This is a genomic window from Delftia sp. S65 (assembly GCF_016516495.1).
GTDB classification, from domain to species: domain Bacteria; phylum Pseudomonadota; class Gammaproteobacteria; order Burkholderiales; family Burkholderiaceae_C; genus Comamonas; species Comamonas acidovorans.
This window is the reverse complement of sequence record NZ_JACVUR010000018.1, coordinates 57,672-101,423: the sequence shown is the minus strand read 5'-3', so window position 1 is coordinate 101,423 and position 43,752 is coordinate 57,672. Positions and strand designations below refer to the sequence as shown.

Annotated in this window: 44 protein-coding genes, 1 pseudogene and 1 riboswitch (1 of these 46 cut by a window edge); of the genes and pseudogenes, 29 read left to right on the top strand and 16 right to left on the bottom strand. The window is 67.5% G+C overall.

From position 1 onward, the window contains the following. A pseudogene (locus IAE24_RS16330) lies at window positions 1–457 on the top strand (Fe/S-dependent 2-methylisocitrate dehydratase AcnD); the annotation flags it as partial. Then, on the top strand, window positions 457–1,653 hold the full coding sequence (gene prpF, locus IAE24_RS16325) for a 2-methylaconitate cis-trans isomerase PrpF (protein WP_199137009.1): 1,197 nt from the start codon (window positions 457–459) through the stop codon (window positions 1,651–1,653). The pseudogene IAE24_RS16330 and the gene prpF, both read left to right, overlap by 1 nt. Before the next feature lie 34 nt (window positions 1,654–1,687). Here the strand turns inward: prpF and IAE24_RS16320 are convergent, their stop codons facing one another. Further along, a complete protein-coding gene (locus tag IAE24_RS16320) occupies window positions 1,688–2,620 on the bottom strand; it encodes a pyridoxal-phosphate dependent enzyme (RefSeq protein ID WP_199961667.1) in 933 nt (310 codons plus the stop codon). A gap of 67 nt (window positions 2,621–2,687) precedes the next feature. Between IAE24_RS16320 and IAE24_RS16315 the strand changes: the two genes are divergently transcribed. After that, a complete protein-coding gene (locus IAE24_RS16315) occupies window positions 2,688–3,620 on the top strand; it encodes a LysR family transcriptional regulator (RefSeq protein ID WP_199961666.1) in 933 nt (310 codons plus the stop codon). Between the two features lie 84 nt (window positions 3,621–3,704). Here the strand turns inward: IAE24_RS16315 and prpR are convergent, their stop codons facing one another. Then, on the bottom strand, window positions 3,705–5,756 hold the full coding sequence (prpR, locus tag IAE24_RS16310; protein ID WP_442778759.1) for a propionate catabolism operon regulatory protein PrpR: 2,052 nt from the start codon (window positions 5,754–5,756) through the stop codon (window positions 3,705–3,707). Window positions 5,757–5,932: 176 nt separating this feature from the next. Between prpR and IAE24_RS16305 the strand changes: the two genes are divergently transcribed. Genes IAE24_RS16305 through IAE24_RS16295 form a run of 3 tightly spaced genes read left to right on the top strand, consistent with a single transcriptional unit; the run spans window position 5,933 to window position 8,888 of the window. Further along, window positions 5,933–6,928, top strand: a complete 996-nt coding sequence (locus tag IAE24_RS16305) for a Bug family tripartite tricarboxylate transporter substrate binding protein (protein ID WP_199961664.1) — start codon at window positions 5,933–5,935, stop codon at window positions 6,926–6,928. A gap of 44 nt (window positions 6,929–6,972) precedes the next feature. Next, window positions 6,973–7,983, top strand: coding sequence for a Bug family tripartite tricarboxylate transporter substrate binding protein (locus tag IAE24_RS16300; protein WP_012205414.1), 1,011 nt, complete (start codon window positions 6,973–6,975; stop codon window positions 7,981–7,983). 44 nt (window positions 7,984–8,027) lie between these two features. Then, window positions 8,028–8,888 (top strand): isocitrate lyase/PEP mutase family protein, encoded by an 861-nt coding sequence (locus IAE24_RS16295; protein WP_199961663.1) that lies wholly within the window; start codon window positions 8,028–8,030, stop codon window positions 8,886–8,888. A gap of 52 nt (window positions 8,889–8,940) precedes the next feature. On the opposite strand, the gene IAE24_RS16290 is transcribed toward IAE24_RS16295, so the two are convergent. Continuing rightward, complete coding sequence (locus tag IAE24_RS16290) at window positions 8,941–9,537, bottom strand: TetR/AcrR family transcriptional regulator (protein ID WP_013802579.1); 597 nt, start codon at window positions 9,535–9,537, stop codon at window positions 8,941–8,943. 122 nt (window positions 9,538–9,659) lie between these two features. Between IAE24_RS16290 and IAE24_RS16285 the strand changes: the two genes are divergently transcribed. Then, a complete protein-coding gene (locus IAE24_RS16285; RefSeq protein ID WP_199961662.1) occupies window positions 9,660–10,880 on the top strand; it encodes an MFS transporter in 1,221 nt (406 codons plus the stop codon). A gap of 43 nt (window positions 10,881–10,923) precedes the next feature. Here the strand turns inward: IAE24_RS16285 and IAE24_RS16280 are convergent, their stop codons facing one another. Then, complete coding sequence (locus IAE24_RS16280) at window positions 10,924–11,805, bottom strand: LysR family transcriptional regulator (RefSeq protein WP_043821097.1); 882 nt, start codon at window positions 11,803–11,805, stop codon at window positions 10,924–10,926. Window positions 11,806–11,919: 114 nt separating this feature from the next. On the opposite strand from IAE24_RS16280, the gene IAE24_RS16275 reads away from it, so the two are divergent. After that, complete coding sequence (locus IAE24_RS16275) at window positions 11,920–13,464, top strand: MFS transporter (protein ID WP_233626319.1); 1,545 nt, start codon at window positions 11,920–11,922, stop codon at window positions 13,462–13,464. Between the two features lie 103 nt (window positions 13,465–13,567). Here the strand turns inward: IAE24_RS16275 and IAE24_RS16270 are convergent, their stop codons facing one another. The 3 genes from IAE24_RS16270 to IAE24_RS16260 all read right to left on the bottom strand — a co-directional run bounded on the left by IAE24_RS16270 (window position 13,568) and on the right by IAE24_RS16260 (window position 16,053). Beyond that, window positions 13,568–14,149: a Fe-Mn family superoxide dismutase gene (locus IAE24_RS16270; protein ID WP_012205408.1), complete on the bottom strand. Its 582-nt coding sequence runs from the start codon at window positions 14,147–14,149 to the stop codon at window positions 13,568–13,570. Between the two features lie 318 nt (window positions 14,150–14,467). Then, window positions 14,468–15,805, bottom strand: a complete 1,338-nt coding sequence (gene xseA, locus IAE24_RS16265) for an exodeoxyribonuclease VII large subunit (protein ID WP_199961661.1) — start codon at window positions 15,803–15,805, stop codon at window positions 14,468–14,470. After that, window positions 15,802–16,053, bottom strand: coding sequence for a hypothetical protein (locus tag IAE24_RS16260; RefSeq protein ID WP_139093503.1), 252 nt, complete (start codon window positions 16,051–16,053; stop codon window positions 15,802–15,804). The genes xseA and IAE24_RS16260 overlap by 4 nt, the downstream gene beginning before the upstream one ends. Before the next feature lie 147 nt (window positions 16,054–16,200). Between IAE24_RS16260 and IAE24_RS16255 the strand changes: the two genes are divergently transcribed. The 6 genes from IAE24_RS16255 to adk all read left to right on the top strand — a co-directional run bounded on the left by IAE24_RS16255 (window position 16,201) and on the right by adk (window position 20,353). Continuing rightward, window positions 16,201–16,833: a MotA/TolQ/ExbB proton channel family protein gene (locus tag IAE24_RS16255; RefSeq protein WP_012205406.1), complete on the top strand. Its 633-nt coding sequence runs from the start codon at window positions 16,201–16,203 to the stop codon at window positions 16,831–16,833. A 31-nt stretch (window positions 16,834–16,864) separates the two neighbouring features. Next, window positions 16,865–17,290, top strand: coding sequence for an ExbD/TolR family protein (locus tag IAE24_RS16250; protein WP_199961660.1), 426 nt, complete (start codon window positions 16,865–16,867; stop codon window positions 17,288–17,290). Window positions 17,291–17,303: 13 nt separating this feature from the next. Beyond that, window positions 17,304–18,320 (top strand): tetraacyldisaccharide 4'-kinase, encoded by a 1,017-nt coding sequence (gene lpxK / locus IAE24_RS16245; RefSeq protein WP_199961659.1) that lies wholly within the window; start codon window positions 17,304–17,306, stop codon window positions 18,318–18,320. 64 nt (window positions 18,321–18,384) lie between these two features. Then, on the top strand, window positions 18,385–18,567 hold the full coding sequence (locus IAE24_RS16240) for a Trm112 family protein (RefSeq protein ID WP_199961658.1): 183 nt from the start codon (window positions 18,385–18,387) through the stop codon (window positions 18,565–18,567). A gap of 67 nt (window positions 18,568–18,634) precedes the next feature. Then, a complete protein-coding gene (gene kdsB / locus IAE24_RS16235; RefSeq protein ID WP_199961657.1) occupies window positions 18,635–19,432 on the top strand; it encodes a 3-deoxy-manno-octulosonate cytidylyltransferase in 798 nt (265 codons plus the stop codon). A gap of 264 nt (window positions 19,433–19,696) precedes the next feature. Continuing rightward, window positions 19,697–20,353 carry an adenylate kinase gene (gene adk / locus IAE24_RS16230; RefSeq protein WP_012205401.1) on the top strand — a complete coding sequence of 219 codons (657 nt, stop codon included), beginning with the start codon at window positions 19,697–19,699 and terminating at the stop codon, window positions 20,351–20,353. 92 nt (window positions 20,354–20,445) lie between these two features. Here the strand turns inward: adk and IAE24_RS16225 are convergent, their stop codons facing one another. Next, window positions 20,446–21,435 (bottom strand): asparaginase, encoded by a 990-nt coding sequence (locus tag IAE24_RS16225; protein ID WP_199961656.1) that lies wholly within the window; start codon window positions 21,433–21,435, stop codon window positions 20,446–20,448. 98 nt (window positions 21,436–21,533) lie between these two features. Here IAE24_RS16225 and lexA point away from each other — a divergent pair, with 98 nt between their 5' ends. The 4 genes from lexA to IAE24_RS16205 all read left to right on the top strand — a co-directional run bounded on the left by lexA (window position 21,534) and on the right by IAE24_RS16205 (window position 24,500). Continuing rightward, entirely contained in the window at window positions 21,534–22,208 is a 675-nt protein-coding gene (gene lexA / locus IAE24_RS16220) for a transcriptional repressor LexA (protein WP_012205399.1), read from the top strand. 162 nt (window positions 22,209–22,370) lie between these two features. Next, entirely contained in the window at window positions 22,371–22,793 is a 423-nt protein-coding gene (locus IAE24_RS16215) for a hypothetical protein (RefSeq protein ID WP_043821086.1), read from the top strand. Window positions 22,794–23,047: 254 nt separating this feature from the next. Next, window positions 23,048–23,524, top strand: a complete 477-nt coding sequence (locus tag IAE24_RS16210) for a sigma-70 family RNA polymerase sigma factor (RefSeq protein ID WP_043781909.1) — start codon at window positions 23,048–23,050, stop codon at window positions 23,522–23,524. Window positions 23,525–23,528: 4 nt separating this feature from the next. Further along, window positions 23,529–24,500, top strand: coding sequence for a FecR domain-containing protein (locus IAE24_RS16205; protein ID WP_199961655.1), 972 nt, complete (start codon window positions 23,529–23,531; stop codon window positions 24,498–24,500). 47 nt (window positions 24,501–24,547) lie between these two features. On the opposite strand, the gene IAE24_RS16200 is transcribed toward IAE24_RS16205, so the two are convergent. Both IAE24_RS16200 and crcB read right to left on the bottom strand, forming a co-directional pair. Next, window positions 24,548–25,105, bottom strand: a complete 558-nt coding sequence (locus IAE24_RS16200) for an AAA family ATPase (RefSeq protein ID WP_199961669.1) — start codon at window positions 25,103–25,105, stop codon at window positions 24,548–24,550. A 178-nt stretch (window positions 25,106–25,283) separates the two neighbouring features. After that, the gene (gene crcB / locus IAE24_RS16195; protein ID WP_088164888.1) at window positions 25,284–25,670 is read right to left on the bottom strand and encodes a fluoride efflux transporter CrcB; all 387 of its coding nucleotides are present in this window, start codon (window positions 25,668–25,670) and stop codon (window positions 25,284–25,286) included. 81 nt (window positions 25,671–25,751) lie between these two features. Next, window positions 25,752–25,815, bottom strand: a riboswitch (Fluoride riboswitch). 113 nt (window positions 25,816–25,928) lie between these two features. Here crcB and IAE24_RS16190 point away from each other — a divergent pair. From IAE24_RS16190 to IAE24_RS16180, 3 genes are all read left to right on the top strand, one after another. Continuing rightward, entirely contained in the window at window positions 25,929–26,132 is a 204-nt protein-coding gene (locus IAE24_RS16190; RefSeq protein ID WP_071955643.1) for a hypothetical protein, read from the top strand. A gap of 107 nt (window positions 26,133–26,239) precedes the next feature. Continuing rightward, window positions 26,240–26,770, top strand: a complete 531-nt coding sequence (locus tag IAE24_RS16185) for a DUF4124 domain-containing protein (RefSeq protein ID WP_199961654.1) — start codon at window positions 26,240–26,242, stop codon at window positions 26,768–26,770. A gap of 634 nt (window positions 26,771–27,404) precedes the next feature. Continuing rightward, entirely contained in the window at window positions 27,405–28,421 is a 1,017-nt protein-coding gene (locus IAE24_RS16180; protein ID WP_013802619.1) for a D-2-hydroxyacid dehydrogenase family protein, read from the top strand. Between the two features lie 46 nt (window positions 28,422–28,467). Here the strand turns inward: IAE24_RS16180 and IAE24_RS16175 are convergent, their stop codons facing one another. From IAE24_RS16175 to IAE24_RS16165, 3 genes are read right to left on the bottom strand one after another with little or no spacing between them, the layout of a single operon-like run. Continuing rightward, complete coding sequence (locus tag IAE24_RS16175; RefSeq protein ID WP_199961653.1) at window positions 28,468–29,301, bottom strand: hypothetical protein; 834 nt, start codon at window positions 29,299–29,301, stop codon at window positions 28,468–28,470. A gap of 3 nt (window positions 29,302–29,304) precedes the next feature. Further along, complete coding sequence (locus IAE24_RS16170) at window positions 29,305–29,736, bottom strand: DNA polymerase III subunit chi (protein ID WP_012205376.1); 432 nt, start codon at window positions 29,734–29,736, stop codon at window positions 29,305–29,307. A gap of 45 nt (window positions 29,737–29,781) precedes the next feature. After that, window positions 29,782–31,359, bottom strand: a complete 1,578-nt coding sequence (locus IAE24_RS16165; protein WP_199961652.1) for a leucyl aminopeptidase — start codon at window positions 31,357–31,359, stop codon at window positions 29,782–29,784. A gap of 23 nt (window positions 31,360–31,382) precedes the next feature. On the opposite strand from IAE24_RS16165, the gene lptF reads away from it, so the two are divergent. The 8 genes from lptF (at window position 31,383) to fauA (ending at window position 41,464) form a co-directional block, all read left to right on the top strand. Then, window positions 31,383–32,510, top strand: a complete 1,128-nt coding sequence (lptF, locus tag IAE24_RS16160) for an LPS export ABC transporter permease LptF (protein ID WP_199961651.1) — start codon at window positions 31,383–31,385, stop codon at window positions 32,508–32,510. Next, a complete protein-coding gene (gene lptG / locus IAE24_RS16155) occupies window positions 32,510–33,619 on the top strand; it encodes an LPS export ABC transporter permease LptG (RefSeq protein WP_034393081.1) in 1,110 nt (369 codons plus the stop codon). Before lptF ends, lptG begins: the two co-directional genes overlap by 1 nt. Window positions 33,620–33,629: 10 nt before the next feature. Further along, window positions 33,630–34,043, top strand: a complete 414-nt coding sequence (locus IAE24_RS16150) for a sirohydrochlorin chelatase (RefSeq protein ID WP_199961650.1) — start codon at window positions 33,630–33,632, stop codon at window positions 34,041–34,043. 64 nt (window positions 34,044–34,107) lie between these two features. After that, window positions 34,108–35,049: a CysB family HTH-type transcriptional regulator gene (locus IAE24_RS16145; protein ID WP_034398475.1), complete on the top strand. Its 942-nt coding sequence runs from the start codon at window positions 34,108–34,110 to the stop codon at window positions 35,047–35,049. Window positions 35,050–35,107: 58 nt separating this feature from the next. Next, window positions 35,108–36,274 carry a pyridoxal phosphate-dependent aminotransferase gene (locus IAE24_RS16140; protein WP_199961649.1) on the top strand — a complete coding sequence of 389 codons (1,167 nt, stop codon included), beginning with the start codon at window positions 35,108–35,110 and terminating at the stop codon, window positions 36,272–36,274. Window positions 36,275–36,383: 109 nt separating this feature from the next. After that, window positions 36,384–38,078: a tannase/feruloyl esterase family alpha/beta hydrolase gene (locus IAE24_RS16135; RefSeq protein WP_199961648.1), complete on the top strand. Its 1,695-nt coding sequence runs from the start codon at window positions 36,384–36,386 to the stop codon at window positions 38,076–38,078. 126 nt (window positions 38,079–38,204) lie between these two features. Beyond that, complete coding sequence (locus IAE24_RS16130; protein WP_199961647.1) at window positions 38,205–39,167, top strand: helix-turn-helix transcriptional regulator; 963 nt, start codon at window positions 38,205–38,207, stop codon at window positions 39,165–39,167. Window positions 39,168–39,244: 77 nt separating this feature from the next. Beyond that, window positions 39,245–41,464 carry a TonB-dependent alcaligin siderophore receptor FauA gene (gene fauA / locus IAE24_RS16125; protein ID WP_233626318.1) on the top strand — a complete coding sequence of 740 codons (2,220 nt, stop codon included), beginning with the start codon at window positions 39,245–39,247 and terminating at the stop codon, window positions 41,462–41,464. Here fauA and IAE24_RS16120 read toward each other — a convergent pair. The 3 genes in view from IAE24_RS16120 to IAE24_RS16110 are tightly spaced (at most 35 nt apart) and all read right to left on the bottom strand, a layout consistent with a single transcriptional unit that may run on beyond the window. After that, window positions 41,461–42,732, bottom strand: a complete 1,272-nt coding sequence (locus IAE24_RS16120) for a RhtX/FptX family siderophore transporter (protein WP_071955622.1) — start codon at window positions 42,730–42,732, stop codon at window positions 41,461–41,463. The two genes, fauA and IAE24_RS16120, sit on opposite strands and share 4 nt — an antisense overlap. 35 nt (window positions 42,733–42,767) lie before the next feature. Further along, complete coding sequence (locus tag IAE24_RS16115) at window positions 42,768–43,178, bottom strand: cupin domain-containing protein (RefSeq protein ID WP_199961645.1); 411 nt, start codon at window positions 43,176–43,178, stop codon at window positions 42,768–42,770. Window positions 43,179–43,208: 30 nt separating this feature from the next. Beyond that, a protein-coding gene (locus IAE24_RS16110; protein WP_199961644.1) for a TonB-dependent siderophore receptor crosses the window boundary here: on the bottom strand, window positions 43,209–43,752 show its 3' end. 1,625 nt of this gene lie beyond the right edge of the window; the window shows 544 of its 2,169 coding nt (coding positions 1,626–2,169); its start codon lies beyond the right edge, outside the window — the gene reads right to left on this strand; the stop codon is at window positions 43,209–43,211.

Below are 43,752 nucleotides of genomic sequence, written 5' to 3'. Positions count from 1 at the left end.
CGAAGGCCGCGTGGTGCGCATGTGGGAGGCCATGGAAACCTATCTGAACCGGCGCCAGCCGCTGATCATCATCGCGGGTGCCGACTACGGCCAGGGCAGCTCGCGCGACTGGGCGGCCAAGGGAGTGCGGCTGGCCGGGGTCGAGGCGGTGGTGGCCGAAGGCTTCGAGCGCATCCACCGCACCAACCTCATCGGCATGGGCGTGCTGCCGCTGCAGTTCGTGCCGGGCACCGACCGCAAGATCCTGGGGCTGGACGGCACGGAGATCTATGGCGTGGAAGGCGAGCGCACGCCGGGCACCCAACTCACGCTGGTGGTCGAGCGCCGCAACGGCCAGACGCTGCGCGTGCCCGTGACCTGCCGGCTGGACACGGCCGAGGAGGTATCGGTCTACGAGGCGGGCGGCGTGCTGCAGCGCTTTGCCCAGGACTTTCTTGCACAGACACAGGACGCTTGATGAACACCACACCCCAGATCCGCATTCCCGCCACCTACCTGCGCGGCGGCACCAGCAAGGGCGTGTTCTTTCGCCTGCAAGACCTTCCGGAGGCTGCGCAACAGCCGGGCCCCGTGCGCGACGCCATCCTGCTGCGCGCCCTGGGCAGCCCCGACCCTTACGGCAAGCAGATCGACGGCATGGGCAATGCATCGTCGAGCACCAGCAAGGCCGTGATCCTCTCGGCCAGCACGCGCGAAGGCCATGACGTGGACTACCTGTTCGGCCAGGTCTCCATCGACCGGCCCTTCGTGGACTGGAGCGGCAACTGCGGCAATCTCTCGGCCGCCGTGGGGCCCTGCGCCATCCACATGGGATTGATAGCCCCTGCGCGCATTCCACGCAACGGCACGGCCACCCTCCGCATCTGGCAGGCCAATATCGGCAAGACCATCGTGGCCCATGTGCCCATCACGGACGGCCAGGTGCAGGAGACGGGCGACTTCGAGCTCGATGGCGTGACCTTTCCTGCGGCCGAGGTGGCGTTGGAGTTCCTGGACCCTGCCGATGAGGGAGAGGACGGAGGCGCCATGTTCCCCACGGGCCACCTCGTGGATCGCCTGGATGTGCCTGGCGTGGGCAGCTTTGCAGCCACGCTGATCAATGCGGGCATTCCGACCATCTTCCTGAACGCAAAGGACCTGGGCTACACGGGCTGCGAGCTGCAGGACGCCATCAACGGCGATGCCGAGGCGCTGGCGCGCTTCGAGGCCATACGCGCCCACGGCGCCCTGCAGATGGGCCTGATCCAGGAACTGTCCGAAGCCGCCAGGCGCCAGCACACGCCCAAAATCGCCTTTGTGGCACCGCCAGCGCCCTACACGGCCTCCAGCGGCAAACGCATCGAGGCGGGCGATGTGGACCTGCTGGTGCGCGCCCTGTCCATGGGCAAGCTGCACCACGCCATGATGGGCACGGCGGCGGTGGCCATCGGCACGGCGGCAGCGGTGCCGGGCACGCTGGTGAATCTGGCGGCGGGCGGCGGCGAACGCGGCGCCGTTCGCTTCGGCCATCCCTCCGGCACGCTGCGCGTGGGCGCCGAGGCCCGGTTGGTGAATGGCCAGTGGCAGGTGACCAAGGCCTTGATGAGCCGCAGCGCGCGCATCCTGATGGAAGGCTGGATCAGGGTGCCTGGCGAAGTGTTGAACGCCGCGTGAATGCGCAGGGCCCGGCTTCAGGCCTGCGCCGTGCTCACGCCTGGCCGGTCAGCGCCGCTGCGTGCCACGTCTGCAGTTGCTCCAGCGTGTTCGTCGTGCCGCCGCAGGCCACCACCAGCACGCGCTTGAAGCCTTGCAGCGCAGGTGCGCCTGCGTAGGCCAGGGCCAGCGCGGCACCGCAGGCGGGCTCCACATGCAGGCGATGGTCATCAATGAAGCACAGGCAGGCGTCCAGCGCCTGCGCATCCGTCACCACGGCGCTGCGCACGGGGTGCACCTGCGCCAGATCGAAGGCCCGCTGGCAGACCTGACGCGCGCCCAGCGAAGTGGCAACGCTGGTGATGCGGTCCAGCAGCACGCGGCGGCCCTGGGCTAGCGACTGCGCCAGGGAGTCGGCGCCGGCCGTCTCCGCGGCAATCACGGGCACATCGGTCCAGCCATGGCGCTCCAGGCCCTGCACCACGCCGGCCAGCAGGCCGCCGCCGCCCACGGCCAGCACCACGGCGTCGGGCTTGAAGTCGGCAGCGGCCAGCTCATCGACCAGGGTGGAATGCCCTGCCCACAGCAGCGGGTCGTCAAACGGATGGACAAAGGCATCTTCGGCGCCCAACAGGGACTGGGCCAGGGCATTGGCCTCGTCCCAGACGGCGCCATGCACGATCAGCTCGGCGCCCTGGGCACGGATCAGTGCCCGCGCATGCTCGGTCGTGGTTTGCGGCACGACCACGGTGACGGGTATGGACAGCTGCCGCCCGGCATAGGCCACGGCAATGCCGGCATTGCCGCCCGATGAGGCCACAAAGCGCTTCTTGCCCTGGCGCGCCAGGGTCTCGCAGGCATGGCCTATGCCGCGCAGCTTGAATGATCCGCAGGGTTGCAGCGCATCCAGCTTGAGCCAGATTTCAGGACCACCGGCGTGGCTCAGGGCATGGGACGGGATAAGGGGAGTGAAGGTGTGCAAAGGCATGGGATGGCAGTGTAGGACTGGCGTTCAGCCGCGATAATCCCTTGGCTTTTCAAATATTCTTTGCGCCATGAGCACAAATCAAGCCCTGCCCCTGTTTGGAGAAATGGCCATCTTCGTCAAGGTCGTGGACACGGGCAGCTTCTCCGAGGCCGCACGCCAGCTGGGCAGCACGCCATCGGCCACCAGCCGGGGCGTGGCGCGGCTGGAAAGGGCTCTGGGCCTGCGCCTTCTGGAACGCACCACGCGCAAGCTGCGCCTGAGCGAGGCCGGCCGCGAGGTGCATGCGCGCTGCCTGGACATGGTGGGCGCCGCACAGGCCGTCATGGCCGCGTCCCTGCTGCAGGACGCGCAGCCGCGCGGCCTGGTGCGCATCAGCGTGCCCAAGGCCGTGGGCCGTACCGTGGTCCATCCCCACATGCCCGACTTCCTGGCCCTGTATCCGGCGGTCGACGTGCAGATGCGGCTGGAAGACCGCTACATGGACCTGATCGACGACCCGGTGGACCTGGCCATACGCATCACCAACCACCCGCCACCGGGCCTCATGGGTCGCCACCTGATGGACATCGACCATCTGCTGTGCGCCTCGCCCCAGTACCTGGCCCGGCACGGCACGCCCGTGCATCCACTGGAGCTCAAGGCCCACAGCTGCATCTACCTGGGCGAGGAGCCCGGCGACGCGCACTGGAAGCTGCGCGGCCATGGCAAGACCGTCACCGTGGCCGTGCGCGGGCGCTATGCCGCCAACCACACCGGTGTGCGGCTGGACGCCGTGCTGCAGCACATCGGCATCGCCAGCCTGCCCCGCTTCACGGCACGCGAGGCCCTGGCGGACGGGCGCATCGTGCAAGTGCTGCCGGACTGGAACTTTCTGCCCAACTACAGCGGCCAGCTGTGGATTCTTCACCCGCCCACGCGCCACCTGCCGCTCAAGCTGCGCGTGCTGATGGATTTCCTGGCCGAGCGGCTGGCCAGATCCGTTGCGCCGCCGCTTTCATAGCTCAAGCCGGCATAAGCCCACCGCCCCGCACGCAGTGCGCACGATGCGCGAACGCAGGCAATGCAACGGCTCAGGGCCTGCACTTCACTCTCCGTCCCCCTGACTGCGCAGCCTGCGCCACAGCGTGGCCCGGCTGATGCCCAGGATCTCGCAGGCGCGGCGCTGGTCGCCCTGCACCTGCTCCAGTACTTCGCGCATGCGCTGGCACTCGGCATCGCGCCGGGCCTCGCGCAACTGCAGTTGCCGCTGCTGTGCGGGCAGGGTCTGAACGGTACCCTGCCCAGCCCCGTCGCATTCAGGAAACAGCTCCCGCAACCGGCCCATGTCCACGCGGCCAGCGCTGTCACGCAGGTCGTGGCGGCAGGCCAGCAGGCGCTCCACCCAGTTGTCCAGCTCTCGCGCATTGCCGGGCCAGCGGTGCGCGGTGGCCAAATCCAACAGGGCTTCCAGCAAGGGCTCCAGTGAAGAGGCCTCGGCCTGCAGCGACTGCGTGCGCAAACGTCGCGCAAGCATGGTGCGGGCCAGGGCCTGGACATCGCCCTGTCCGCGTTCGTGCAGTCCGGGCATGGCCAGGCGCAGCACGGCCAGGCGGTAGAACAGGTCGCGCCTGAATTCACCGCGCTCGACCAGGGCCGCCAGATCGGCATGCGTGGCGGCGATGACGCGCAGGTCCACGGGCACGGACGTGGTGGAGCCCACGCGCAGCACTTCGCGCTCCTGCAGCACGCGCAGCAGGCGGGACTGCAGGGCCAGCGGCATGTCCCCGATCTCGTCCAGGAACAAGGTGCCCGTATGGGCCGCCTCGATCAGCCCGGTCTTGCCGCCGCGCCGCGCGCCGGTGAAAGCGCCTTCGTCGTAGCCGAAGAGTTCGCTCTCCAGCAGGCTTTCCCCCAGGGCCGCGCAGTTGACGGCCAGAAAGGGCTGGGCGGCGCGCCGGCTGGCGCGGTGCATGCCCTGGGCCAGCAACTCCTTGCCCGTGCCGCTGTCGCCCTGGATGAGCACGGTGGCATCGCTGGCCGCGAACTGGCGCGCCAGGCGGCGCACGCGCTGGGCGGGTTCGCTGTCGCCCGCGTAGTCTTCGATGCGCCAGCGCACGCCCGCGCCGCGCAGGCTGCGGTTGGCGCGCAGGTGGCGGTCGGCGCGCTGGATGGTGGCGGGGTCGCGGCAGACCAGCAAGGCGCCCGTGAGCTGGCCGTTTTCCACGATGGACGCGCGCCGTACCACCAGGGTGCGCATGGCCAGCTGGACCACGTCTTCACTGCCTTCGGGCTCCAGGGACTGCGACTGCAGCGCCTGCGCCAGTGCCAGCGCGGGCGCCACCTCGTCCAGCAGCCGGCCATGCAGCGCCTTGGCGGGCGCTCCCAGCAGGGCCGCCATGGTGGGGTTCAGTGCCTGGATGCAGCCTTGCGTGTCCACGGCGACCACGCCGTCCTGCAACTGGCCGAGCACGGTTTCCAGCCGCTGGTGGCGGGCGCGCTCGGCATGGCGGTGGCGTGCCAGCAGCACCGCGTCGCGCAGGGCCTGCAGCACGGCGCCGTCGGAGTACAGCAGCACGCTGGGAATGCCGGCCTGCTCGGCCAGGTCGGCAACCAGCCCTGGCGCGACCACGGCACCCACGCCTGCGGCCTGCAGCGCACGCACGCAGGCCTGGGCATCCTCGGGCCCGTGGTAGCTGAACTGGGCAATGCCGGCGCCGAACAGCGCGTCGAACTGGGCCAGGTGCGGCGAGGGATGGTCGAACGACACCAGCCCGATGCGCGGCGTGCCGCCCGCCTGCGCCAATTCCCGCGCGCTGGCCAGCGCCTGCAGCAGATCGAAGCCGCGCACCTCGATCATGACCACGGGAATGTCGACATGCTCGCGCACCCAGGCACCACTGGCGCCGGCGGCCACCAGGGCGTCTATGGGCTCGACCGCCTGCAGCGCGCGCACGGCCTGCACAGCGTCGTCAAAGGCCGCGCTGACATGCTCCACACGCACCTGGTCGCCCACCGCCAGGGACATGCGCTCCAGCACGCGGCCGATGCGATGGCGGCCTATGGTGACGACACGGGGCCATGCCGCGCGGGGGGCGGACGGGGTTCCAGGGACAGGGGCCACGACTGATTCATTCATGCAACCGATTATTTCATTCATGCAACATCACGCTGCATGAATCCAGCAGCAGGTTCCGCCCCATCCTCTTGTGAACTGAAAAATGCATTCAGATCAATGGCTTGCAAAAACAAGGGTTTACCCTTTATTGCCATGGCATGCAGCTTGCAAACAAGGCAGGCGTTTCAATCATTTCAAGTATTTCCAGGAGACTCCCCATGCACCAGCCATCCCGCCTGCCCCGCCGCACCGCCCTGGCCGCCCTGCTTGCCACCGTGCTGCCGCTGGCCGGCGTGTCGTTTGCCGCGCCTGCCGCCGATGCCTGGCCCACCCGCCCCATCCGCCTGGTGGTGCCGTTCTCTGCAGGCGGCGCCAACGACCTGATGGCCCGCTCGGCCGCCGAAGGTGCGTCCAAAATCCTGGGCCAGCCCGTGGTCATCGACAACCGGCCCGGCGCAGGCGGCACCGTGGGCGCCGACATCGTGGCCAAGGCCCAGCCAGATGGCTACACCCTGCTGGTGAGCGCGGCCGGCGTGATCTCCAACAGCATGATCAAGAAGACCATGCCGTTCAAGGACGATGCGCTGGTGCCCGTGGCCATGATCGGACTGGCGCCTTCGGTGATCGTGGTTCCCAAGAACGCGCCCTACCAGAACCTGCGAGATTTCGTCGAGGCATCGAAGAAGGGCCAGGGCTTCAATTTCGCCACGGCCGGCACGGGCAGCACGCCGCATTTCGTGGCCGAGATGCTGAACGTGAAGTACGGCGCACAGCTGCAGCCCGTGCCCTACAAGAGCGGATCGGAAAGCACGACGGCCGTGCTGGGCGGCCAGGTGGAGGGCACGTCGGAGGCCAGCATCATCGCCCTGCCCCACATCCTCAATGAGGGCAAGTTCAAGGCCCTGGCCACGACCTGGACGCAGCGCATCTCAGCCTATCCGCAACTGTCCACCGCCGTGGAGCAGGGCTTTGCCGAGCTGCAGATCGCGCACTGGGCCGGCATCCACGCGCCCAAGGGAACGCCGGCCGCCATCCTGGACAAGCTGGCCGCCGCCGTGGACCAGGCCATGAAGGAGCCGGCCACCGTGGAGAAGCTCAAGGGCCTGGGCATCGAACCCATCGGCGGCACGCGCGCCGAGTTCGTGAAATTCACCGATGCCGAGCGCAAGCGCCTGGGCGAGATCGTCAAGGCCGCGAAGATGCAGGAAAAGTGAGCCGCTCCCGCCACAACCACGGATCCCAACCGAGACAAGACACCATGAATACCCGCCGCAATACCCTCCGCCTGAGCTTGGGGCTGGCCCTGAGCGCCACCGCCGCCGCTGCGGCCCTGCTCGCCGCCCCCGCCACCGCCGTGGCCCAGGGCGCAGATGCCTGGCCCTCGCGCCCCATCAAGCTCATCGTGCCCTATGCGGCCGGCGGCTTTGCCGATACGCGGGCCCGCAAGATCGCCGACAAGATAGGCCAGAGCCTGGGCCAGCCCATCGTGATCGACAACCGCGGCGGCGCGGGCGGCGTGACGGGCACGGATGCCATTGCCAAGGCCACGGACGGCCACACTTTCGGCTTCGGCTCGCCAGGCCCGCTGGTGACCAATCCCATGCTGATGAAAAAGCTGCCCTACAACGCCGCACGCGACCTGCAGCCCATCATCCTGATCGAAGAGGCGCCGCTGATCCTGACCACGGCGCCCAACCAGCCGTTCAAGACCGTGGCCGAGCTGGTGGCTGCAGCCAAGGCCAAGCCGGGCACGCTGACGTATGGATCGTCGGGCGTGGGCGGCGCCCACCACCTGTCGGGCGAGCTGCTGGCCTTCCAGACGCGCACGGACATGGTCCATGTGCCCTACAAGGGCGGCGCGCTGGCAGCCACCGACCTGATGGGCGGCCACCTGGCCTTCATGTTCGAGATGGGCTATGCGGCCCTGCCCGCCATCCAGGGCGACAAGGTCAAGGCGCTGGCCGTGTCCAGCAAGCAGCGACTGAAGGTGCTGCCAAGCGTGCCCACGCTGGATGAGGCGGGCATCAAGGGCTTCGAGTCGTACAACTGGCTGGGCATGATCGCGCCGGCCAGCACGCCGCCGGCCGTGATCGAGCGCCTGAACAAGGCCGTGAACGAGGCACTCAAGGACGCCGAGGTGCGCGCCATGATCGAGAACACGGGCGGCATGGTCATGGGCGGCACGCCCCAGGCCTACGGCAAGTTCATCGAGGCCGAGCGCGCCAAGTGGGGCCCGGTGATCAAGAACGCCAACATCACGCTGGACTGAGCGCCAGCCCGCGCATCGCTTTTTCCCATCCGACACCACCATCCATGAACACCAAGCAACAACTCAAGGCCCTGGCCGAAGCGCGCCGCGGCGTGCTCGTGCCCGGCGCATTCAACGCACTGTCCGCGCGCGTCGTGGCCGATCTCGGCTTCGAGGCCATCTATGTGACCGGTGCCGGCGTGACCAATATGTGGTTCGGCCTGCCCGACCAGGCCTTCATGGGCCTGACCGACATCGCCGACCACACGGCCCGCATCCGCGACGCGGTGGATCTGCCGCTGATCGTCGATGCCGACACCGGCTTCGGCAACGCGCTCAACACCTACCATGCGGTGCGCACGCTGGAGCGCGCGGGCGCCGACTGCATCCAGATCGAGGACCAGATCAGCCCCAAGCGCTGCGGCCATTTCAATGGCAAGGAAGTGATTTCCACCGAGGAAATGCTGGGCAAGATCAAGGCCGCCGTGGACGCGCGCCGCGACCAGGGCACGCTGATCATGGCGCGCACCGATGCCTGCGCCACCCAGGGCTTCGAGGCCGCCGTCGAGCGCGCCCAGCGCTTTGCCGAGGCGGGCGCCGACATCCTTTTTGTCGAGGCCGTGACCCAGGCCGATGAGATCCGCGCCCTGCCCCAACGGCTGGCCAAGCCCCAGCTGATGAACATGGTGATCGGAGGCAAGACGCCCATCACCGACGCGGGCGAGCTGGCAGACCTGGGCTATGGCCTGGTGCTGTATGCCAATGCCGCGCTGCAAGGCGCCGTGGCCGGCATGCAAAAGGCGCTGGGCCAGCTGCGCAACGAGCGCAGGGTGGACGAGAACCCCGCTGTGGTCGCCCCCTTTGCCGAGCGCCAGCGCCTGGTCAACAAGCCGTTCTGGGACGCGCTGGAAAAGAAGTACGAGTGAAGCGCGAGTGAAGTTCGAGCGAGGGCGGGCTGGCGCAGCGCCGCTCAGCCGCTCAGCCCCTCGCAGGCGCCTTCCACCCCTTGAGCGTCAACTCCAGCGCCTGCAGCGCCTGCTGCAGGCGTTCGGGGGGCGCCCCTTCCTCGGCGATCCAGAACGCGGATTCCACCAGGCAGCCATTGAGCAGCCGCGACATGGCCAGCGGGCTGGCGCGCACGATCACGCCGCGCTCCATGAGCTGCTCCAGGTAGCCGGCCACGAAGGCGATGCAGGCGCGGTGCTGCTCGCCCTGGTCCGTGCCGGTGAGCACGGCGCGCGCATCCTGCAGCACGATGCGGCGTATCTCGCCCTCCTGCGCCATGGCCAAGTAGGCGCGGCAGTAGGCCAGGAACCCCTCCCAGGGGTCGGCATGGTCGGCCAGCACCTGCTCCAGGCGTGCGTCCATCTCGGCATCCATCTGCGCCACCACGGCGGCCAGCAGGCCCGGCTTGCCACCGAAATGGTGGTACAACGCGCCGCGCGTCAGCCCGGCATTGGCCGTCAATTCGTCCATGGAGGCTTGGGAATAGCCCTGGCTGCCAAAGGCCTCGCGCGCAGCCTCGATGAGCTTGGCGCGTGTCTCCTCGATCATGCTGGCCCGGCTTTTGCGCATGGCGCACTCCATTCACATACAAAACGTATGCCAATGATACGGCGCGTCATGGGCAGCCCGTAGAATTGCTGACATACGCCGCGTATGTGATTGCAGCGGCCTGTCCGTTTTCCGAGGTTTCCATGTTCCACGCCTACCGCCAGCTGTTCACCCGGCCCGGCACGGCCGCCTTTGTGCTGGCCGGTCTCCTGGCCCGCCTGCCCCTGTCGATGACGGGCATCGGCCTGATCACCATGCTGTCCCAGCAGCGCGGCGCCTACACGCTGGCCGGCGCGGTCGCGGCCTGCTTTGCGCTGTCCATTGCGGTGCTGGCCCCGCGCATCTCGGCCCTGGTGGACCGCCATGGCCAGCGCAAGGTACTGCCCTGGGCAGCGGCCGTGAGTGCTGCCGCCATGTTTGCGCTGCTGGCCTGCGCGCATTGGCAGGGACCGGATTGGCTGCTGCTGGTGCTGGCAGCGCTGGTGGGTGCCCTGCCCAGCATGCCGGCCATGGTGCGTGCGCGCTGGACCGTGCTGCTGCGCGGCACGCCCCAGCTGCAGACGGCCTATGCGCTGGAGGCCGTGCTGGACGATGTCTGCTTCATCGTCGGCCCGCCGCTGTCGGTAGGCCTGAGCATGGTGCTGTTCCCCGAGGCCGGGCCGCTGGCCGCCTCCTTGCTGCTGCTGGTGGGCGTGGCGCTGTTCGTGGCCCAGCGCCGCACAGAGCCGCCCGTGGACACATCGCAGCAGCGCACGCGCCAGCAGTCGCTGGCCCGCCATCCCGTGGTGCGCACGCTGGCGCTGTTCATGCTGGCCCAGGGCATCATCGTGGGCACCATCGACGTGGCCAGCGTGGCCTTTGCCACGCAGCAGGGCCAGCCGGCGGCGGCCAGCATCGTGCTGTCGTTCTATGCGCTGGGGTCCTGCGTGATGGGACTGGTGTTCGGCACGCTGCGCCTGAAGGCGCCGCTGCACCGCCAGATTGCCTGGGTGGGCGCCTCGGTCTGCATCACCGCCGTGCCCCTGCTGCTGGCCACCAATGTGTTCACACTGACCCTGGCCGTGTTGCTGGCCGGCATTACCTTCGGGCCGACCATCACCGTGGCCATGGGCCTGGTGGAGCAGCAGGTGCCGCACCAGCGCCTGACCGAAGGCATGACCTGGCTGCTGACCGGCATTGCCATGGGCGTGGCACTGGGCGCGGCCGCCGCAGGCTGGGCCACCGACCTGTGGGGCGCGCGCATTTCCTTCGTGGTGGCGCTGCTGGCCGGTGTCGCCATGTGGGCCCTGGGCGTGCTGGCCGCACGCCAGGCACGAGCGAAAGAGGGCCCGCCTGCCGAAGACGCAGCCGCTGCCTGCACCTGAACACGGCCCTAACGCCCGCGCCAGCCCAGACCGCTCAGGCCGCTCAGGCCGTGGCCATCAAGGCCAGCAGCTCGGCCAGGCGCTGGCGCATCCACAGCGCTTCGGCCCCGGGCGCCAGCCCTTCCAGCCACAGCATGCGCACGGTCAGCGGCGGCAGCGCCAGCCCCTCGCAGGCGCGTTGCCGCAGATGCGGGCGCAGATCGCCGAACTCGGCAATATTGACCGGCAGGATGGCCCAGCCCAGGCCGTCGGCCACCATGTCGGCAATCACATAGAAGCTGTTGGAGCGCCAGACGGCGGGACTGAGCACGGTGTCCTCCACGCCCTCGATGTGCATCAGCAACTGGCGGTGCGCGGCCAGCTGCCTGCGCGTGAGGGCCGCCGTGCCATCGAGCACATGGCCCTTGGCCACGCAAATGGTCTGCGGCACGCTGCCGATATGGCGCTGGGCGCAGGTGGCCGGCGCAGGCGCTCGGTCGAACTGGAAGGCGACCTGGGCACGCTGCGCCGCCACATGCTCGGCCACTTCGGAGGCCGTGCCGTTCAGCACGGTCAGCTCCATGGCCGGAAAGCGCGCCGCCAGCTCCTTGAACAGCTGGGCCAGCGGCACATAGGGCAGCGCCTCGTCCAGCGCAACGGCCAGGCGTGCCTGCCCGCCTGAGGCCAGGGCGCGGGCGCGGTGGTCCATGGCCTGGGCCTGGTGCAGCAGGGACCGGGCCTCCAGCAGCATCACCTCCCCTGCCGCCGTCAGCTGCACGCGGCGCCCCACGCGGTCGAAGAGCTCCAGCCCCAGGTCGGCTTCCAGCAGGCCGATGGCCGTGCTCACGGCCGACTGCGCACGGCCCAGGCGGCGGGCGGCCTCGGTCATGGTGCCGGCCTCGGCCACCGCCACAAAATGCTTCAGCCTGTCGAGTGTCCATTCCATCCATCAATTTTATGGATTGAATCAAACTTTGATGAATCATTTCATTGATGGAAACTGTGGTTTTCATCAAGAAGGAAGCCCTGGCCCACAAGGCCCGGGGCAAACAGGTGCTTTATGGCGTTCACAACGCAAACCCAGAACCCCGTTGCGGGGCATCTTCCAAAATCCCAGGCGGCCGATCCGCGCCGCTGGCTGGTGCTGGCCATCGTCTCGGTGGCGCTGCTGCTCATCGTCATCGACATGACGGTGCTCTACACGGCGCTTCCGCGCCTCACGCATGACCTGGCGGCCACGGCCTCGGCCAAGCTGTGGATCGTCAACATCTACGCGCTGGTGGTCTCAGGCCTGCTGCTGGGCATGGGCACGCTGGGCGACAGGCTCGGTCACAAGCGGCTGTTCATGGCCGGGCTGTGCGTGTTCGGCGTGGCATCGCTGTGCGCGGCCTTTGCGCCCTCGCCCGCCCTGCTGATTGCGGCACGTGCGCTGCTGGGAGTGGGCGCGGCGATGATGATGCCGGCCACGCTGTCCCTGATCCGCCTGAGCTTTGCCGATGAGCGCGAGCGCGCGCTGGCCATCGGCATCTGGGCCTCGGTGGCCTCGGGCGGTGCGGCCTTCGGGCCGGTGGTGGGCGGGCTGCTGCTCGAATACTTCTGGTGGGGCTCGGTGTTTCTGATCAATGTGCCCATCGTGCTGCTCGCCCTGCCCCTGGCCGGCTGGCTGATTCCTGCAGGCACGGCCACCTCGCAGCGGCCCTGGGACTTCATCGGCTCATTGCAGGTCATGGCAGGCCTGGTGGGCAGCACCTACGCCATCAAGGAAGCCGGCAAACAGTCGCCCGACTGGGCCCTGGCCGCCGTGGCCCTGGTGCTGGGCCTGGGCTTTCTCGCGCTGTTCGTGCGGCGCCAGCGCCGCAGCAGCGACCCGCTGCTGGACTTCGCGCTGTTCCGCAACCCGGCGTTTGCCACGGCCGTGGCCTCGGCCCTGGTGGCAGCGGCCGCGCTGATCGGCATGGAACTCGTGTTCAGCCAGCGCCTGCAACTGGTGCAGGGACTGTCGCCACTGCAGGCCGGCCTGGCCGTGCTGCCGCTGCCGCTGGCCGCCTTTGTGGCCGGCCCCGTGGCAGGCCACTGGCTGCCACGCCTGGGCGGCGCGCGCATGCTGCCGGCAGCGCTGCTGCTGTCGGGCCTGGGCATGGGCGGCTATCTGCTGGTCCACGACATGGGCTGGTGGCCGCAGGCGGCGGCGCTGGCCGTGCTGGGCCTGGGCATAGGCGCGGCCATGACCACGGCGTCGAGCACCATCATGCAAAGCGCTCCCGCGGACCGTGCCGGCATGGCGGCCTCGGTCGAGGAAGTGTCATACGAGCTGGGCGGCGCCCTGGGCGTGACGCTGATGGGCAGCCTGCTGTCGGCCGTCTATGCAGGCTCATTGCGCCTGCCGGAGGGCCTGGGCCTGGCCCTGCCCGATTCCGTGCGCGACAGCCTGGACGAAGCCCTGCTGGCTGCCGATCAGCTGATGCCCCAGGCCGCGCACCAGTTGACCGAGCTGGCACGCACGGCCTTCGGCCAGGGTTTCAGCGCCGTGATCGCCAGCGCCACGCTGCTGCTGGTCTGCACGGCACTGTGGACGGGCTGGCGGCTGCGCGGTCAGCGCCACTGAGCCATCGCCTTCCTCTCAAAAAGCAAAAAGCCCCGTCCGGGGCTTTTTGCGTTGCGTGCACATGGTGTGCACATGGCGTGCACACGTCGTACCTGCGCTTCGATCAGGCGAAGTTCTGCTCGGCAAACTTCCAGTTCACCAGTTGGCCGAGGAAGGTCTCGACGAACTTGGGACGCAGGTTGCGATAGTCGATGTAGTAGGCGTGTTCCCAGACGTCCACGGTCAGCAGGGCCTTGTCTTCCGTGGTCAGGGGCGTGCCGGCAGCGCCGGTGTTGACGATGTCCACCGAACCGTCGGCCTTCTTGACCAGCCAGGTCCAGCCAGAGCCGAAGTTGCCCACGGCCGACTTCACGAAGGCTTCCTTGAAGGCGGCGTAGCTGCCCCACTTCTTGTTGATGGCGTCAGCCAGTGCGCCGGTGGGCTCGCCGCCACCGTTGGGGGCCATGCAGTTCCAGAAGAAGGTGTGGTTCCAGATCTGGGCTGCGTTGTTGTAGATGCCGCCGGAAGACTTCTTGACGATCTCTTCCAGGGTCATGTTTTCGAATTCGGTGCCCTTTTGCAGGTTGTTCAGGTTCACCACATAGGCGTTGTGGTGCTTGCCATGGTGGTACTCCAGCGTTTCCTGGCTGTAGTGGGGTGCCAGCGCGTCAATCGCATAGGGCAGAGGGGGCAAGGTATGTTCCATGGTGTTTCCTTCGTGGTTGAAATCTTTTAGGACGGGCCAGCACCTGTTGCGCAGAGCGCCTGCAGCGCCTGCCGTGACCGTCGCGCGGGGCCTGCACTGCGCGCATTGCTGCGAGCCCTGGCCCTCACGCACCCGAACGGGCATTGTAGGAACAACTTCGTGACCCTGCGGCGAAAGCGCGCGCCAAATGGCCCATCTTGGCCCGCTGCTGCGAGGGTGGATGTGAATTGACCTTGATCCGGCCAATCGGCCTACACGGATACTGCCTGCCGCCCGCCACTGCCTGCACGCCGAACGCTGCACACAGCGGGCCGCAGTTCAGAGCAGGCGCGGCTGCGTCACCACCAGGTCCAGGCTGCCGTCGGCCAGCTGTGCCTGCAAGGCCGTGCCCGGTGGCGCGCTGCGCGCCTCGGTCACGGGATGGCCCTCGGCATCGGTCAGCAGGGCATAGCCGCGCTGCAGCACCAAGCGCGGGTCCAGCAGTTGCAGGCGAAGCTCCATGCGCGCCAGGTGATCCGCGCGCCGGTCCAGGCCGCGACGCATGCCGGCAGGCAACTGCGCCTGCAGGCCCTGCCCCGCATGGTCCATGCGCTGCAGCCGCAACTGCATGGCATGGCGCAATCGCTGGGCCTGGCGGCTGAGCTGCAGCCGGCTGCGGGCCAGTTGCTCGCTGGGCCGGCCCAGGCGCTGCGCTGCCAAGTCCAGGCGCTGCTGCTGGCGATCCAGCAGCCGCTGCACACCGTCCTCCAGGCGGCCCTGCATGAGCTGCAGCGCGCCCATCCAGACCTCGCGCGGCTGGCTCACCAACTCCGCCGCCGCCGTGGGCGTGGGCGCGCGCAGGTCGGCGCAGAAGTCTGCAATGGTGAAATCGGTCTCGTGCCCCACGCCGCAGATCAGGGGCACCGGGCTTTGCACGATGGTGCGGGCCAGGCGCTCGTCGTTGAAGGCCCAGAGGTCTTCGATGGAGCCGCCCCCGCGCACCAGCAAGATGGTGTCGATGGGCGGCGCGCCGGCCACCGAGCCATCAACCGAGCCCGCGCCTTCCCGCGCCAGGCCATAAAGCCTTTGCAGCGCATCGATCAGGGAGGCCGGCGCCTGCGCGCCCTGCACCAGGGCAGGCACCAGCACCACGGGGATATGGGGCACGCGGCGGCGCAGCGCCGTGATCACGTCGTGCAGCGCAGCAGCCCCGGGCGAAGTCACCACGCCAATGCCGCGCGGCAGCGGCGGCAGGCTGCGCTTTCGGGCCGCGTCGAAAAGGCCTTCGGCCTCCAGCTGCGCCTTCAGCCGCAGGAACTGCTCGAACAGGGCGCCCTGGCCTGCACGCTGCATGCTCTCGACGACCAGTTGCAGGTCGCCACGCTGCTCGTAGACGCCCAGCCGGCCCCGCAACTCGACCAGTTCGCCGTCGCGCGGCGAAAAATCCATGAGCTGGGCCGCACGCCGGAACATGGCGCAACGGATCTGCCCGCCCGCGTCCTTGATGCTGAAGTAGCAATGCCCGCTGGCAGCGCGCGAAAAGCCGCTGATCTCCCCGCGCACCGCCACAGGATTGAAGCGTGCCTGCAAGGCATCGCTCACGGCGCGGCACAGCGCGCCGACTTCCCAGACCAGCGGCGCCGCTGCTGGGTTCATTGCGCCGAATGCACCACTCATGCGGCCTCCCGGTCTGCATGCAGTGCAACATTCTCCACAGGCAGGCGGATGCAGACCCGAGCAGGCACTTTGGCGGCAATTTGCAGAAGCACTCTCAAAAACACCTCGCAAGCAATTGATTCATAAAGATTTTTTTGCTGCAACAAAGAATTCACATTTGTCACAGTGTCCATTCGCCGCCGCAGCGGCGTTTGCGCAACCCGCTTGATAACAAAGTTATCCACAGAAATCTGTGCTATAGCGACCATCCAAAATCCCGAATATGGGGAGCCGCCCGTTGCCTGGATGCTGCGCCGGGTCACAGTTTTCAGGCGATCGCGGACACGAGACGCCTGGACCGGCCATATGGCTGGGCCATAATCGTCGGCTGCAGTTAAACGCGGGGGGAAAACAACTTGCTGTCGATCATACAAGCCGCAGGCTGGCCGATCTGGCCACTGATTGCCTGCTCCATCCTGGCTCTGGCCCTGGTCTTTGAACGTTTCGTGGCGCTGAAAACGGCCCGCGTGGCGCCGCCCGCCCTGCTGGGCGAGGCGATTTCCGTGTCCTCGCGCGGCCTGCCCAGCCAGGAAGTCGTGCAGCAGCTGTCCCAGAACTCCACGCTGGGCGAAGTCCTGGCAAGCGGACTGCGCGCCCTGCAGGCCCATCCGGACAGCAGCGAAGAAGAGCTTCGCGCCTCCATGGAAGGCGCCGGCCGCGCTGCTGCCCACACGCTGGAAAAGCACCTGAGCGCGCTGGCCACCATCGCCTCTGCCGCGCCTTTGCTGGGCCTGCTGGGCACGGTGATCGGCATGATCGAGATCTTCGGCTCGCAAGGCGGCGCATCGGCCACCGGCGGCGGCAACCCGGCACAGCTGGCGGCCGGCATCTCCATCGCCCTGTACAACACGGCCTTCGGCCTGATCGTCGCCATTCCGGCGCTGATCTTCTGGCGCTACTTCCGCGCCCGCGTCGATGGCTACCTGCTGGGCATGGAGCTGGCCTCCGAGCAGTTCGTGCGCCACCTGGTGCGCGTCGGCGGCAAGTGAACCCGCAGAACCCGCACGCGAGAGACCTGCCATGAACTTCCGTCCCCGCCGCCGTGACGAGCCCGAGATCAACCTGATCCCGTTCATCGATGTGCTGCTGGTGGTGCTGATCTTTCTGATGCTGTCCACCACCTACAGCAAGTTCACCGAGCTGCAGCTGACCCTTCCCGTGGCCGATGTCGAGCAGCAGCGCGACCGGCCCCGCGAAATCATCGTCGCCATCGCCGCCGACGGCCGCTACGCCATCAACAAGGCCGCCGTGGAAGACCGCAGCGTCACCGGCCTGACCCAGGCACTGGCCGCAGCGGCCGTTGCCGGCAAGGACAGCGTGGTCATCATCAGCGCCGACGCCACCGCGCCGCACCAGTCCGTGGTGTCGGTGATGGAGGCCTCGCGCCGCGCCGGACTGTCCCAGATCACCTTTGCCACGCAGACCTCGGCCAGCGCCGGGCGCTGAGGGCAAGGCCTCCATGCCCGGGAATGGCCCCGCCCCCGCAGCCCGGGGGCTTCGCGCGGCCTGGCGCCACCGCGGCCCGCTGGCCTGCGCGCTCTTTCCCCTGTCCCTGCTGTACCGTGCCCTGCTGGGCCTGCATCGGCTGCCCTATGCACTGGGTTTCAGGCGTGCAGGCCAGGCCGGCATTCCGGTCATCGTCGTCGGCAACGTGATTGCGGGCGGCGCCGGAAAGACCCCCGTCACGCTCGCCCTGGCCCGCCATCTGCGGGACAGCGGCTGGAGCCCTGGCATCGTCTCGCGCGGCTATGGCCGCAGCACGGATGACTGCCGAGAAGCCACGCCCGAAAGCGCCCCCGCCGATGTGGGCGATGAACCCGCGCTGCTGGCTCGCGCCAGCGGCGTGCCGGTCTTCGTGGCCCGCAAGCGCATCGAGGCCGTCCAGGCCCTGCGCGCCCGCCATCCCCAGGTGGATGTGGTCATCAGCGACGACGGCCTGCAGCACCTGGCCCTGGCCCGCGACATCGAGCTGTGCGTCTTCAACGACGACGGCATCGGCAATGGCTGGCTGCTGCCGGCAGGCCCCCTGCGCGAACCCTGGCCGCGCCCCGTCACCGCCGTGCTGCACGCGGGCACCTGCCCACCAACGGATGCGCCCGCCTTTGCCATGCATCGCCAACTGGCCGCTGAAGGCGTCAATGCGCACGGTGAGCGCATTCCCCTGGCGGCCCTGCGCGGACGGCCCGTGGAGGCCGTGGCCGCCGTGGCCCGGCCCGAGGGCTTTTTCTCCATGCTGGCCACTGAACAGGGCCTGGCGCTGGAGCACGCCCAGGCGCTGCCGGATCACTATAATTTTGAGAGCTTCCAGCGTCTGGGTCGCAATGAAGACCCGCTGGTCTGCACCGAAAAGGATGCCGTCAAGCTGTGGCGCAGCCATCCCCAGGCCTGGTCCGTTGCGCTGCAATTGCAGCTTCCGCCAGATTTCTGGGCGCTGCTGGATCAGCGGCTGCAGGCGCTGCGCAGGCCACGCGCCTGACTATCATCACCGTCTTGGCTGGCCGCCACGGCCCGCCCTCTCCCTCCAAAACACAGGATCCGCCATGGACGCCAAACTTCTCGAACTGCTGGTCTGCCCCGTCACCAATGGCCCGCTGCGCTTTGACCGCGAGCACCAGGAACTGGTCTCGCGCAGCGCGCGCCTGGCCTACCCCGTGCGCGACGGCATCCCGGTGCTGCTGGAGGCCGAAGCCCGCACGCTGGACGACGACGAGCTCGAGGACTGATCGCGCCGCAAGGCCCGATTTCCGACGACGCCCGCGCCCGCACTTTCGACCATCTCCGCAACGCACCATGCCCACCGCGCCCTTCACGGTTCTGATTCCTGCCCGCCTTGCCTCCAGCCGCCTGCCAGGCAAGCCCCTCGCAGACATTGCAGGCCTTCCCATGGTCGTGCGCGTGGCACAGCGTGCCGGCCTCAGCGGCGCCACGCGCTGCGTGGTCGCGGCCGATGACGAGAGCATCGTCGCCGCCTGCGCCGCGCACGGCGTTGCGGCCGTGCTCACGCGCAACGACCACGCCAGCGGCAGCGACCGCCTGGCCGAGGCCTGCGAACTGCTGGGCCTGGATGGCGACGACATCGTCGTCAACGTCCAGGGCGACGAACCGTTGATCGCTCCCGACCTCATCGATGCCGTGGCCGCCCTGCTGCCGCAGCAGCCCTCGGCCAGCATGGGCACGGCGGCACATGCCATCGACAGCCTGGCCGACTTCACCAATCCGAACGTGGTCAAGGTCGTCTGCGATGCCCAGGGCATGGCCCACTATTTCAGTCGCGCCCCCATCCCCTTTGCGCGTGAACATGCAGGCCAGGCATGGTGGGAGACGGCATCTGCAGCGGCATCGGCAGCGCCGGGCCACCCCGGCTTCGCGCCACTGCGCCACATCGGCATCTACAGCTACCGTGCCGGTTTCCTGCGCAGCTTCCCACAGCTTTCTCCCGCCCCCACCGAGGTGCTGGAGGCGCTGGAACAGTTGCGTGCGCTGTGGCACGGCCACCGCATCGCCGTCCACCTGACGCCCCATGCACCAGGCCCTGGCGTGGACACCCCCGAAGACCTGGAACGGGTGCGCGCCCGGTTGTCCGCCTGAATCCGATCCCGCATACGCCAATACAGATGCGCCAATGGCGATGCCCGGCATCGCCATTCACAACACAACTGCACATGCGGTTTTGTCGGACAGCAAAACGCAGTTTTTGGAGATTGCACAGGCGACAGTTTTGCCCTCTGCGTGTAAGCCAGTGTTAGCCCTGTGCGTGCTATCCTTGCCCGCGACAAAAATATGACGCATGGACTGTCCGCCCCGGTGGGCCGATCCGGCAGACAAGAATTTCTACTCTCCTCAAGGACTTCCATGAAACTGATTTTGTTGGGCGCACCCGGCGCCGGCAAAGGCACGCAAGCCGCTTTCATCTGCCAGAAGTACGGCATCCCCCAGATTTCCACCGGTGACATGCTGCGTGCCGCCGTCAAGGCCGGAACGCCCCTGGGCCAGCAGGCCAAGGCCGTGATGGACGCCGGCCAACTGGTCAGCGACGACCTGATCATCAATCTGGTCAAGGAACGCATCGCCCAGGCCGATTGCGCCAACGGCTTCCTGTTTGATGGATTTCCCCGCACCATTCCCCAGGCAGACGCCATGAAGGCCGCTGGCGTGAAGCTGGACTACGTGCTGGAGATCGACGTGCCCTTCGACGCCATCATCGAGCGCATGAGCGGCCGCCGCTCCCACCCCGCCTCGGGCCGCACCTACCACGTCAAGTTCAATCCGCCCAAGGTCGAAGGCCAGGACGACGTGACCGGCGAGCCGCTGGTGCAGCGCGAAGACGACAAGGAAGAAACCGTCAAGAAGCGCCTGGACGTCTACAGCAGCCAGACCCGCCCCCTGGTGGACTACTACCGCGCATGGGCCGAAAAGGAAGCTGCAGCGGCGCCCAAGTACCGAGCCATCAGCGGCCTGGGCTCGGTCGAGGACATCACCCAACGCGCACTGGCTGCACTGGCTGAGTGATGCAGGCCATGTGCCGCAACGAAAAAAGCACCCGCCGGGTGCTTTTTTGTTGACCGCCAGCAATTGAAGAAATGCCGGCGTCGCCGCCCGGCTCAATCGCGCGGCTGTGCTGCCAGCGCCAGCATCATCGCAATCCGGGCCTTTGCCACAGGCAGCTGCGCCAGATCGGCCTCTGCCGGGTTGGTCCCAAGGCCGGAGGCCACGGGCAGGCCTTCGGCACAGCGCGTGCCCCGCCAGATCCAGACACCCTTGTCGCGGGCACGCTGCAAGGCCGCTTCCATGCCTTCGTGAACCGTCGCATTGCCCGTGCCAGCCACGACGATGCCACGCACGCCTGCCGCCACCAGCGCATCCACACCGCTGGCACGCGCCAAGGCGCCGCTGAACACCACCTCGACCCAGGGCAGCTCATCCAGCGCCAGCAGATCAGATGACATGGTCGCAGGCACCATGGCCCCCGTGGACGGCGCGGCGGGGGAGGACGGCGCATCGGGCACCAGCCAGCGCACACGCCCTTCCTCCACCAACGCCTGCGGCCCGCCTTCCACGGAGCGCATTGCCTGCAGCCGGTAGGGATGGACCTTCTGCACCTGGGCTGCCGCATGCACCTCGCCGCCTGCCACCACCCATACGCCGCTGCGCCCACCGCTGGCAGCCACGGTCACGGCATCGCGAAGATTCTGCGGTCCGTCTGCCAACAGGGCCGTGGCCGGGCGCATGGCGCAGGTCAACACAATGGGCTTGGTGGCCGGCAGCAGGCTGTGCAGCAGCCAGGCCGTCTCTTCCAGCGTGTCCGTTCCATGCGTGATCACCACGGCACGTGTGTCCGCATCCTCCAGTGCCTGCATGCAGGCGCGCAGCAACGCGCGCCACACGGGCCAGTCCATATCCTTGCTGTCCACCTGCGCGATCTGCTGCGTCTGCACGGGTCCCAGCGCCTGCTGCTCCAGGTCCGGCACGGCCTCCAGCAGCGACTGCACCGTGATCTGCCCGGCCTTGTACCCCACGCCCTGCGACTGCGAATCCGCCCGGCCGGCGATGGTCCCGCCCGTGCCCAGAATCACCAACTTTGACTGCCCCACTTGCACCTCTTGGAAAACTGGTTAAAAATACAGATACTGTATAAATCATCAGATGGCCTCCCAGCCTGCCATCTGCCCTCAAGGACCGGACGCACGCCATGCTCGACCATCCCAAGCTCACCGCCCGCCAGCAACAGATCCTGGACCTGATCCAGGCCGCCATCTCCCGCACGGGCGCGCCTCCCACCCGCGCGGAAATCGCCAACACGCTGGGCTTCAAGTCCGCCAACGCTGCCGAGGAACACCTGCAGGCCCTGGCCCGCAAAGGTGTGATCGAACTGGTCAGCGGCACCTCGCGCGGCATTCGCCTGCGTACCGACACCGTGCGCAACATCAATGCCGCGCGCGGCACCAGCTTCGGACTGCCGCTGTCGGCCCTGGCACCGCTGATGCTGCCCCTGGTGGGCCGCGTTGCGGCCGGCTCGCCCATTCTCGCGCAGGAACACATCGACCAAACCTATTCCGTCGAGCCCAGCCTGTTCCAGACGCGCCCCGACTATCTGCTGCGCGTGCGCGGCATGTCCATGCGCGACGCGGGCATCATGGACGGTGACCTGCTGGCCGTGCAGTCCGCACACGAAGCCCGCAACGGCCAGATCGTCGTGGCGCGCCTGGGTGATGAAGTCACCGTCAAGCGCCTGCGCCGCACCACGCAGGGCGTGGAACTTCTGCCGGAAAACCCCGATTACCCGGTGATTCGCGTCGCCCCTGAAGAGGCCTTTGCCATTGAAGGCCTGGCCGTGGGGCTGATCCGCAACAGCATGTCCATGTAAGCCGGACTGGCGGCCCTTCTCAGGCCGCCTCACCCCATTTCACGCACCGCCCAGGTGGTAGGCGCGAAGCCTTGGAGCTTCGCCCTGGGCGGAGCTTTGCCCGCAAACCGCAATCCTGCCTGTGTCCATGCCTCTTTGAAACACGCCAACAGGAGTCGTCACATGGGATTCGCTCTGCCAACACTGTCTTCTTTTTCCTTCCTGCGCCTGGCACATGGCATCCGCCTGACTGCGACCGCCATGGAGTCGGCCATGCCTCTTGCACAAGCCCCTGCGTGCCAGCCATTACCTGCCGCAGCACCCGAGCCCGCCAACGTGATCTCTTTCAGCAAGGCACGCCGGCGCAGCCAGCAGCGCCGCGGCAAGGCCGCACGCGCTGCAGACCATGGAGATGCCCAGCTGATCCTGCCCTTGCTGCCGACGCAGCCCGCCCTGCAATCCGCACCTGAGCAGCCTTCAGGTCTGCGCATCATCCAGCGGTCGCCGCAGGAGCAGCCGGAATGCCTGTTCATCTCCGGGCGCATGGCGGATGTCTGCGCTGCGCTGGAGCGCATGGAAGCGCATGGCGGACCGGCAGCCAACTGAGGCCCGATGCAAGGTGTGCGACACACCTTGCACGACACAAACCTGGGCGGCGCGGACCGCGTGCCGCACGAGGAATCGGCCTGCGCAAAGCTGGTGCAGGCTGGCGGCCGCCACTGTCCTGTAGCGCACATGCAACAAGTGGACGCCCTCTTTGCGGGAGGGGCGCCGGCCTGAAAGATAATTGATAAGCATTCTTATTATCTTTTGCAGCAGCGATTGCCACTGCGCCCGCCTCCTCCGCCCCAGCCTTCTCCGTGCACAGCCTCTACCAGAACCACCATCCCTGGCTGGAAAGCCTGCTGCGCAAACGCCTGGGCAACCGTGACGATGCCGCCGACCTGGCCCAGGACACCTTTGTGCGCCTGCTGCGCTCGCCCCTGCCGCAGCAGGACATCCGCGAACCCAGGCGCTACCTGGCCACCATCGCCCGGGGCCTGGTCGCCGACCTGTTTCGCCGCCGCACGCTGGAGCAGTCCTATCTGGACTATCTGGCCCAGTTGCCGCAATCGCTGGCGCCTTCGCCCGAAGAGCAGGCCATCGTCCAGCAGACACTGCTGGATGTGGACCGCATGCTCCAGGGCCTTCCTCCCAAGGTTCGCGAAGCCTTCGTGCTGGCCCAGTTCGAGGAACTGAGCTACCCAGAGATCGCCCAGCGCCTGGGTGTATCGCTGCGCACCGTCAGCAACTACCTGACCCGGGCGATGGAGCATTGCTGCCTGGTCCTGGCATAGCCACATGGGCGAGAGACATCTGGAAGGCAACGACCGCCGCGCCTTGCATGAGGCCGCCGCCTGGCACGTGAAACTGCGCGGCGCCTCTGCCACAGCAGGCCTGCAACAGGACTGGCAAAAATGGCATGAGGCCGATCCCGCCCACCAGCGCGCCTGGCTGCGCGTGCAATCCGTCACCGCGCAGCTGTCGCATCTGCCCGCCCCCCTGGCGCGCCAGGCGCTGGGCCGTCGCGCCTCGCCCACCCGCCGCTCCGTGATGCGCGGCGTGGCTCTGGGCCTGGGCAGCGGCGCCACGGCCTGGATGGCCTGGAAAGGCGCACCACTGGAAAGCTGGCAGGCCGGCCAGCGTACAGCCACGGGCGAGCGCCGGGATCTGACGCTACCCGACGGCTCCCTGGTGGCCCTGGATACGGCAACCGCCTTGGACACCGTTTTTGACGACCGCCAGCGCCTGCTGCGCCTGCACCGTGGCCGCATCCTCGTCGCCACCGAGCCCGACGCGCTGGGCCGCCCCTTCAGCGTGCAGACCCCGCAAGGCCACGTACTGGCCCTGGGCACGCGCTTCACGGTCCATCTTGCGGACGATGGCCTGTGCCATGTCACCGTGCAGGAAAAGGCCGTGCGCCTGCAGCCTCTGGCCAGCGATGCTCCCTCCGCGCAATTGCAGGCCGGACAGCAGGCAGCCTTCTCGTCCAGCGCCACCCAGCCGCCCACGTCCGCAGACCCCTTTGCAGCCAGCTGGCATGAAGGCGGCCTGGTCGCGCTGGACATGCCGTTGGGCCAGCTGATTGACGCCCTTGCCCGCTACCGGCCCGGCTACCTAGGCTGCTCGGCCGAGGTCGCCGGGATGCTTGTCTCGGGCGCCTTTCCCGTGGATGACACGGATCGCGCACTGGCCGCGCTCGTCAGCCGCTTTCCTCTGCAACTGCGCAGCCGCACCCGCTATTGGGTGGAGGTGCAAGCGCGATCAAGCTGAGATGATGGGATGAGGCCGTGGCGAAGTCTCTTGTCCAGGCCGGCACTTCAGACCGGCGCATACGGGTGATGCACCACGTCGAAGCCCTCCTCGTCGGAGGGCGCGACAAAGTAGCTCGTGATCAGGTCGAATTGCTCATCGCTGGCCTGAAACGGATGCTCGCCTGCCGCATTGCGCACACGCAAGCGCTGCTTGCAGACCTCGTCAGGCACATCCAGAAAATGCAGGCGGTGCGAGGCGTCCACTTTCTCGAACACGCTGCGCGCCCACCCCCTCCCCTCCAGGGTATTGGCCGGAAAATCCAGCACCACCGACACGCCAGCGTCCAGCAGCGCCTGTACATGCGCCCCCATCAACCCCTTGAGCCGCGTGCTGCAACGCACGTAATCGGCCACCGACTGCATCTCCCCGGGGTACAGGCCGGCCAGCCAGGAATCCTCGCTGACCAACACCGTTCCGGGCCCGGCCGCCAATTGCCGCGCCAGCGTTGACTTGCCCGAGCCGATCTTGCCGCAAACCATGTGCAGCGTGGCAAGCCGCGCGTTGGCGGCAGGGGCATCGGCATATTCTGCGCAACGGGGCTGGGACTGTTCGGAAACCTGCATATCCATCTCCTGAAAGGCTTGAGAAAACCCCGGAGACGGAATGAAAAAACCCGCCTCCTCTGGGCGGGTTGCATGGCGCTGAAGGCCGCTGGCTAACCCACCATCCAATGGATGGTGCGAATAATCTGCGTTGCGTTCAGGCGGGCCATGGCGCACAGCATAGCGCAATCGCGGTGTCTCAATGGGCCACCATGCGCACCAGCCCCAACCCCGCAAACAGCGCAGCCACGCCAAGCACCAGCGAGCCCAGCGCATACAGCACGGAGGCCAGCCAGTCGCCACGCTCATACAGCATGCCGACCTCCAGCGCGTACGTCGAAAACGTGGTGAAGCCACCCAGAATGCCTGTGGTGATAAACAGCCGCGCACTCTGCGGCAGCGACGTCTTGAGCGCAAACCACTCCACCACCACACCCATCACGAAGGCACCCAGCACATTGATGGCCAAGGTGCCCAGCGGATAGGCACCGCCCACCAGCCGCAGTGCAAGCAGGTTCGCGCCATGCCTGAGCGCGGAGCCGAGGCCGCCGCCAACGAACACCAGAATGAAACCGTAGAACCCCATGACCGTCCTTTCATCGAATAACCGGGACGGGCGTGCCGGGCAGGATCAAGACATGGCCCCGCCACCGGCAGGACCCATCCCACCAAGGCAGGAGCCATCAGCCCTTCGCAGGGCGGTTTCGGGAAGCTCCATTCCCATCGTGCAGCGAGTGCTGGCTGCGGGGGCGAGTTTACTCTGGACCTGGCAAGCGGCAGAGGCGTGAGATTGCGTTGCAGACGCTGGCTGTACCCTCCAAATGACCAGCGGCACAATGCAACAATGAAATTCATCGTGCTCCTGATCATTGCAGCGGCCTTGCTGTACGGCACAGCAAGGCTTTCCAACATTCACATCGGTGAGCGCGCCGCAGGCGGCCATGACGGCACACCGACCACAGCACAAGAACGTTTCAGGCAAGCCGAGAAGGAGGCTCAGGAGACCGCTGAAGCAGCCCGCCGCGCTGCCCTGCGGGACGCCGAGTGAAACGAGCCATTCGAACCAAGACGAAAGTTGCCGGGCATGCGGGTCAAAGGACTATGCTTCGTCTGTAATTCGATTCCGATCAGGCCCATCAATTCATCGATATGCATATGCGACTCTTGACCACAGCAATCTTTACAGTACTTTTCGCATTGCCTGCCGCAGCCCAGGTCTTTCAATGCAAGGATGCTTCTGGAAAGTCGACTTTCTCAGACAGTCCTTGCAGCAGCACTGACACTGGCGCCCTGATACAGCGCAAAAAATCGGACGATGAGATCTCCCGTGAACGGGCTGATGCAGCACAGGCGAATGAACAAAAGTATCAGCGCCAGATGAACGAAATGCAGCAGCGCCAGATCGAGAGCCAGCAGCGTGTCATCGAGCAGCAAGCCCGCCAGACAACTGCTCCTGCGCCCGAGCAGCTCGGCGCGTCCCTTCAGTGCAAGCAGGCGCGCAAGGAGCTGGAATTCGTCTCCAGCATTCGCACCATTTCCCAAGACGAAAAACGGATGCGGACCAATGCCGCGATCACGGGTGTCAATGCTGCATGCGGCTCAAATACGCCCCTGATGCAGGAGCCGCCGAAGGTGATTGGGACACCGCGAGTACCCCACTCCATTCAGCAACCAGTTTCTCAATGAGAACCAGGCACGGAACTGCCAGATATCGAGCGCAATCATGACTCCTCTCGCGCCACTCACCAGCGGGGGAACATGTTCAGGCATTCTCCCAATGCCACGCAGCCTCTTCAGACTGCCGCCAACCCGGTCTTCACCGACCTTGCCAACAGGCGGCCATCCACCAAGCCTTCTCGACATCGTCGTCGCCAAGACGTTCCAGTGTGTAAGCCACTGATACGGTTGCGCGGAGCCGACCTTGTCCTGCCTGCCTGCGTTCGTTGGATAAGCCACGGTGCGAGCGGAGCAAGATGCAGCTTGCCATTCGGAAGCAGCCTGTGCGGCTGGCATGGTGGGCCAACGGCCGCACTTCGCCGGTTTGAGCCTTGGCATCTGCGAGGCTTCTGTAACGACAGGTCCAAGATTTGGTACTGACCGAAGCCTCCAGCCTCAGGCAGGCACAAGCTTGAACGACAATGTGTTCGCCGGGCTTCAGGGCCTTGGCTGCGCGAGTCTCATAGAACCGTCAAGCAGCCCAGCTCAGGCAAGTGCCGACGATGCCGAAGACAGAGCGCAACGACAGATTAAAGTGTTTGCCGACAACATCTTGCGCGGCAAACCGGAGATAAATCAAAGGCTTATGACAGATTCACAGGCAATGAACATCATCATTCTTGACGACTACCAGGACGCCGTGCGCAAGCTGGACTGTGCTCGTCTGCTGGAGCCCTTCAACGCCAAGGTCTTCACCAATACCGTCAAGGGCGTTGGCCAGCTGTCGGTGCGGTTGCGCGATGCGGACATCATCGTGCTGACCCGCGAGCGCACGCAGATCAGCCGGCAGCTGCTGGAAAAGCTTCCGCGCCTGAAGCTGATCGCGCAGACCGGCAAGGCCGGCGCCCATATCGATGTGCAGGCCTGTACCGACCAGGGCGTTGCGATTGCCGAGGGCGTGGGCTCGCCCATTGCGCCGGCAGAGCTGACCTGGTCGCTGATCATGGCGGCCACGCGGCGGCTGCCGCAGTACATCGCCAACCTAAAGCACGGCGCATGGCAGCAATCGGGCTTCAAGGCTGCGTCCATGCCTGCGAATTTCGGACTGGGCAGCGTGTTGCACGGGCGCACGCTGGGCATCTGGGGCTACGGCCGCATTGGACGGCTGGTCGCGCACTACGGCCATGCCTTCGGCATGCAGGTTCTGGTCTGGGGCAGCGAAAGCTCGCGCCAGAAGGCGCAGGCCGATGGCTTTGCGGCGGCGGAATCGCGCGAGGCTTTCTTTACCGAATCCGACGTGCTGTCCATGCATCTGCGCCTGCATGAGGCCACACGCGGCATCGTCACGGCGCAGGATCTGGCACGCATGAAGCCGACCGCCCTGTTCGTGAACACCTCGCGCGCTGAGCTGGTGGAGGCCGATGCCCTGCTGGGTGCGCTCAACCGAGGCCGGCCGGGCCTGGCGGCCGTGGACGTGTTCGAGAGCGAGCCCATCCTCCAGGGCCATGCGCTGCTGCGGCTGGAGAACTGCATCTGCACACCGCACATCGGCTACGTGGAGCAGGACAGCTACGAGTTGTACTTTCGCGCTGCCTTCGACAATGTGGTGAACTTCGTTGCGGGGCAGCCCAGCAACATCCTCAATCCCGAGGTGTTCTCAGGCCCGGCCCGCGCAGGCTGACGACCGGATCAGGCGGGGGCTTGCGCCGCCCGCCCTTGCCCAGCACTCAACGGCCGCCCTGGCCGGAGTCGCCACGTGCGGCCGTGGCACGAAAGGCCAGTTCATCGGCCACCGCCTCATAGACGGCCTGGCGCACGACGGATTCCACCTCCTCGCGCAGACGCACGACGATGGACCTTGTCTGCTGCTGAACCACGGTGGCAATGGCGTCGCGCAGGCGCTGGTCCAGTACCAGGTCCACACGCTGCATGAGGCGATGGACCAGATATTCCTCGGTGACCTGCTGCGCATGGCTGTCCCAGATGGACTCCATGGTGGGGGCTGCCGTCATGGCAGGGGAAGCCGGCGTCGGCCCGGCAGCCGCCTCTGCCACGACAGCCTGCACCACCGGGACCACCAGGTCGGCAGGGACCACTTCCCCGGCCGGTGCCACGTCGCCCGCTGAAGCCACATCTGCCGCACCTGCAGCATCAGCCACATCAGCCACATCAGCCATTTCGGCCAGACGGCCTTCCTGGGCCAATTGCATTTCCACGGACGGTGCGCTGGGCGGCTGATAGTCCGAGAGCACGGGCTGCATTGCAGGTGTCGGAATTTCCTCGGGTGCAGCCTGCTCGGTGACCATGGGCCGCTGGGGCTCCAGGTCCTGCGGCAGTGGCGGCAGGGACGCAGGCAGGGTGACCACGCCACGCCGAGGCGCCAGCATGCCTTCGCTGGCCCAGGGCGTCGCTTCGTCCGTCAGCGGAAGTTCGGACACGGGGTGTGCCAGGGGTGCCGGGGGTTCGACCGCCTGAACCGGTGCCTGCACCGCATCCACCGCAACGACATCGGTGAGCGTGGGAACAAAGCGCGGTGGGGTTTTGGAGGGAGGAGCGCTCATGGCTTACTCCTTGAGAACCAGGTCATGGCGCTTGATTGAAATACCCTGGGCCGCATAGTGCTTCCAGCGCTGCCGGGCCAGGTGGCGGTCTTCCTCGTCGGTGGCGGAAACCACTTCGACGACACGCGCAAAGCGCTCGAACCCTTCGGGCACTTCGCCGCCCAGGTTGACCAGCATGTCGTGGTGCGGCGCGCCGTCCAGCCGCTCCAGCAAAACGATGGGCGAGAAGGCCATGATGTCTGCCCCATCGCCTTCGCCGGCATGGGCCAGAAAGTCAGTGGGCGAGACACTCCACAGCCTGGGCGACAAGGCCTTGAGCAGCGGCGGCGACCCCAGCACCACCAGTTGCGTGCGGTGCCTGAGCGCCTTGCGCGCCAGGCGGCAGACATAGGCCAGCTTGTCGGGCGCGTTGAAATGGAAGGCCACTTCAGTCAAGCGATGCTCCCTTCAAACAGGCCCGGGCTGACGGGGACGATGCGCTCATGCCTGCTCCGGCTGAGCGGCAACTGCAGCCTTGCGGCGGCTGGCAGATCCTGCCTTGGGTGGCACCGGCTTCTTGGGTGCAGCAGCTTTATGGGGTGCAGCAGCCTTGGCCTGCGCCTTGCCAGCATCGATGCCGGCCAGCAGATAGTGCAGCAGCAGGCCCACGGGGCGGCCTGTACCGCCCTTGGCGGCGCCGCTCTTCCAGGCCGTGCCGGCGATGTCCAGGTGCGCCCAGGGAATGTCGCCCACAAAGCGCTGCAGGAACTTGGCTGCCGTGACCGCGCCACCCGCGCGGCCAGCCACATTGCCCATGTCGGCGAAATTGCTCTTGAGGCCTTCGCCGTACTCCTCGTCCAGCGGCATGCGCCAGCAGGGGTCCAGTGCCGCATCGCCGGCCTGCTCCAGCGCGCGGGCCAGTTCGTCGCTGGGCGAGAACATGCCGCTGCGCAGCCCGCCCAGGGCGATGACGCAGGCGCCGGTCAGCGTGGCGATGTCCACCATGGCGCGGGGCTTGAAGCGGGCGGCGTAGGTCAGCGCATCGCAGAGCACGAGACGGCCTTCGGCATCGGTGTTGAGGATTTCTATGGTCTGACCGCTCATGCTGGTGACCACGTCGCCCGGCTTGACGGCAGCGCCGCCGGGCATGTTCTCGGACGCCGGAATGAGGCCTACGACATTGACGGCCGGCTGCAGCCGGGCCAGCGCATGGAACACGCCCAGCACGCTGGCGGCGCCGCCCATGTCGAACTTCATCTCGTCCATTTCAGCGGCAGGCTTGAGCGAGATGCCGCCGGTATCGAAAGTGATGCCCTTGCCGACCAGCACCACGGGCGCGGCGCCCTTGGCGCCGCCGTTGTAGTGCAGTTCGATGAAGCGCAGCGGCTGCTCCGATCCCTGGGCCACGGCCATGAAGGCGCCCATGCCGAGCTTGGCGACTTCGGAGGGGCCGTGGATTTTGCAGCTGATGCCGGGCAGCTTGGCCAGGGCGCGGGCCGCGTCAGCCAGCAAGGTGGGCGTGGCGTGGTTGGCGGGGCGATTGGCCCATTCGCGTGCCAGGGTCATGCCTTCGGCCTGGGCCACGGCGGTCTTGAAAGCGTCGGCAACGCCATTCTTGTCGCCCGCCTTGACGGCTGTGGCAATCACCAGCTTCTTGAGCGCCACGGGCTTGGCCTGCGGCTTAGTGTGGGTATAGCTGTAGCAGGCATCGGCCGCCGCCAGAACGGCGGCAGCAACGGCAGGACCTGCCGCATCGAAGCCAAAGCACAGCAAGGCCTTGCCAACACCGGTGGCCTTGAGCGCGGCACCTGCGCCGGCCACGGCCTGGCGCACTTCCCGTGCCGAGCCGTTGCCCGCGCCCAGCAGCACGACGCGGCGTGCAGCGACGGCTGGCAGGCCGTACAGTGCCAGCTGTTTGCCGGCTGCCGTTTCGAAATCTCCGGCCTTGACCGCGTGTGCGACCAGGGTGGACAGCGCGTCGCTGCCCGTGACCGTGGATTCGGTCACCAGCACCAACAACAGGTCACACTTTTCACGTACTGCTGCGGCAGTCGTCAACGGCTTCAGTTCAAAGTTCATAATCGGCGTTTTCCTTTCAGCCAATGTTATTCGATTCATCCATACGCAAAGAGCTGGCCCGCAGCTTCGGTGCCACGGTCGTGGTGCTGATCACGGTCGTCATGACCATGATGCTGATCCGCACGCTGGGCCAGGCTTACAAGGGCAATGTCAGCCCTTCCGACGTTCTGCTGGTCATGGGCTATACGGTGCTTGGCCAGTTGCCCACGATTTTGGGCCTGGGGCTTTTCGTGGCCGTGGTCGGCTCGCTGTCGCGCATGTACCGCGACAGCGAGATGGTGATCTGGTTCGCCGCAGGCCAGGGGCTGGCCAGCCTGCTGCGCCCGCTGCTGCGCTTTGCCTGGCCGGTGCTGGCCGTGATCGCCGTGCTGGGCCTGGGCATCCTGCCCTGGGCCAATCAGCAGATCGAGCAGATCAAGACCCAGTTCGAGCAGCGCAGCGACATCGACCGCATCGCTCCCGGCGAGTTCCAGGAGTCTGCCGGCGGATCGCGCGTGTTCTTCATCGACAAGGACGTGCCCAGCGCCACCGCTGCCAACAATGTGTTCATCGTGGCCAATGAGCGCGGGCGCGAGTCCGTGACCTCGGCGCGCGGGGCGCGGCTGGAAGTGATCAAGGGCGAACGCATGGCCGTGCTGACCGACGGTCAGCGCATGGAAACGCAGACCAGCGACGGCTCGGTGAAGATCAGCGAGTTCAAGGAATACGGCACGCAGCTCGGCGGCGGCAACAATCTGGCCGCTGCCGAGGAAATGGCCGCTCGCAGCACGTACACGCATGAGCTGCTGCCGCGCACCGAACCCATCTACCGCGCCGAGCTGGGCTGGCGCATAGGCCTGCCGCTGGCGGCGCTGAACTTCGTGATCCTGGGCCTTGCCGTGGCCAGCGTGAACCCGCGCGCTGGTGGCAGCGGCAGCCTCATGCTCGCGCTGTTCGCCTTCATCGTGTACTACAACCTGATGACACTGGGCGAGAACTGGGTGGCCTCGGGCAAGCTGAGCATGCACGCCATGACGGCCCTGCTGCACGGTGGAACATTGCTGCTGGCACTGCTGGTGCTGCTGGTCCGGCACAAGCGCTGGTCGCCGCGCGACCTGTGGCGCAGGCCCTGCAAGCCGGCTGCCCTGGACGACGCAAAGGCGGTGCCCTGATGAGAGTTCTGAGAAACCTGCTGTACCGCGACATCATCGCGGCCGTCAGCTATGTGACGCTGGCCTTCCTGGCGCTGTTCTTCTTCTTCGATCTGGTCGATGAGCTGCGCTGGGTCGGGCGCGGCGGCGACAACGGCTACCAGATCACGCACGCCCTGCTCTTCGTGGTGCTGCGCATCCCCAGCCACTTGTATGAGCTGATGCCCATCACCGTGCTGATCGGCACCATCTACGTGATGGCGCGCTTTGCCCAAAGCTCGGAATTCACCATCATGCGCACCAGCGGCATGGGCCCCTGGCTGGCGCTGCGCACGCTGATGGTGCTGGGCCTGGGTTTTGTGCTGGCCACCTTCGGCACGGGCGACTACCTGGCGCCGGCGGCCGAGAACGCGGGCCAGAACATCCGCGCCATCCACCTGGCCCAGCTGTCGCGCGGCGCCACGGGTGCCTGGCTCAAGGAACGCCAGGGCGATCATTCCATCGCCATCAACGTGCGCGCCATCCGCGGGCCCGGCGATTTCTCCAATGTGCGCATCTTCGACTTTGACGGCCAGGGCCGCATCTCGGCCCAGATCCATGCGCAGGCGGCGCAGGTCAGCGAGGATGGCGAATCCTGGACGCTCCAGGGCGTTGAGGCCAGCCGCCTGAAAGCCAAGGCCGACGGAGGCATGGTGCTGCTGCGCGAGAAAGAGGACAGCCTGGTCTGGAAGACCGGCATCAGCGCCGAAATGGTCTCGGCCGCGCTGCTCAAGCCCGACCGCATGTCCACCATTTCGCTGTTCCAGTACGTGCGCCACCTGGAGGCCAACGGCCAGGCCGCGCAGAAGTACGAGATCGAGTTCTGGCGCAAGGTCTTCTACCCCATGAGTTGCCTGGTGATGGTGGTGCTGGCCCTGCCCTTTGCCTATCTGCATTTCCGCTCGGGCGGCATCGCCGCCTATGTGTTCGGCGGTGTGATGGCCGGCATCAGCTTCTTCCTGCTGAACAACGTGTTCGGCTACATCGGCACGCTGCAGACCTGGTCGCCCTGGCTGACCGCTGCGGCGCCGGGCCTGCTCTACAGCCTTCTTTCATTGACCGCCTTCACCTGGCTGGTGCTGCGCCGCTAGATCCGTTGCCATGCAAAACGACACAACAGCGGCCGGCACTGCCGGCCTGATCCTGCTGGCCCACGGCTCCCGCGACGCCCTGTGGCGCCAGCCCATCGAGGCCGTGCTCGGCGCCGTCCGGCAAACGCAGCCCCTCGGCCTGGCTGCATGCGCCTACCTGGAAGCCTGTGCGCCCGACCTGCCCACCGCCGCGCGCGGGCTGGTCGAGGCGGGCGCCACGCGCATCACCGTGCTGCCCCTGTTCCTGGGCACGGGCAAGCATGCGCGTGAGGACATCCCGAAGCTGGTGCAGGAGATCCGCGACACCCACCCACAGGTGGCCGTGGAACTGGAGCCGGCCGTGGGCGAGCATCCACGTGTCACGGCCCTGCTGGCAGAGCTGGCGTTGGCGGCCGTGGAGCCTTCCGGCAGGTCAGGAAGCTGAAATAACGAATCGCTTCTTTATATAAATGCAGCATAATGGCGCGCTGCACCCAGCTGTCACCGCCATGAACCTGCACCAATTCCGATTCGTCCAAGAAGCGGCGCGCCGCAACCTCAACCTCACCGAGGCGGCCAAGGCCCTGCACACCTCGCAGCCCGGCGTCTCCAAGGCCATCATCGAGCTGGAGGAGGAGCTGGGCATCGACATCTTCGCGCGCCACGGCAAGCGCCTCAAGCGCATCACCGAACCCGGCCTGGAGGTGCTCAAGAGCATTGAACTCATCATGCGCGAGATCGGCAACCTCAAGCGCATCGGCGAGCAGTACAGCGCCCAGGACAGCGGCACGCTGTCGATTGCCACCACCCACACCCAGGCCCGCTACGTGCTGCCGCCCGCCGTGGCACGGCTGCGCGACCTGTATCCCAAGGTCACCATCAGCCTGCACCAGGCCACGCCGGCCGAGGTGGCGCGCATGGTCATCGACGAAATCGCCGACATCGGCATGGCCACCGAGTCCCTGGCCGACTACCCCGATCTCGTCACCCTGCCCTGCTACGAATGGCAGCATGTGCTGGTCATGCCCACGGGTCATCCGCTGGCGCAGAAAGAGCGCATCACGCTGGACGACATCGCCCATGAGTCGCTGATCACCTACCACCCCTCGTTCACCGGGCGCGGCAAGATCGACCAGGCCTTCGCCACGCGCCGGCTGCGTCCGCGCATCGTGCTGGAGGCCATTGACTCCGACGTGATCAAGACCTACGTGCGCCTGGGCCTGGGCATCGGCATCGTGGCCGAGATGGCCATGCGCGACGATCCGGTCAACGACCTCGTGGTGCGCCCCATGGGCCATCTGTTCGGCCAGAGCGTGGCGCGCGTGGCCATCAAGCGCGGCGCCTATCTGCGCAACTTCGTCTACCGCTTCGCCGAACTGCTCAGCGACCGCCTGACGCGCGACCTGATCATGCGCGCCATGAGCGGCCACGTGCACGACTACGAACTCTGATCCTCCGCCCCACCGGGCCCGCAGTGCGGGCCCGTTCCCGTTTTCCGCTGCCTCCGCCATGACCTCTGCCACGCCCCGCACGCCCGCCTTCCCCAGCCGCCTGCCCCATGTGGGCACGACCATCTTCACCACCATGTCGGCGCTGGCCGCCGAACACCAGGCGGTGAACCTGGGCCAGGGCTTCCCCGACTTCGGTTGCGACCCCAGGCTGGTCGATGCCGTCACGGCCGCCATGCAGGCCGGCCACAACCAGTACCCGCCCATGCCCGGCCTGCCGCAGCTGCGCCAGGCCATGGCCGACAAGATGCAGGCGCTGTACGGTCGCCGCTACGACGCGGGCACCGAGATCACGGTCACGGCCGGCGCCACGCAGGCCATCCTCACCGCGATCCTGGCCACCGTGCATGCGGGCGATGAGGTCATCGTGCTCGACCCCTGCTACGACAGCTATGTGCCCAATATCGAGCTGGCCGGCGGCGTGCCCGTGCGCGTGCCGCTGACGCCGGGCAGCTTCAAGCCCGACTTCGCCAAAATTGCCGCCGCCATCACGCCGCGCACACGGCTTTTGATCATCAACAGCCCGCACAACCCCAGCGCCACCATCTGGAGCGATGCCGAGATGCTGCAGTTGCAGGAGCTGCTGGCGCCCACCGACGTGCTGCTGATCAGCGACGAGGTCTACGAGCACATGGTCTACGACGGCCGCCAGCACCAGAGCGCCGCGCGCTTTGCCGGCCTGGCGGCGCGCGCCTTCATCGTCTCCAGCTTCGGCAAGACCTACCATGTCACGGGCTGGAAGGTGGGCACCGTCGCCGCGCCGGCCGCGCTTACGGCCGAGTTCCGCAAGGTCCACCAGTTCAACGTCTTCACCGTCAACACGCCCATGCAGGCGGGCCTGGCCAGCTACATGACCGACCCTGCGCCCTACCTGCAGCTGCCCGCCTTCTACCAGGCCAAGCGCGACCTGTTCTGCCAGGGCCTGGAAGGCTCGCGCCTGCGCCTGCTGCCCACGGCGGGCACCTACTTCGTCTGCGCCGACATCTCGGCCGTCTCGGACCTGGACGAAGCCGCGTTCTGCCAGTGGCTGGTCCGGGAGCACGGCGTGGCGGCCATCCCGCTGTCGGCCTTCTATGGCGACGGCTTCGATCAGCGCGTGGTGCGCTTTTGCTTTGCCAAGCAAGACAGCACGCTGCGCGCGGCATTGGAGCGGCTGCGCAAACTCTGAAGCCGGGCGCGGGGCAGCGCGCGCCCACGCCGGGTTGTCCCGTCATCCTCTGAGATGACATGGCCCCTCCGTCCCTGGTCTTACGCTCGGGCGACAGGAGACACAAGCCATGCGAACCGACCACGCCCCACGCGCCTTGCGGCGCGTTTTTCCATCCACGGCCGCCTTTGCCGCATCCCTTCTCATGGCGGGCTGCGGCGGTGGCAGCAGCCCCACTTTGGCCGATGCCGCAACGCCGGCGGCCGCCTGCGCCGACCTGCCTGACAGGGCAGGCCTTGCGGCCACCCGGCTGTCCACCAGCTATGTGCCGCCCGACACCCGCAGGCCGGGCGGCGCCAGCACCGGCGCGCTGCTGCCCGGGCACTGCGTAGTCACCGGCGCCATCAACCCGCGCGTGGGCGTGGATGGCAAGAACTACGCCATCGGGTTCCAGCTCAGCCTGCCGGACCAATGGAACGGCCGGTTTCTCTTCATCGGCGGCGGTGGCAACGACGGCATCCTGCGCGACACCTCGCTGAGCTCCAGCATCTCTGGCGCAACGCCTTCGCCGTTGGGCCAGGGCTTTGCGGTGGTCTCCACCGACGCGGGCCACACTGGCACGACGGCCAGCTTCGGTGCCGACCCTCAGGCCCGGCTGGACCACGCCTACAACGCCTACGACAAGACCGCCGTGGCGGCCAAATCACTGATCTCCACGCGCTACGGGCGCAAGCCTGAGCACTCCTATTTTTCAGGCTGCTCGGGCGGAGGACGCCAGGGCATGGTGTTCTCGCAGCGCTTTCCCGACTACTTCGACGCCATCACGGCCGGCGCCCCTGCCATGCGGGTATCGAGCGGCGCCACGGTGGCCGCGATGTGGAACACCATCGAGTTCGACGCCATCGCGCCGGCCGACAGCAGCGGTCGGCGCATCCTCTCCCGGGCCTTCAGCAACGAGGACCTGAACCTGGTGGCCAAGGCAGTGACCACCTCCTGCGATGCGGCCGACGGCGTGGCCGATGGCATGGTGAACCACGTCAAGGCCTGCCATTTCGACCCCGGCGTGCTGCAGTGCAGCGGCGCCAAGACCGGCAGCTGCCTGAGCAGCGGACAGGTGAACGCGCTCAGGAACGTGTTTGCCGGGCCGCGCAACTCGGCAGGCCAGGCCCTGTATGCGGGCCAGCCGTGGGATCCGGGCCTGGCAGCGCCGGGCTGGCGCACCTGGACACTGGGCAGCTCCACAACCGCCACGCCGGATTCGCGCTACATCACGCTGATCGTGGATGCGCTGGTCAACGAATTCCTCACTCCGCCGGACCTGGGCTTCAACCCGCTGGCCTTCAATTTCGACACCGACCCGGCGCGCATGCAGGCCTACTCGGCCATCTATGACACCTACCGGGATGACCGGCTCACGGCCTTCCGGCAGCACGGCGGCAAGATGCTCTTCATCCACGGCATGTCCGACCCCATCTTCTCGGCGCTGGACACGCTGGACTACTACGAGCGCCTGGCCGCCAACAACGGCGGCATGCAGGCCACGCAGGACTTTGCGCGCACCTTCCTCGTGCCGGGCATGAACCATTGCTCGGGCGGCCCGGCCACGGACAGCTTCGACTCCATACAGGCCATGGTCGACTGGGTGGAGAAAGGCATCGCCCCGGACACCATCGCCGCCAGGGCCCTGCCGTCCAGCGCGGACTTTCCGCAGCGCACGCGCCCGCTGTGCCCGTATCCGAAGATTGCCAGGTACAGGTTCGAGGGCGCAGCCGCCGGCACGGGCAATGTGGAGGATGCGGCCAGCTTTGTCTGCGCCCTGCCCTGAGCCTGCGCATCTGCGGGCTGGGCGCCACAGGCCGGGGCCGCCGCAGGGCCGGAGCAAGCCTGCAGCGATAATGAGAAGCGTTCACCGCAGCGAGCGCTTCCCGCCACCGCCTTTCCGCCTCCGCCCATGCCCGCCCCTTCCCAGCGCTACACCACGGCGCAGCTCGACGCCATGCGCCAGCGCCACGGTTTCAGCGTGCGCTTTCTCTCCACCGTCTCCGAAAACGATTGCATCTTTGAAGGCCAGGTGCAGGAGCACCAACTGCCTTCGGGCCTGCAACTGGTCAGCTCCGACATCCGCATCAACCATGGCTATGAATCCACGTCCGAGCATCCGCGGCGCTTTACCGCCGTGGTCCTGCTGGACGGCCAGGCCGAGCTGCAGCTGCCCGCCGCCCGCAAGGCCCTGAGCGTGACGCGCCATGCCGCAGCGGCATTCTCCTGCGGCGACACCGAGGTGCTCAAGGCCACCCATGGGGCAGGCCAGACGGTGCGCGGCTTCAACCTGTCCATCGAGGCGCCCGAGGCCTGCGCCGATGCCGAACTGGCCGAGCTGCTGCACCATTCCCTGCGGCAGTCCGGCCCGCCGCTGCATGCCTGGTCGCTGCCCGAGCATCTGGCGGTGTCGCTGCGCCAGCTGCTCGATGGCGTCTGGAGCGGCAGCCTGGCCCGGCTGCACCGCGAAGGCATTGCGCTGCAGGTGCTGGCCTGCGCGCTGCAGGCACATGCGCAGCCGCGGCCTGCGCCCTCGCCGCGCATCCATCCCCGGGACAGGCGCGGCCTGGAGCGCGTGCGCGAGTGCATGGATGCGGCGCCGGGCCAGGCGCACAGCCTGGATGACCTGGCACGCCTGGCCTGCATGAGCCCGACCACGCTGCGCGAGAAATTCCAGGCCACCTACGGCCAGACCGTGTTCGGCTGGCTGCGCGAGCGCCGCATGCAATTGGCGCGCGAGCGGCTGGCACAGGGCTGGAGCGTGCAGGAAGCGGCCGACTGCGTGGGCTTTCAGCATGCCAGCAATTTCGCCACGGCCTTTCGCCAGCGCTTCGGCCACGCACCCAGCCAAGGCAGCCTGCGTCGCAAACCATAGGACTGGCGTCGCCGGGAACAGGCGGCGGCGGCGCACATTTCCCACAATCCGGGCTCACGCCCAGGACCATGGAAATGATGAGCATTCGCATTCAAAACCCCACCCCGCGACACCCCCAAAGCGCGCGGACCCCGCTATCCCTGCTGATCTGCGCCCTGTGTGCCGCCCCTGCGCCAGCAGTCTGGGCCGCCGACGAGGACAGGCCCCCTGTCAGGAAAGGCGACACCGAACTGGGCACCGTCACCGTGCGCGCCACCGCCGATGCGGGCATCACCGAAGGCACGGCGCGCTACACCAGCGGCGCCACAGGCACGGCCACGGGCCTGCAACTGTCGGCGCGCGAGACACCGCAGTCTGTCAGCGTGATCACGCGCCAGCTCATGGACGATGCAGGCCAGCTCACGGTCTCGCAGACGCTGGAGGCCTCCGCGCCCGGCCTGTCGGTGAGCCGCAGCGACAGCAACCGCTACCAGTTTTCCTCGCGCGGCTTTGGCATCAGCAACTTCCAGTTCGACGGGCTGGCCTCGCCCATCAACAGCCTGTGGAACTTCGGCGCCACCGACATGGATACGGCCTTCTACGACCGCGTGGAAATCGTGCGCGGCGCCACGGGCCTGCTCAATGGCTCGGGCGATCCGTCGGCCACGGTGAACTTCGTGCGCAAGCAGCCGCGCGAGACGGCGGGCGGCCATGCCTCGCTGACGCTGGGCCGCTGGAACCTTCGCCGCGCCGAGGCCGATCTGTCCCTGCCGCTGGACCGCGAAGGCCGCGTGCATGGCCGTGTCGTGGCCGTGCAATCGGACAGCGATAGCTACGTCAGCCACTTCGGCCAGCGCAGGCAGGGCCTGTACGCCGTGGTCAGCGCGGCCCTGACGCCCGCCACGCGGCTCGTGACCAGCCTCGAATACCAGAAGAACTCCAGCCCCGGCATGGGCGCCGGCTTTCCGCTGTTCTATGCGGACGGCAGCCGCACGGCCTTCGACCGCTCGGTGCCCAACAACACGCGCTGGTCGCATTTCGGCACGGAGAACACCACGGCCACGCTGGACCTGACGCACCGGCTGGACAACCGCTGGCTGCTGCGCGCCGCCTACAGCCGCAACGACGGCAACTACGACATGCGCTACGTCTACCGGGGCGGCGCGCCGGACGCCAGCACCGGCCTGGGCATGGCCAACTCCTTCATCAAATACCGGGGCGACCGCTCGCGCGACAGCCTGCACCTCACGGCCAGCGGCCCGGTCGCGCTGTTCGGGCGCCAGCACGAGATTGCCGTGGGCTGGAACCATGTGCGCGACGACATCGACATCCGCCGCTACGCACCGCTGGGCACACCGCCTGCCACGGACAACTTCCTCGACTGGCGCAACGGCAGCCTGGCCGAGCCGGGCTGGTCCGACGTCTCCAACGGCGGCGACGACAGCCGCATGCGCCAAAGCGGCGGCTATGCCGTGGGGCGTTTCTCGCTGGCCGATGGCTGGACGGCCGTGGCCGGCGCCCGCCTGAGCCGCTGGTCCACGCGCCAGAACTACTTCGGCAGCCTGCGCGACTACCGCTACAGCAACGAAATCACGCCCTACGCCGGCCTGCTGTGGGACATCGATGCCCGGCACACGGCCTACCTGAGCTACACGGAAATCTTCACGCCCCAGAACTACCGCGACAAGCAAGGCAGCATCCTGGACCCCGTCACCGGCCAGGCCTTCGAGCTGGGCCTCAAGGGCTCCTGGCTGCAGGACCGGCTGCAGGGTTCCGCCGCGCTGTTCCAGACCCGCCAGGACAACCTGGCGCAGGACACGGGCGAATTCATCGACGGCACCACGGACCAGAAGGCCTACCGGGGAGTCAAGGGCGCGCAGGTGCGCGGTATCGATCTGGAACTCAGCGGCGAGCCGGCCCGGGGCTGGCGCATGGGCGCCAGCTACACGCACTACACGGCACGCAGCGCCAGCGGCGCCGCGTTCAACACCACGCACCCGCGCAGCCTGGTCAAGCTCACGGCCATGCGCAGCTTCGAGGGTGCGCTGCAAGGCCTGAGCCTGGGCGGCAACCTGCGCTGGCAAAGCCGCATCTGGCAGAACGTGACCAACCCGCTGCGCCAGAGCGTGCAGGTCGGCCAGGGCAGCTACCTGGTGGTCAACCTCTCGGCCCACTACCGCATCGACCCCACCTGGTCGGCCAGCGTGCAGCTCAACAACGTGCTGGACCGCCAGTACTACAGCCAGATCGGCTTCTACAACCAGGGCTGGTGGGGCGAGCCACGCAATCTGACGGTGAGCCTGAAGGCGGATTTCTAGGAGGACTTCGCCACCGGATCGGCGCTGGCATCGGCAACGATGCTTTGCGCTCCACCCTGGCGCCCCAGCATGCGCCAGCAGACGGCCAGCGTCACCGCCGCAGCCAGCAATCCAGCAGCAAAGCCACCGCCGTAGCCCACGGCCGCCGCCAGCGATGTCACCAGGGTGGAGGCCAGAATCTCCCCCGTGTCGCGGGCGCTTTGCACGGCCGTCATGTCGGTGCCGGCCTGCGGGCCGGCACCGGCAAAGCGCATGGCCAGCGTCATCACGGCCACCGAAGATGCACCCGTTCCAAACGCCCCCAGCGCCTGGGCCGCAAAGGCAGTGCCCATGTCCAGCGGCAGCAGGCCTGCGGCCAGGGCCATCCAGCCCAGCGCCGAGGCGGCGCAGGCCGCCAGCCCGCAGGCCAGCGCCGGCCTGGCGCCCAGCCGTGCCACCAGCCAGGCGCCCCCGCCACAGCCCAGCAGCACGGTCACCGCACCGCCCGCCATGCCCACGCGCCCCACGGCCTCGACCGGCCAGCCTGCATCCACGAGAAACAGCTTGGCTAGGCCAAAGCCGCTGACGGCCGTGATGGACGACAGCACGGCTGCCGCCACCAGCGGCCAGGCGCCGGAGCGCTGCACAAAGGCCTTGAGACGGGCTGGCGACCGGCGAACGCCCGGCCGGCTGCGCAGGCCCTGCAGCGCAGCCGGCTCACGCCACAGCGCCACCAGCAGCAGGCTGAAGGCCACGGGCAGGCACAGGGCCGCCAGCGCCAGACGCTGTCCCAGCAAGCCCGCCAGCACCATGCTGCCGGCCCCGCCCACAAAGAAGCCCACCATGGTGCCGCCCACCTGCAGCGCATTGGCGCCAGCCAGACCACGGCCCCTGAAATGCTCGGCCACCAGCCCGTCCGTGGCAATGTCCTGCGTGGCACTGGCCAGGGAACCCAGGGCCGCCAGCGCCACGATGGCCGGCGCCGTCTGCAGCGTGATGCCCAGCGCAGCCGATGCCGCCAGGCACAGCAGCACCAGGGCCTGCATGGGCAGGATCCAGCTGCGACGGCGCCCCAGGCGGGCCGACCACCGGTTGTCCACGCGTGTGGCCCACAGGAATTTCAGCACCCAGGGCAAGCCCACCAGGGGCAGGAAGGCCAACGCCCCGAGCTGGGCGCCCTCGCTGCGCAGCAGTGTGGGCACGGCGTCCATAGCCAGGCCCAGGGGCATGCCCTGGGTCAGGTACAGGCCGGCCACCATCAGCCAGGTGTGCAGGTCCGGCTGCGACATCGCAGGGGCGCTGTCCGCATCGTGCAGGGGCGGGCTCATGGCTGCACCTTCTCGTGCTCGCTGCCACGCGCGGGCGTGATGAACATCAGGCGGCCCGGCTGCACCGCTTCCAGCCGGTGCCAGCAGCCGCGCGGCACCACCAGCATCTGGCCTGCCGAGAGTTCCAGAACCGGAGCCTCCTCCCCGCGCCGCTGCGGGCGCAGCAGCACACGCACTTCGCCGTCCAGCAGGCACAGCACTTCGTCGCCGACGGGATGGCGCTCCCAGTGCCCGTCATGCAGCGAGGCACCGTCGCTGAAAGGCTTGATGCCAATGATCCAGTCGCTGACCGGGTCCAGCTTTTCGTGCGGGTCCAGCACGCGCACCTGCGAAGGGGCGCACAGGCCGATGAGGTGGCTGGCCTGCGCCAGCGGCCGGGCGATGAGGGAATGGGCGTTCTTGTCCATGGTGTGTTCCATCGATGGTGAAGCGGGTTCTCAGAACTCGGCGCGCAGGCTGAGCGTGGCGCTGCGCGGCTCGCCATAGCGGTTGTTCCAGCCCGTGCCGGACAGGCTCTGGTAGTAGCGGCGGTCCGTCAGGTTGTCCACCTGCAGGGCCGCCGTGAGCTGGCGGTTGATGCGCCAGCCCAGGCGCAGGCTGGCCAGCGCGTAGCCGCCCTGCCGCAGCGTCACGCCCTGCGCCTGGTTGTAGAAGTCGCTTTGCGCGCGCAGGCCCAGGCCGATGCTGAAACGGCGCTCTGCCACCGGCACCTGGTAGCTGGCCCACAGGCGCAGGATGTGGCGCGGCGTGAAGCTGGCGAAGGGCAGGCCCTGGTTCTGCGCGTCCTGCAGGTACTGCGTGCGGTTCCAGGTGTAGGAGGCGCTCAGGCGCAAGTCGCGGTGGGGCTGGCCTTCGATCTCGGCCTCCAGCCCTCGGCTGCGCACCTCGCCGGTGGCGATGTACCAGCAGGCATTGCCCACGCAGGGATGGGCCGGATCGGCCTGGGCACGGTTCTTCTGCCGGATCTCGAACAGCGCCAGG

Coding starts and splice junctions, on each gene's coding strand:
- prpF (WP_199137009.1), top strand. CDS start 457: ATGAACACCACACCCCAGATCCGCATTCCCGCCACCTACCTGCGCGGC.
- IAE24_RS16320 (WP_199961667.1), bottom strand. CDS start 2,620: ATGCCTTTGCACACCTTCACTCCCCTTATCCCGTCCCATGCCCTGAGC.
- IAE24_RS16315 (WP_199961666.1), top strand. CDS start 2,688: ATGAGCACAAATCAAGCCCTGCCCCTGTTTGGAGAAATGGCCATCTTC.
- prpR (WP_442778759.1), bottom strand. CDS start 5,756: ATGAATGAAATAATCGGTTGCATGAATGAATCAGTCGTGGCCCCTGTC.
- IAE24_RS16305 (WP_199961664.1), top strand. CDS start 5,933: ATGCACCAGCCATCCCGCCTGCCCCGCCGCACCGCCCTGGCCGCCCTG.
- IAE24_RS16300 (WP_012205414.1), top strand. CDS start 6,973: ATGAATACCCGCCGCAATACCCTCCGCCTGAGCTTGGGGCTGGCCCTG.
- IAE24_RS16295 (WP_199961663.1), top strand. CDS start 8,028: ATGAACACCAAGCAACAACTCAAGGCCCTGGCCGAAGCGCGCCGCGGC.
- IAE24_RS16290 (WP_013802579.1), bottom strand. CDS start 9,537: ATGCGCAAAAGCCGGGCCAGCATGATCGAGGAGACACGCGCCAAGCTC.
- IAE24_RS16285 (WP_199961662.1), top strand. CDS start 9,660: ATGTTCCACGCCTACCGCCAGCTGTTCACCCGGCCCGGCACGGCCGCC.
- IAE24_RS16280 (WP_043821097.1), bottom strand. CDS start 11,805: ATGGAATGGACACTCGACAGGCTGAAGCATTTTGTGGCGGTGGCCGAG.
- IAE24_RS16275 (WP_233626319.1), top strand. CDS start 11,920: ATGGCGTTCACAACGCAAACCCAGAACCCCGTTGCGGGGCATCTTCCA.
- IAE24_RS16270 (WP_012205408.1), bottom strand. CDS start 14,149: ATGGAACATACCTTGCCCCCTCTGCCCTATGCGATTGACGCGCTGGCA.
- xseA (WP_199961661.1), bottom strand. CDS start 15,805: ATGAGTGGTGCATTCGGCGCAATGAACCCAGCAGCGGCGCCGCTGGTC.
- IAE24_RS16260 (WP_139093503.1), bottom strand. CDS start 16,053: ATGGTCGCTATAGCACAGATTTCTGTGGATAACTTTGTTATCAAGCGG.
- IAE24_RS16250 (WP_199961660.1), top strand. CDS start 16,865: ATGAACTTCCGTCCCCGCCGCCGTGACGAGCCCGAGATCAACCTGATC.
- lpxK (WP_199961659.1), top strand. CDS start 17,304: ATGCCCGGGAATGGCCCCGCCCCCGCAGCCCGGGGGCTTCGCGCGGCC.
- IAE24_RS16240 (WP_199961658.1), top strand. CDS start 18,385: ATGGACGCCAAACTTCTCGAACTGCTGGTCTGCCCCGTCACCAATGGC.
- kdsB (WP_199961657.1), top strand. CDS start 18,635: ATGCCCACCGCGCCCTTCACGGTTCTGATTCCTGCCCGCCTTGCCTCC.
- adk (WP_012205401.1), top strand. CDS start 19,697: ATGAAACTGATTTTGTTGGGCGCACCCGGCGCCGGCAAAGGCACGCAA.
- lexA (WP_012205399.1), top strand. CDS start 21,534: ATGCTCGACCATCCCAAGCTCACCGCCCGCCAGCAACAGATCCTGGAC.
- IAE24_RS16215 (WP_043821086.1), top strand. CDS start 22,371: ATGGGATTCGCTCTGCCAACACTGTCTTCTTTTTCCTTCCTGCGCCTG.
- IAE24_RS16205 (WP_199961655.1), top strand. CDS start 23,529: ATGGGCGAGAGACATCTGGAAGGCAACGACCGCCGCGCCTTGCATGAG.
- IAE24_RS16200 (WP_199961669.1), bottom strand. CDS start 25,105: ATGCAGGTTTCCGAACAGTCCCAGCCCCGTTGCGCAGAATATGCCGAT.
- crcB (WP_088164888.1), bottom strand. CDS start 25,670: ATGGGGTTCTACGGTTTCATTCTGGTGTTCGTTGGCGGCGGCCTCGGC.
- IAE24_RS16190 (WP_071955643.1), top strand. CDS start 25,929: ATGAAATTCATCGTGCTCCTGATCATTGCAGCGGCCTTGCTGTACGGC.
- IAE24_RS16185 (WP_199961654.1), top strand. CDS start 26,240: ATGCGACTCTTGACCACAGCAATCTTTACAGTACTTTTCGCATTGCCT.
- IAE24_RS16180 (WP_013802619.1), top strand. CDS start 27,405: ATGAACATCATCATTCTTGACGACTACCAGGACGCCGTGCGCAAGCTG.
- IAE24_RS16175 (WP_199961653.1), bottom strand. CDS start 29,301: ATGAGCGCTCCTCCCTCCAAAACCCCACCGCGCTTTGTTCCCACGCTC.
- IAE24_RS16165 (WP_199961652.1), bottom strand. CDS start 31,359: ATGAACTTTGAACTGAAGCCGTTGACGACTGCCGCAGCAGTACGTGAA.
- lptF (WP_199961651.1), top strand. CDS start 31,383: ATGTTATTCGATTCATCCATACGCAAAGAGCTGGCCCGCAGCTTCGGT.
- lptG (WP_034393081.1), top strand. CDS start 32,510: ATGAGAGTTCTGAGAAACCTGCTGTACCGCGACATCATCGCGGCCGTC.
- IAE24_RS16150 (WP_199961650.1), top strand. CDS start 33,630: ATGCAAAACGACACAACAGCGGCCGGCACTGCCGGCCTGATCCTGCTG.
- IAE24_RS16145 (WP_034398475.1), top strand. CDS start 34,108: ATGAACCTGCACCAATTCCGATTCGTCCAAGAAGCGGCGCGCCGCAAC.
- IAE24_RS16140 (WP_199961649.1), top strand. CDS start 35,108: ATGACCTCTGCCACGCCCCGCACGCCCGCCTTCCCCAGCCGCCTGCCC.
- IAE24_RS16135 (WP_199961648.1), top strand. CDS start 36,384: ATGCGAACCGACCACGCCCCACGCGCCTTGCGGCGCGTTTTTCCATCC.
- IAE24_RS16130 (WP_199961647.1), top strand. CDS start 38,205: ATGCCCGCCCCTTCCCAGCGCTACACCACGGCGCAGCTCGACGCCATG.
- fauA (WP_233626318.1), top strand. CDS start 39,245: ATGAGCATTCGCATTCAAAACCCCACCCCGCGACACCCCCAAAGCGCG.
- IAE24_RS16120 (WP_071955622.1), bottom strand. CDS start 42,732: ATGTCGCAGCCGGACCTGCACACCTGGCTGATGGTGGCCGGCCTGTAC.
- IAE24_RS16115 (WP_199961645.1), bottom strand. CDS start 43,178: ATGGACAAGAACGCCCATTCCCTCATCGCCCGGCCGCTGGCGCAGGCC.